The organism is Lentibacter sp. (assembly GCF_965658795.1).
Classification (GTDB): domain Bacteria; phylum Pseudomonadota; class Alphaproteobacteria; order Rhodobacterales; family Rhodobacteraceae; genus Lentibacter.
In genome coordinates this window covers 1-57,671 of record NZ_CBFHTG010000017.1, presented here as the reverse complement: position 1 = coordinate 57,671, position 57,671 = coordinate 1, and the positions used below count along the sequence as shown (strand labels likewise).

Annotated in this window: 42 protein-coding genes, 1 tRNA gene and 1 pseudogene (1 of these 44 running past the window's edge); 23 read left to right on the top strand and 21 right to left on the bottom strand. The window is 59.0% G+C overall.

Annotated features, from left to right (window positions below):
• Together ACTG3X_RS11730 and rlmB are read right to left on the bottom strand one after the other, a co-directional pair.
• On the bottom strand, nucleotides 1-411 hold the 5' portion of the coding sequence (locus tag ACTG3X_RS11730) for a CoA-binding protein (RefSeq protein WP_439111462.1). Its footprint begins 63 nt before the window's first position; only the first 411 of its 474 coding nucleotides appear in the window; its start codon is at nucleotides 409-411; its stop codon lies off the left edge, out of view.
• 181 nt (nucleotides 412-592) lie between these two features.
• A complete protein-coding gene (gene rlmB, locus ACTG3X_RS11725) occupies nucleotides 593-1,384 on the bottom strand; it encodes a 23S rRNA (guanosine(2251)-2'-O)-methyltransferase RlmB (protein WP_439111461.1) in 792 nt (263 codons plus the stop codon).
• A gap of 109 nt (nucleotides 1,385-1,493) precedes the next feature.
• Between rlmB and ACTG3X_RS11720 the strand changes: the two genes are divergently transcribed.
• The 8 genes from ACTG3X_RS11720 (at nucleotide 1,494) to ACTG3X_RS11685 (ending at nucleotide 10,457) form a co-directional block, all read left to right on the top strand.
• Nucleotides 1,494-1,577, top strand: a tRNA-Tyr gene (locus ACTG3X_RS11720).
• A gap of 143 nt (nucleotides 1,578-1,720) precedes the next feature.
• Complete coding sequence (locus tag ACTG3X_RS11715; protein ID WP_439111460.1) at nucleotides 1,721-2,725, top strand: hypothetical protein; 1,005 nt, start codon at nucleotides 1,721-1,723, stop codon at nucleotides 2,723-2,725.
• An 81-nt stretch (nucleotides 2,726-2,806) separates the two neighbouring features.
• Nucleotides 2,807-3,484 carry a dimethylsulfonioproprionate lyase family protein gene (locus ACTG3X_RS11710; RefSeq protein ID WP_439111459.1) on the top strand — a complete coding sequence of 226 codons (678 nt, stop codon included), beginning with the start codon at nucleotides 2,807-2,809 and terminating at the stop codon, nucleotides 3,482-3,484.
• 142 nt (nucleotides 3,485-3,626) lie between these two features.
• On the top strand, nucleotides 3,627-4,907 hold the full coding sequence (locus tag ACTG3X_RS11705; RefSeq protein WP_439111458.1) for an O-acetylhomoserine aminocarboxypropyltransferase/cysteine synthase family protein: 1,281 nt from the start codon (nucleotides 3,627-3,629) through the stop codon (nucleotides 4,905-4,907).
• A gap of 133 nt (nucleotides 4,908-5,040) precedes the next feature.
• Entirely contained in the window at nucleotides 5,041-7,437 is a 2,397-nt protein-coding gene (locus ACTG3X_RS11700) for a hypothetical protein (protein ID WP_439111457.1), read from the top strand.
• Between the two features lie 188 nt (nucleotides 7,438-7,625).
• Entirely contained in the window at nucleotides 7,626-8,063 is a 438-nt protein-coding gene (locus ACTG3X_RS11695) for a YqaA family protein (protein ID WP_439111456.1), read from the top strand.
• Between the two features lie 79 nt (nucleotides 8,064-8,142).
• The gene (locus ACTG3X_RS11690; protein ID WP_439111455.1) at nucleotides 8,143-8,598 is read left to right on the top strand and encodes an Lrp/AsnC family transcriptional regulator; all 456 of its coding nucleotides are present in this window, start codon (nucleotides 8,143-8,145) and stop codon (nucleotides 8,596-8,598) included.
• Nucleotides 8,598-10,457 (top strand): monovalent cation:proton antiporter-2 (CPA2) family protein, encoded by a 1,860-nt coding sequence (locus ACTG3X_RS11685; protein WP_439111454.1) that lies wholly within the window; start codon nucleotides 8,598-8,600, stop codon nucleotides 10,455-10,457. Before ACTG3X_RS11690 ends, ACTG3X_RS11685 begins: the two co-directional genes overlap by 1 nt.
• On the opposite strand, the gene ACTG3X_RS11680 is transcribed toward ACTG3X_RS11685, so the two are convergent.
• Both ACTG3X_RS11680 and paaZ read right to left on the bottom strand, forming a co-directional pair.
• Nucleotides 10,454-11,230, bottom strand: a complete 777-nt coding sequence (locus ACTG3X_RS11680) for a PaaX family transcriptional regulator C-terminal domain-containing protein (protein ID WP_439111453.1) — start codon at nucleotides 11,228-11,230, stop codon at nucleotides 10,454-10,456. The two genes, ACTG3X_RS11685 and ACTG3X_RS11680, sit on opposite strands and share 4 nt — an antisense overlap.
• Before the next feature lie 30 nt (nucleotides 11,231-11,260).
• Nucleotides 11,261-13,267 carry a phenylacetic acid degradation bifunctional protein PaaZ gene (gene paaZ, locus ACTG3X_RS11675; protein ID WP_439111452.1) on the bottom strand — a complete coding sequence of 669 codons (2,007 nt, stop codon included), beginning with the start codon at nucleotides 13,265-13,267 and terminating at the stop codon, nucleotides 11,261-11,263.
• 88 nt (nucleotides 13,268-13,355) lie between these two features.
• Here paaZ and paaG point away from each other — a divergent pair, with 88 nt between their 5' ends.
• The 4 genes from paaG to ACTG3X_RS11655 are packed head-to-tail and all read left to right on the top strand — an operon-like array spanning nucleotide 13,356 to nucleotide 16,499.
• Entirely contained in the window at nucleotides 13,356-14,141 is a 786-nt protein-coding gene (paaG, locus tag ACTG3X_RS11670; RefSeq protein ID WP_439111451.1) for a 2-(1,2-epoxy-1,2-dihydrophenyl)acetyl-CoA isomerase PaaG, read from the top strand.
• Nucleotides 14,142-14,143: 2 nt separating this feature from the next.
• A complete protein-coding gene (gene paaI, locus ACTG3X_RS11665; RefSeq protein WP_439111450.1) occupies nucleotides 14,144-14,581 on the top strand; it encodes a hydroxyphenylacetyl-CoA thioesterase PaaI in 438 nt (145 codons plus the stop codon).
• 3 nt (nucleotides 14,582-14,584) lie between these two features.
• Nucleotides 14,585-15,898, top strand: a complete 1,314-nt coding sequence (gene paaK, locus ACTG3X_RS11660) for a phenylacetate--CoA ligase PaaK (protein ID WP_439111449.1) — start codon at nucleotides 14,585-14,587, stop codon at nucleotides 15,896-15,898.
• A 4-nt stretch (nucleotides 15,899-15,902) separates the two neighbouring features.
• Nucleotides 15,903-16,499 carry a TetR/AcrR family transcriptional regulator gene (locus ACTG3X_RS11655; RefSeq protein ID WP_439111448.1) on the top strand — a complete coding sequence of 199 codons (597 nt, stop codon included), beginning with the start codon at nucleotides 15,903-15,905 and terminating at the stop codon, nucleotides 16,497-16,499.
• 115 nt (nucleotides 16,500-16,614) lie between these two features.
• On the opposite strand, the gene ACTG3X_RS11650 is transcribed toward ACTG3X_RS11655, so the two are convergent.
• Genes ACTG3X_RS11650 through pcaF form a run of 6 tightly spaced genes read right to left on the bottom strand, consistent with a single transcriptional unit; the run spans nucleotide 16,615 to nucleotide 21,417 of the window.
• Nucleotides 16,615-17,685, bottom strand: coding sequence for a 2Fe-2S iron-sulfur cluster-binding protein (locus tag ACTG3X_RS11650; protein WP_439111447.1), 1,071 nt, complete (start codon nucleotides 17,683-17,685; stop codon nucleotides 16,615-16,617).
• Nucleotides 17,686-17,697: 12 nt separating this feature from the next.
• On the bottom strand, nucleotides 17,698-18,162 hold the full coding sequence (gene paaD, locus ACTG3X_RS11645) for a 1,2-phenylacetyl-CoA epoxidase subunit PaaD (RefSeq protein WP_439111446.1): 465 nt from the start codon (nucleotides 18,160-18,162) through the stop codon (nucleotides 17,698-17,700).
• Nucleotides 18,156-18,908, bottom strand: coding sequence for a 1,2-phenylacetyl-CoA epoxidase subunit PaaC (paaC, locus tag ACTG3X_RS11640; RefSeq protein WP_439111445.1), 753 nt, complete (start codon nucleotides 18,906-18,908; stop codon nucleotides 18,156-18,158). Before paaC ends, paaD begins: the two co-directional genes overlap by 7 nt.
• Nucleotide 18,909: 1 nt before the next feature.
• Nucleotides 18,910-19,194 carry a 1,2-phenylacetyl-CoA epoxidase subunit PaaB gene (paaB, locus tag ACTG3X_RS11635; protein WP_439111444.1) on the bottom strand — a complete coding sequence of 95 codons (285 nt, stop codon included), beginning with the start codon at nucleotides 19,192-19,194 and terminating at the stop codon, nucleotides 18,910-18,912.
• Nucleotides 19,195-19,205: 11 nt separating this feature from the next.
• Nucleotides 19,206-20,198 (bottom strand): 1,2-phenylacetyl-CoA epoxidase subunit PaaA, encoded by a 993-nt coding sequence (paaA, locus tag ACTG3X_RS11630; protein ID WP_439111443.1) that lies wholly within the window; start codon nucleotides 20,196-20,198, stop codon nucleotides 19,206-19,208.
• Between the two features lie 13 nt (nucleotides 20,199-20,211).
• On the bottom strand, nucleotides 20,212-21,417 hold the full coding sequence (gene pcaF, locus ACTG3X_RS11625) for a 3-oxoadipyl-CoA thiolase (RefSeq protein WP_439111442.1): 1,206 nt from the start codon (nucleotides 21,415-21,417) through the stop codon (nucleotides 20,212-20,214).
• Nucleotides 21,418-21,618: 201 nt separating this feature from the next.
• Between pcaF and ACTG3X_RS11620 the strand changes: the two genes are divergently transcribed.
• From ACTG3X_RS11620 to ACTG3X_RS11610, 3 genes are read left to right on the top strand one after another with little or no spacing between them, the layout of a single operon-like run.
• Nucleotides 21,619-23,598, top strand: coding sequence for an acyltransferase family protein (locus ACTG3X_RS11620; RefSeq protein WP_439111441.1), 1,980 nt, complete (start codon nucleotides 21,619-21,621; stop codon nucleotides 23,596-23,598).
• Nucleotides 23,595-25,154, top strand: a complete 1,560-nt coding sequence (locus ACTG3X_RS11615; protein WP_439111440.1) for a GMC oxidoreductase — start codon at nucleotides 23,595-23,597, stop codon at nucleotides 25,152-25,154. Before ACTG3X_RS11620 ends, ACTG3X_RS11615 begins: the two co-directional genes overlap by 4 nt.
• Nucleotides 25,147-25,917 carry an SDR family oxidoreductase gene (locus ACTG3X_RS11610; protein ID WP_439111439.1) on the top strand — a complete coding sequence of 257 codons (771 nt, stop codon included), beginning with the start codon at nucleotides 25,147-25,149 and terminating at the stop codon, nucleotides 25,915-25,917. Before ACTG3X_RS11615 ends, ACTG3X_RS11610 begins: the two co-directional genes overlap by 8 nt.
• Here ACTG3X_RS11610 and ACTG3X_RS11605 read toward each other — a convergent pair.
• Complete coding sequence (locus ACTG3X_RS11605; protein ID WP_439111438.1) at nucleotides 25,914-26,669, bottom strand: WecB/TagA/CpsF family glycosyltransferase; 756 nt, start codon at nucleotides 26,667-26,669, stop codon at nucleotides 25,914-25,916. The two genes, ACTG3X_RS11610 and ACTG3X_RS11605, sit on opposite strands and share 4 nt — an antisense overlap.
• A 192-nt stretch (nucleotides 26,670-26,861) precedes the next feature.
• Between ACTG3X_RS11605 and ACTG3X_RS11600 the strand changes: the two genes are divergently transcribed.
• The 6 genes from ACTG3X_RS11600 (at nucleotide 26,862) to ACTG3X_RS11575 (ending at nucleotide 34,573) form a co-directional block, all read left to right on the top strand.
• Complete coding sequence (locus ACTG3X_RS11600) at nucleotides 26,862-27,989, top strand: Gfo/Idh/MocA family protein (RefSeq protein WP_439111437.1); 1,128 nt, start codon at nucleotides 26,862-26,864, stop codon at nucleotides 27,987-27,989.
• On the top strand, nucleotides 27,977-28,888 hold the full coding sequence (locus ACTG3X_RS11595; protein ID WP_439111436.1) for an NAD-dependent epimerase/dehydratase family protein: 912 nt from the start codon (nucleotides 27,977-27,979) through the stop codon (nucleotides 28,886-28,888). The genes ACTG3X_RS11600 and ACTG3X_RS11595 overlap by 13 nt, the downstream gene beginning before the upstream one ends.
• Nucleotides 28,885-30,120 carry a glycosyltransferase family 4 protein gene (locus ACTG3X_RS11590; protein WP_439111435.1) on the top strand — a complete coding sequence of 412 codons (1,236 nt, stop codon included), beginning with the start codon at nucleotides 28,885-28,887 and terminating at the stop codon, nucleotides 30,118-30,120. Before ACTG3X_RS11595 ends, ACTG3X_RS11590 begins: the two co-directional genes overlap by 4 nt.
• Nucleotides 30,117-31,097, top strand: a complete 981-nt coding sequence (locus ACTG3X_RS11585; protein ID WP_439111434.1) for a glycosyltransferase — start codon at nucleotides 30,117-30,119, stop codon at nucleotides 31,095-31,097. The genes ACTG3X_RS11590 and ACTG3X_RS11585 overlap by 4 nt, the downstream gene beginning before the upstream one ends.
• A 7-nt stretch (nucleotides 31,098-31,104) precedes the next feature.
• Nucleotides 31,105-33,198, top strand: a complete 2,094-nt coding sequence (locus ACTG3X_RS11580) for an NAD-dependent epimerase/dehydratase family protein (protein WP_439111433.1) — start codon at nucleotides 31,105-31,107, stop codon at nucleotides 33,196-33,198.
• A gap of 169 nt (nucleotides 33,199-33,367) precedes the next feature.
• Complete coding sequence (locus tag ACTG3X_RS11575) at nucleotides 33,368-34,573, top strand: CpsD/CapB family tyrosine-protein kinase (RefSeq protein WP_439111432.1); 1,206 nt, start codon at nucleotides 33,368-33,370, stop codon at nucleotides 34,571-34,573.
• A 75-nt stretch (nucleotides 34,574-34,648) separates the two neighbouring features.
• Here the strand turns inward: ACTG3X_RS11575 and ACTG3X_RS11570 are convergent, their stop codons facing one another.
• From ACTG3X_RS11570 to ACTG3X_RS11540, 7 genes are all read right to left on the bottom strand, one after another.
• Nucleotides 34,649-35,956, bottom strand: a complete 1,308-nt coding sequence (locus tag ACTG3X_RS11570) for a GumC family protein (protein ID WP_439111431.1) — start codon at nucleotides 35,954-35,956, stop codon at nucleotides 34,649-34,651.
• 221 nt (nucleotides 35,957-36,177) lie between these two features.
• Nucleotides 36,178-36,831 carry a 4'-phosphopantetheinyl transferase family protein gene (locus ACTG3X_RS11565; protein WP_439111430.1) on the bottom strand — a complete coding sequence of 218 codons (654 nt, stop codon included), beginning with the start codon at nucleotides 36,829-36,831 and terminating at the stop codon, nucleotides 36,178-36,180.
• Nucleotides 36,828-41,402 (bottom strand): MupA/Atu3671 family FMN-dependent luciferase-like monooxygenase, encoded by a 4,575-nt coding sequence (locus ACTG3X_RS11560; RefSeq protein ID WP_439111429.1) that lies wholly within the window; start codon nucleotides 41,400-41,402, stop codon nucleotides 36,828-36,830. The genes ACTG3X_RS11565 and ACTG3X_RS11560 overlap by 4 nt, the downstream gene beginning before the upstream one ends.
• Nucleotides 41,399-42,406, bottom strand: coding sequence for a glycosyltransferase family 2 protein (locus ACTG3X_RS11555; RefSeq protein ID WP_439111428.1), 1,008 nt, complete (start codon nucleotides 42,404-42,406; stop codon nucleotides 41,399-41,401). The genes ACTG3X_RS11560 and ACTG3X_RS11555 overlap by 4 nt, the downstream gene beginning before the upstream one ends.
• Complete coding sequence (locus tag ACTG3X_RS11550) at nucleotides 42,407-48,841, bottom strand: type I polyketide synthase (RefSeq protein WP_439111427.1); 6,435 nt, start codon at nucleotides 48,839-48,841, stop codon at nucleotides 42,407-42,409.
• 119 nt (nucleotides 48,842-48,960) lie between these two features.
• Complete coding sequence (locus ACTG3X_RS11545; RefSeq protein ID WP_439111426.1) at nucleotides 48,961-50,331, bottom strand: oligosaccharide flippase family protein; 1,371 nt, start codon at nucleotides 50,329-50,331, stop codon at nucleotides 48,961-48,963.
• Nucleotides 50,328-51,188 carry a glycosyltransferase family 2 protein gene (locus ACTG3X_RS11540; protein WP_439111425.1) on the bottom strand — a complete coding sequence of 287 codons (861 nt, stop codon included), beginning with the start codon at nucleotides 51,186-51,188 and terminating at the stop codon, nucleotides 50,328-50,330. The genes ACTG3X_RS11545 and ACTG3X_RS11540 overlap by 4 nt, the downstream gene beginning before the upstream one ends.
• A gap of 124 nt (nucleotides 51,189-51,312) precedes the next feature.
• On the opposite strand from ACTG3X_RS11540, the gene epsE reads away from it, so the two are divergent.
• Entirely contained in the window at nucleotides 51,313-52,524 is a 1,212-nt protein-coding gene (epsE, locus tag ACTG3X_RS11535; RefSeq protein ID WP_439111424.1) for an exopolysaccharide biosynthesis GT4 family glycosyltransferase EpsE, read from the top strand.
• A 4-nt stretch (nucleotides 52,525-52,528) separates the two neighbouring features.
• Here epsE and ACTG3X_RS11530 read toward each other — a convergent pair whose 3' ends face one another.
• Nucleotides 52,529-55,402 (bottom strand): calcium-binding protein, encoded by a 2,874-nt coding sequence (locus tag ACTG3X_RS11530; protein WP_439111423.1) that lies wholly within the window; start codon nucleotides 55,400-55,402, stop codon nucleotides 52,529-52,531.
• Between the two features lie 168 nt (nucleotides 55,403-55,570).
• On the opposite strand from ACTG3X_RS11530, the gene ACTG3X_RS11525 reads away from it, so the two are divergent.
• Entirely contained in the window at nucleotides 55,571-56,083 is a 513-nt protein-coding gene (locus tag ACTG3X_RS11525; RefSeq protein ID WP_439111422.1) for a serine O-acetyltransferase, read from the top strand.
• A gap of 34 nt (nucleotides 56,084-56,117) precedes the next feature.
• Here the strand turns inward: ACTG3X_RS11525 and ACTG3X_RS11520 are convergent, their stop codons facing one another.
• Both ACTG3X_RS11520 and ACTG3X_RS11515 read right to left on the bottom strand, forming a co-directional pair.
• Nucleotides 56,118-57,410 carry a glycosyltransferase family 4 protein gene (locus tag ACTG3X_RS11520; RefSeq protein ID WP_439111421.1) on the bottom strand — a complete coding sequence of 431 codons (1,293 nt, stop codon included), beginning with the start codon at nucleotides 57,408-57,410 and terminating at the stop codon, nucleotides 56,118-56,120.
• A 2-nt stretch (nucleotides 57,411-57,412) separates the two neighbouring features.
• Nucleotides 57,413-57,671, bottom strand: a pseudogene (locus ACTG3X_RS11515) (hypothetical protein); the annotation flags it as partial.

The following is a 57,671-nucleotide window of genomic DNA, read 5'->3' as shown; positions in this document are numbered from 1 at the left end:
CTGGTATTCGATCTTGGGGCAACGGTTCATCACCACATCCACACCACGCGCCCGTGCCAGCGCTGCGGCATCTTCATGGATCACACCGATTTGCATCCAGATGGTTTGAAGCTTGGGCAAGCGCGCCAATGCCTCCTCCACAAGGGGCAGCACCTCTTCGGAGCGGCGGAAAATATCGAGAAAATCAGTGTCTTCAGGCACATCTGCGAGGCTGGAGACATAAGGCGCGCCCATAAAATCCTGCCCAACATAAGCAGGGTTCACAGGGATAATCTCATAACCGCGCAGCTTCATGTAACGGCCCACAAAAAAGCTGGGCCGCGTCTCTTTGCCCGACAGCCCCACAATTGCCACGCGTTTGGCGCGCTTGAGGATGTCTTTCAAAAAACGGTCGCTATATATCTCTGTCATGCAAATCCCCCTACTGGCTGAACTAAAGTCAAAAAAAAGCGCCCAAGTCAAACTTGAGCGCAGTTACGGAACGAGGGACAGTATTACGAAAGCAGGTGTTCCAGCCTGCTTCACCCTCAGATGTAGGAACGAATTCCAACTTAAAAAGAGCCGATAAAGAAGCTGTGATCAAAACGTCAGATCAAGCAGGTTTTCGCCGAGTGGCCGCATAGAGCGAAACCGCCGCCGCGTTGGACACATTGAGCGAACCGAAGTCGCCCATAAAGTCGATACGGCTCAAGACGTCGCATTGCTCTTTGGTTTTGTCGCGCAAACCTGGCCCTTCAGCCCCCAAAACAAGCGCCACGGGGCGGTCATCATAGTTTTCAAGCTCGGCTTCCAGAGTACTATCTGCCTCGCCATCAAGGCCAATGACGAAATAGCCATAGCCTTTCAGCTCTTCCATGACGCGCGCAAGGTTGGTCACGCGCAAATAAGGCTGGCGCTCCAACGCGCCGCTGGCTGTTTTGGCCAAAGCCCCTGTCTCGGGCGCGGCGTGGCGCTTTGTGCCAATCACAGCGCGCGCGCCAAACACTTCTGCCGAGCGCAGGATCGCGCCCACGTTGTGCGGGTCAGAGACACGGTCGAGCAGCAAAACACGCGCAGGACGCTCATCACCACCGCTCACACAAGCATCTGCGACAGACCCCCAATCAAGCGGCTTCACTTCAAGTGCGGCCCCTTGGTGTACTGAATTAGGATCCAGTGGCGCTGCAAATTTGCGTGGGTCTGAAAGCTCGGGCTCCATGCCGCTTTGTGCAATCACATCGGCCAGTTTTGTCTGGGCGTTCAACGTCACAATCAACCGCAGTTTCTCGCGCTTGGGATTCGCCAATGCGTCGCGCACAGCGTGCAGCCCGAACAGCCAGACTGTCTCCGCAGCCTCGGCTTTTTTGCCACGTTCTTTTTCCACAACCCACTTTGGCTTTTTCATCATAAGACCTTGTTTTGACGCCGAGACAATAAATCTCTCTCTTGCGCCGCTTATCATGCCAATTTGCTGTTGACGACCCTCTGTATGGCAAGTAATCACCGGCCTCAGTGGGCGACAGGCCGCAAGGTGTGGCAGGGGACTGTAACTCCCTCGCGGAGACGCACGCCTGGTTCGATTCCAGGGTCGCCCACCACTACTCCACACATGGAAAGAACGCTGCGGCGGCTCATCAGCCGCTAACGCTGGATTATTGTTTCCAAGCTATTGGTTTGACCTTGGATGCGATCCAGAATTGTATCTATAGTGGAAACAAGTAACGAGTACCGAGCGGAGCCTATGGCCAAAAAACCGAAGAAATCCACTAGTTTCAATGTCTTTGTCGTCGGACAGTCCGGGCGACTACAGTATGAGGCCTTGCTGTTTGCAGCCTCGTTCCGCCACTTCAACCCAAACTTCAAGGGCCGCCTGATTGTGGCCGAGCCACAGCCTGGCCCCCTTTGGCCTCGCGACCCTCGGATGGATGACGCGCTTGTCCTGGAGGCCCTCAACGAGCTCGAGGTTGAAGTTATACCATTTGAAAATAGGGTCTTCGGCCATAGCTATCCTTATGGCAACAAGATCGAAGCCTTGAAGGCCCTGCCCAAGGGTGAGCCATTTGTATTTTTTGACACTGACACGCTGATCACCGGTGATCTTGGTGATGTGCCGTTTGACTTTGACAAACCCTCCGCTTCGCTCAAACGCGAGGGAACATGGCCAACACTTGAGCTTTACGGGCCGGGGTATTCAGATATCTGGAAATCACTCTATGACAAATTCGGACTTGATTTTGAAAGCTCGCTCGATCTGTCCCAACCCGACGAATACTGGAAGCGCTACCTGTATTTCAACGCGGGCTACTTCTTTTACAAATGCCCCCATGCCTTTGGGGAAAAGTTTCTAGAATATGCCATTCGTATTCGCGATGATGCCCCCAAAGAGCTCGTTTGCCAAACCATGGACCCCTGGCTTGATCAGGTCGCCCTGCCCCTTGTGGTACATGCTTTGGGGGGCGGACGTAACACGCTTCCTGAAGGTGCCCTTGACGGGGCCACATCCTGCCACTACCGCCTGTTCCCCATGCTCTATGCACGTGAAGCAGACCACGTGGTCGAGGCCCTTGAAGCCGTTTGTGGGCCCAATAAGATCAAAAAAGCGCTCAAAAACCACAACCCGATCAAGCGCATGGTCTACCAAGGCAGGGGGCAGAAAGTCCGCGACCTTTTTGACCAAGACGACCTGCCGCGCAAAGAGCAGGCCATTCGCAACCGTATCAAGCGTGAAGGCTTCTGGATGCGCTAAGCACTGCGGCAAAAAGCGAGCGTTGCAATCGTCAGGAAATCTGCAATTGTCTGACAATTGAGAGACAACCGTTGGTGCACCATGACAGATAAGATCCGCCTGACCGATAACCCTGATTGGGCCTATCTGCTTCGCGACAGCTATGACCTTTACCGGCGCCAGTCAGCCGGCGGCAGCACCAAGATCCGCTCACACCAACGCGCTGTGCGCGAAAGCATCAGCCGTGTCATCAAATCCAACCCAGAAATGCACTTTCCCGAGCCCGCCACCAAACCCGTTGTTGGCCACCTCGCACGTGCGTTGAACAACGGCCGCTTGGAGCGCCACGCGCCATTTATCCGCTCAATTGAGGCGATTCAGGACAAGCTCACGTGGCAATACGGCTACGAGAAAGTACCGCGCGGCCTTGAAAAGAAATACTCCTACGCGGAGCTCGTTGGCCCGACAGGCCCGGTGCTCACGGATCAGATTATCCTCGGGCTTGTGCTTTTTGCGCCAAGCTGCACCTACCCCGCCCACGCCCATGACGGAATTACGGAAAGCTACGTCTGCCTGTCCGGCGCGGTGAGCGAGAACGACCAAGGCGTCTATGCGCCCGGTTCCCTGATCTTTAACCCGCCAGAGCACCTGCACCGCATTACTGTCGGAGACAACAACCCGGCCCTGCTGTTTTACGCATGGCAAGGCAGTACAGAAAAGCTGTCACACCAGAAAATGGTCTTTACCCGCAAGCCGCGCGAGGCAGCGGGCGAAAAGTGACAGCGAACAACGCGGTCTTTCAGAACGGGCGTTCGCGCTTTGAAAGCGTGAGTGGAACGCATGTTTTTAATGCAAATCTTGGAGTTGTGGCCTTGTCTCCTTGCGCCTAACCTCCGCGCAAACTGATATATGGGAGGCCAAGATGGCACACGGATTCGACACACTTCAAATTCACGCAGGCGCAGCACCCGATCCAGCCACTGGCGCGCGCCAAACGCCGATTTATCAGACGACCGCCTATGTCTTCCGCGATGCCGACCATGCGGCAGCCCTCTTCAACCTGCAAGAAGTGGGTTACATCTATTCGCGCCTGACAAACCCCACTGTCGCAGTGCTGGCCGAGCGCATTGCAACGCTTGAGGGGGGCCAGGGTGCTGTGTGCTGTTCTTCAGGCCATGCCGCCCAGATCATGGCGCTTTTCCCGCTAATGGCCCCGGGGCGCAATGTCGTCGCCTCCTCACGTCTCTATGGCGGGACAATCACCCAGTTCAGCCAGACCATCAAACGCTTTGGTTGGAACGCCACGTTTGTTGATTTTGACGATCTGGACGCGGTCAAAGCCGCCATTGATGAGGACACGCGCGCAGTCTTCTGTGAGAGCATCGCCAACCCTGGTGGCTATATCACCGACTTGGACGCCATTTCCGCCATTTCCGATGCGGCAGGCGTCCCGCTCATCGTCGACAACACGTCAGCCACACCCTACCTCTGCAACCCGATCGAGCACGGTGCGACACTGGTTGTCCACTCCACAACCAAATACCTCACAGGCAACGGCACAGTGACAGGCGGATGTGTGGTGGATTCAGGCAAATTTGACTGGTCAGCGTCTGACAAATTCCCATCGCTCTCTGCTCCCGAGCCTGCCTATCATGGGCTCAAGTTTCACGAGACATTCGGCGCGCTGGCCTACACCTTCCATGGTATTGCCATTGGCCTGCGCGACCTTGGCATGACAATGAACCCGCAGGCGGCGCATTACACGCTGATGGGCATCGAAACGCTGAGCCTGCGGATGCAGCGCCATGTTGAAAACGCAGAGAAAATTGCTGGTTGGCTCGAAGGCCACGACGCGGTTGACTATGTAACCTACGCAGGCCTCAAATCATCACCCTACAACCACCGCGTTGAGAAGATTTGCCCCAAAGGCGCTGGTGGCCTTTTCACCATTGCGCTCAAAGGCGGCTATGAAGCCTGCATCAAATTTGTCGATAGCCTCGAGATCTTCAGCCATGTTGCCAACCTTGGCGATACGCGCAGCCTTGTGATCCACTCCGCCTCAACGACCCACCGCCAGCTCACCCCGGAGCAGCAAGAAGCGGCTGGGGCTGGTCCAAGTGTTGTGCGCATTTCTATCGGCATCGAAGACCCGAAAGACCTGATTGCGGATCTGGACCAAGCTCTGGCTCACGCCAGCGCCTAAGCAGACCGAAAGACCAAAAAGACTGCAAGATGTCGCCATGTCTCAGATGTGGCGGCATCTGGTCTGTTTTATTCACAAAGTTACTGATATAATAAGATGTTATTGTTGTTGTGATGGGCTTTAGGGCGTCTGTATGAAACCAAACTTTGCGCTGACGTTGTCTTTTGAAGGCATTGGACTTTTGCATCGGGCCGCCACAGGCTGGGAGCGCATCGCAGATGTGCCTCTGGATGTAGAAGACCTGCCCAAGGCGCTTGATTCACTCAAGAAAACCGCCTCCGACCTCACGAACGAGCCGTTGCAAAGCAAGCTGCTCTTGCCTGCGGAACAGATAAAATACATACGCCTCAGCGACCCCAGCGGCGGAACGCAAGCACAGGAAGCTGCCGTCCGCACAGCCCTTGATGGCGCGACTCCCTATACGCTGGATGAGCTTGCCTATGACTGGGCCGAATCTGATGGCAGCCTCTTGGTCGCCGCAGTGGCGCGCGAAACACTCTTGGAAGCCGAGACTTTCGCACGCGACAACGGCTTTGAGCCCGTCTATTTTGCCGCCAAACCCGAAGCTGGCGAATTTGTCGGGGAGCCCTTTTTTGGCCCCTGCGAAACTGCGGCACATCTTGGGCCCGTGGAGCGCGACACCGAGGCTGTTGTCATCAGTGGTGTCGCCCGCCTGCCAGACCCCACAGAAGACCCAGAGCCCGCGCCCCAAAAAGCCGCGCCACAAGCGAAGGCTGACGCGCCCACAGAGACAGCTCCAAGCGCGGAAGATGACGCGCCAGAGGCCGAGCCTGAAGCCCCACCCGCCTTCTCGACACGCCGCGCAGAGGCAACCGAAGGCGCAAGCCCTGCCCTGTCTGGCGCAAGCCGCGCTGCAACGAGCGCCGTGGCCCCAACCATCTCATTGCCGGGTCTGGATGAGGCCCCAGAAGAGGCCACGCCCCCTCTCGCCCCTCCCATGCCAAGGCCGGCACCTGACGCGCCCACCGACAAAAGCACCATGTCTTTTGTCAGCCGCCGCGCGGACGACGACGAAACAGACGCAGAGCCACCCGAACCGACAGAGGCACGCGACGCGCCAGCCCTGCCAGCGCCGCCCCCCAGTGTCCTGCCGCCAACAACGACAGAAAAGCAGCGCCTCACCGTGTTTGGAGCGCGCAAACCAGAAACGCCGAAACCGCAGCGCGCCGTTGCAGGCAAACCCCGCTTCCTTGGCCTCATTCTGACGGCTGTTTTGCTTGTATTCCTCCTTGGCGTTGCGGCTTGGGCCTCGATCTTTGTGGGTGACGGGCTCTCGCGTTTTCTGGGCAAGGACCGCACGCAGGTTGCAACGGCCTTGCCGAACTATGACGAAACCGAGATCGAAGGCGAAGAGGCGATGCTGCCTGTAAACCCGCTTGAACTCGCCTCTCTTGCACCTGACGAAGCTCTCGGCAGCCCCCAGCCAAGCACCGCGCCTTTGAGTGTTCCTGCGCTGACATTGGAAGAAGCACAGGAAAAATACGCGGTCACAGGTATCTGGGCGTTTCCGCCAGTCGCACCAGAGACACCAACGACACTCTCGCAAGACGATCTTTACATCGCCTCAATAGACAGTGCGATCGGTGCGCAAGACGCGATTGCCCTGCCCCCGCTCGCCCTTGAACAGGTTGATGGCGCAATCGCACAGCAGAGCAACCCCTCGGCACAGGGACAGCAGTTTGCTTTGGATGCCAGAGGCCTCGTTATTGCCACGCCAGAGGGATCTATGTCGCCTGACGGGCACATGGTTTTTGCAGGCAAACCCCCTTATTTTCCTGAGAATTTACCTGATCGGACCGTGGCTGTGGCGGCGGTGGAGCCGGTGGTTGATCCGCTGGCGCAGTTTCGCCCGAAGCTGCGGCCCGAGGGGCTGCAAGTGGCCAATGAGCGGGCAAATCTGGGCGGGATGACGCGCACAGAGCTGGCCACGATTCGCCCGAAGCTGCGCCCGCCTTCAGCCACCCAGATCGCCGCAGCCGTGCCTCAGCCTGATGCAGGGGCCGCGCTTGAAGAGGCGATCGAAGAGGCCGTTGCAATGGCCGTGCCGCCCACGGCAGGCGGCGTTGTTATTCGCCTGCCACAGGCCGACACACGCGACCTTGACCCCAACGCAACAGAGCAGGCCGTGGCGCGCTCGATCAAGCCCAAAGACCGCCCCAACAACTTTGACCGGATCGTCAAGCGGGCCGAAAAAGCGCAGGAAGCAGAAGAGGTTACACAAGTGGCCGCAGTTGCACCACGCACGGTTGCGCCCAGCATTCCATCGCGCTCGTCCGTCACAAAACAGGCCACTGTGCGCAACGCAATCAACCTGCGCCGTGTCAATCTGATCGGGGTTTATGGAAAGCCCTCCAGCCGCCGTGCGCTCGTCAGGCTCTCCAACGGGCGCTACAAGAAAGTCGCCGTGGGCGACCGTATTGACGGGGGCCGCGTCTCTGCCATTGGCGAGGAAGAATTGCGCTACCAGAAGAACGGCCGCGACGTGACCCTGAAGATGCCGCGCGGCTAATCTTAAATTAGAATGAAGACAGCGGTATTGGCAGGTAAGACATGCCACAGAGGCCAAAACATGGGGGGTGATATGCGTGCACCGCACGTGCACCATGTGTGCACCGCCCCTTACACCCCTTTCTTAACAAGAGTTACCTTAACAGGGCGTGCGCCCGTGCCCGAGCTTGTGCAACAGAAGCACCGCGCATGAGCGGCCTTGGCGCGTATCTGGGGCTGTTTGCATCGGCTTTTCTGGCGGCGACGCTTTTGCCTGCGCAATCAGAGCTGGTGCTGGCCACGCTCCTTGCCGCCGAGAGCCGAAGCGCGACACTTCTCATTGCGGTTGCAAGCCTTGGCAATGTCTTGGGCGCCTGTCTCAATTACGGGCTCGGGCGCGGCGCGCTGGCGTTGCAGGGCAAGCGCTGGTTTCCCGTTGGCCCCGCAGCCCTCGCCCGCGCGCAAAGCTGGTATCAGCGCTATGGGCGCTGGTCGCTTTTGCTCAGCTGGATGCCTGTTGTGGGCGACCCGCTCACGCTGGCAGCGGGTGTCTTGCGCGAAAACCTCTGGATCTTTCTCGCGCTCGTGACGCTGGCCAAGACTGGCCGCTACCTTGTGGTTGCCGCTCTGGTCTGGGGATGGCTCTAAAACGCGCGAAACTTCGCCTGTTTGAAGTAAAGGACGCGTAAAACTCGCATTTGTCAGAGCCAATGTCTAAAACAGACGCATGCGAGACCAAATTGATTCAAAACTCATCACCGCTCTGCAAGAGAATGCACAAGCCACCGCGCAGGAGCTGGCCGAAACGCTCGGCCTGTCGGCCAGCCAAGCCGCACGGCGGCGCCAAAAGCTTGAGGCCAGTGGCGTTATACTGGGCTACCGCGCCGAGCTTGACGCCGCCGCGCTCGGGCTGGGCGTACAGGCTTTTGTGCAAGTGCAGCTGCTCAACCATGACCCCAAGATGACACAAAGCTTTAACAAGCTGATGGTATCACAGCCCGAGATTGTCTCGGCTTGGGCGATGACGGGCGATGCCGACCTGCTGTTGCGGATTTATTCCAAGACTCTGGCCTCGCTAAACACGCTCATTCATGACATTCTTCTTCCGCACGGGGCTGTCAGCCGCGTGCACAGCCAGATTGTCATGAACCAGATCAAACAAGACGCACCGTTGCCAGCCTAATGCATTCACTTTTACTTCTTCCAACGATTTACCTTTTGGCCGCTGTTATTGCCGTTCCGCTTGCCTCGCGCTTGGGGCTTGGGTCTGTGCTGGGCTACCTGAGTGCTGGTGTCTTGATAGGGCTGATGCCCGGCCTTGGCGACGAGACCCGCGACTTGCAGCATTTTGCCGAATTCGGCGTTGTGATGATGCTGTTCATCATCGGGCTTGAGCTGAGCCCGGGCGCGCTTTGGGCGATGCGCCACAGGCTTGTGGGCCTTGGTGGCTTGCAGATTGTTCTGACCATTCTGGCCGTCTTTATTGCCTCGTCGCTCTTTGGCTTTGCCTGGCAGACGAGCCTTGCCATCGGGCTGGTGCTGTCGCTCAGCTCGACCGCGATTGTGCTGCAAACACTCACCGAGAAAGGGCTGGTGCAAACCTCGGGGGGCCGTTCTGTCTTTGCTGTCTTGCTCACACAAGACATTGCCGTGATCCCCTTTCTGGCGCTGGTGCCGCTTCTGGCTGTGGCAGGCCTTGCGGCGATCAGCTCTGATGGCTCTATTGCCGTGGCTCATGAAGAGCTGGCCCACCACGCAACCCTGTTTGAGAGCCTGCCCGCTTGGGGCGTGACGCTGGCGACTTTGGCCACGATTGCGCTGATCATTGCGGCGGGCGTGTTTTTGACCAAGCCGATTTTCCGCTATATCCACGCCACGCGCCTGCGCGAAATGTTCACGGCGCTGGCCCTGCTGATTGTGATTGGCAACGCCTATATCATGACGCTGCTGGGCCTCTCGCCTGCTTTGGGCGCGTTTCTGGCGGGGGTTGTTCTGGCCAACAGCGAGTTTCGCCACGAGCTGGAGAGCGATATCGAGCCGTTCAAGGGGCTGCTCTTGGGGCTGTTTTTCATCACCGTCGGTGCAAGCATCAACTTTGATGTGTTGATGGCAGAGCCTGCGCTCATGATCGGGCTCGCCTGTGGGCTTATTTTTATGAAGGGGCTTGTGCTTTTCTTGCTGGGCTTTGGCTTTGGCTTGCGCAAACGCGAGCTCTGGCTCTTTACCCTCGCTTTGGCGCAAGCGGGGGAATTCGGCTTTGTTCTGGTGTCCTTTGGCGGGCAACAAGGCGTGTTTGATGACCCGTTGAGCAACCGTCTTTTGCTTGTGATCACGTTGTCGATGCTGATGACGCCGATGTTGTTTCTGGCCTATGACTTTTTGCACAAGCGCTTTGAGGGCACAAAGCAGACCCGCGAGCCTGACGAGATCGACACGCAAGGCGCTGTGATCATTGCGGGGGTTGGCCGCTTTGGCCAGATTGTGAACCGCCTTGTGGAAAGCAGCGGCTTCAAGACTGTTGTTTTGGACAACAACCTTGAGCGCATTCAGCTGATGCGCAGCTTTGGCTACCGCGCCTTTCTGGGCGACCCCACCCGCCCCGAGCTTTTGCGCGCGGCGGGCCTGCGCGATGCGCGGGTGCTTGTTGTCTCGATTGATGACACGGCGGCGGCGCTCAAGCTTGTGCGCCATGCGCGCAAAGAACGTCCCGACCTTCACATCATTGCGCGCGCGCGTGACCGTGGGCATGTGTTTGCGCTCTATGAGGCAGGTGCCAACGACATTGTGCGCGAGATGTTTGACAGCTCGCTGCGCGCAGGGCGCTATGTGCTCGAAAACGTGGGCATGACCGAATATGAGGCCGCCGAAGCCGAGCAGGCCTTTTACGCCCACGACCGCATGGCGCTGAAAGAGCTGGCACAGCTCTGGAAGCCCGATCAGGACATGGCCTCAAACGCGGCCTACCGTGCGCGCGTGCGCGAGCTGGAAAAAGAGCTGGAACTGTCTTTGCAGGCTTTGGCCGAAGGGAAGAAAAGCGCCTAGGCGTTTTGCAGGTTGGCCAGCTCGCTCAGCGCGGGGCGACCAAGGGTCTCAAACACTTCAAGCGTGAGCTGGCGGGCCGTGTGACCGGCCCAGCCCTTGCCGAGCAGAGCTTCGTGAACCTCGGGTTGGCGCAAGACAATACGCCGCCAGTGGTGCAGCACCAGAAGGCGCAGCGCGAGCTTTTGAGGCGGATCAAGCTTGGCTGTGGCGAGCTGTGGCACGAGGCTGGCGAGAGCCTCTGTATAAAGCGCAAACTCTGCGATGGCCTCGGCGCTTGTGAGCGATGCACGCATCCACGCAGGCACTTCGCTTGCAGGAATGTTGAGCCCGCCTGCGCCCCCTTTGGCAGGTGAGACGAGCATGTTGGGGCCGACAACCGCACTGCCCGCGCGCTTGGCTATGGCCGCATCTTCCAGAAGCTCGATATGCCAGTCAGCCCCCTGCCCGCTGGGGGCTGTGCGGTAGATCTGGGCGTAGGCTGCATGGGTGAGCGCCTCGCCTGTTGCCGACAGATGATAGGCGCTGCGGCGGCCGCGCTTGACCGCTTCCAGCCAGCCATCTTTGCGCAGGCGGTGGAGCGCGACGCGCAGCGCCTCGGGCTTCACACCGAAAGGCGCTGTGAGCGCGGCCAAGAGCTGGCTGTCCAGATGGTCTTCCTTGGCGGGGGCAATATCACCGAAAATCGTCACGATCAGCGACCATGTTTTCAGCGGCCCCTGCGCGTGCAGGGCCGTGAAGGTCGTGTCAAAAAGCTCAGATGCGCCCGAAGTCATGGGCACATCTTAGCCGCAAGCCCTCAGGCGTTAAAGCGCATTCATCGTCAGCAGCTCATAGGTTGCGCAGAGCTCGTCATCCTGATTGGTCAGGCTCACGTGCCAGCGCACTTCGCCATACTCTTCGTTGCGGGTTGTCTTGCGCTTCACCGTGAGCGCCACCTTGATGGCATCGCCCGCAACAACGGGCTTCATGAAGCGCAGGTTATCAAGCCCTGTGTTGGCCAAGACAGGGCCTTCATTTGGCTCCACAAACAGCCCCGCCGCAAAGCTGAGCAAGAGATAGCCATGCGCCACGCGCCCCGGAAAGAAGGGGTTTCGCGCGGCGGCCGCCTCATCCATGTGGGCATAGAACGTGTCGCCTGTGAAGGTGGCGAAATGTTCGATGTCTTCCAGCGTGATGGTGCGGCTGGCGGTGTGGAGGGTCTCGCCGATCAGCAGCTCACTGAAGCGCCGTGTGAAGGGGTGCGCAGGGCCCGTGATCTGATCAGCACCCGGCACCCATTTCTGGCCGATTGCGGTGAGCATATCGGGGCTGCCCTGAATGGCGGTGCGCTGCATATAATGCATGACACCGCGGATACCGCCCATTTCCTCGCCACCACCTGCGCGGCCCGGGCCACCGTGGACCATATGGGGCAAAGGCGAGCCGTGGCCTGTGCTCTCTTTCATCGAGTGGCGGTTGTTGATGTAGATGCGCCCGTTCCACGGCGCGGCCTCGGCCACAAAACCCGACGCCACGGCGGGGTCGGCTGTGATGAGCGAGGTGACAAGGCTGCCCTGCCCCTTGGCCACAAGGGCGGCGGCATGGGCCATATCGCGATAGCCCATCACGGTGCTGACGGGGCCAAAGGCCTCGGTGGCGTGCACCTCAACGGCGGTATCAGGCGCGTCGCACTGCAAAAGCACAGGCGAGACAAACGCGCCCTCGGCAGGCACGCGGGCGTCATCGCGCCAGATAATCTTACTCTCGGTGGCAAGCTTTTCAACCATCGCCAGAACATCGCGTTTCTGGCTCATGCTGACGAGCGCGCCCATGCGGGTTTTCTCATCGCGCGGGTCGCCGATTGTGAGGCTGTCAAGCTTTGCAGAGAGTGCTTTTGTCACCGCCTCAACCTGCGCCTCCGGCACCATGATACGGCGAATGGCAGTACATTTCTGGCCCGCCTTGGCTGTCATTTCGCGGGTGACTTCCTTGATGAAAAGGTCGAACTCTTCGGTGCCGCTGACAGCATCGGGGCCAAGCACAGAGGCGTTGAGGCTGTCTTGCTCGGCAATGAAGCGCGTGGAGTTTTCAGCAATATTCGGGTGGCTGCGCAGCTTGAGCGCGGTTTGGGCAGAGCCTGTGAAGCTGACCACATCTTGCGGCCCCAAGCCCTCAAAGAGATCACCAACCCCCCCAGAGATGAGCTGCAAGGCGCCCTCTGGCAGGATACCACTGTCGAGCATGATTTTGACAGCCAGTTCCGTGACATAGGCTGTCGAGCTGGCAGGTTTCACAATCGCCGGGACACCCGCAAGAAGCGTGGGCGCGAGCTTTTCGAGCATACCCCAGACGGGGAAGTTAAACGCATTGATATGCACACCAACCCCGTGCAGCGGCGTGCAGATGTGCTGGCCCAGAAAGCTACCGTGGCGCGAGAGCTGCTCCACATCGCCGTCAACATAGACATGTGCCTCGGGCAGTTCGCGGCGGCCCTTGGAGGCAAAGACAAACATCGTCCCGATGCCACCGTCGATGTCGATCAGGTGATCTTTCTGTGTGGCCCCTGTGTGAAAAGACAAATCATAGAGCGCTTGTTTGTGCTCCCCGAGCGCCAAGGCCAGCGCCTTGACCATTTTGGCGCGGTCATGAAACGTGAGCTTGCGCAGAGCCGGCCCGCCAACGGTGCGGGCGTATGTGAGCATGGCCTGTGTCTCAAGCGTGCCATTGCCGATGCGCGCAAAGGGCGCGCCTGTGATGGCGCAGTCAACCTGGCGTGCGGCGGCGTCTGGCGCGACCCACTGCCCCAAAGCGTAGCTTGCAATCTCTCTCATGGCGCTCTCCTTTTCAGTGCTTGATAATTTATTGACCAACCGTTCGGTTTATGCAAGCTTGTTCTTGAGACGCGTTTGGGAGGACATGATGTCAGAGACAATATTGGTTGTGAAACACGAGCTTTGGCACGAGATTGTGCTGAACCGCCCCGATAAGCTGAACTCCTTTACCGAAGACATGCACCTCGCCTTGCGCGCGGCTCTTGAAGCGGCTCGTGATGCTGGCGTGCGGGCTGTCTTGCTCACAGGCGCGGGGCGCGGCTTTTGTGCAGGGCAAGACTTGGGCGACCGCGACCCCAGCAAGATGGACAGCCTGCCCGATTTGGGCGCAACTGTGCGCAGCTTTTATGCGCCGCTCGTGACCCTCATTCGCAGCCTGCCCTTCCCTGTTGTCTGCGCTGTGAACGGCGTAGCAGCCGGGGCTGGCGCCAATCTGGCGCTTGCCTGTGACATGGTGCTGGCTTCGGATAAGGCAAAATTCATCCAGTCGTTTTCCAAGGTCGGCTTGATCCCTGACACAGGCGGCAGCTTTCATTTGCCCCGCTTGCTCGGCGAAGCGCGCGCCAAGGGGCTGGCCTTTACGGCACAGCCGATGACCGCGCAGCAAGCCGAAGACTGGGGCCTCATCTGGCGCTGCATTGAAGACGGGCAACTCATGTATGAAGCGCGCGCGCTGGCCGAGCAGCTGGCCAACGGCCCCACATTGGGCCTTGGCCTCACCAAAGCCGCCATTCAGGCCGCCGCTGTGAACACGCTTGAAGAGCAGCTTGAGCTTGAGGCCGGCTACATGAAAACCTGCGGTGAAAGTGCCGACTACGCTGAAGGCGTGAGCGCCTTTTTGAACAAGCGCGCACCTGCGTTTAAGGGAGAATGAGCATGACCCCGAAAGAACGCGCAGAACGGTCTGCTGCTGCCATGTGGGCGGGCGACAAGGCCTCTGAATGGGTTGGTATGGAGCTGATCAACGTGGATGAGGGCACGGCTGTGTTGGAGATGGAGGTGCAAGCCCATCACACCAACGGCCATGGCACCTGCCACGGTGGTGTGAGCTTTATGTTGGCCGACAGCGCCTTTGCCTTTGCCTGCAACTCGCGCAACCAGAACACCGTGGGCCAGCACACATTTATGAGCTACCTCGCCCCCGGTTTTGCAGGCGACCGCCTGCGCGCCACCGCGCGCGAGGTGAGCCTTACCGGGCGCAGCGGGATTTATGACGTGGTTGTGAGCAACCAGAAGGGCGAAACTCTGGCCGAGTTTCGCGGGATTTCGCGCGCGATTGCGGGCACACATTTTGACGAAGGCGGGGAGGCCTGAGCCATGAAAGATCTGACACCAAAGAAGAGTGACCTTGACCCGATCGAAATCGCCTCGCGCGACGAGATTACGGCGCTGCAACTTGCGCGGATGAAGACCACGCTGAAGCATGCTTATGACAATGTGGCGATGTACAAAGAGCGTTTTGACGCGGCAGGCGTGCACCCGGATGATCTCAAGTCCTTGAGTGATCTGGCGAAATTCCCTTTCACCTACAAAGACGATCTGCGCGCCAACTATCCCTTTGGCCTCAGTGCTGTGCCACGTGAAGAGCTGGTGCGCATCCACGCCTCCTCTGGCACAACCGGCAAGCCCACAGTTGTGGTCTACACCCAGAACGATATTGATGTCTGGGCCGAAGTTGTTGCCCGCTCCTTGCGCGCCTCGGGCCTCAAGCGCGGCGATACGGTGCACAACGCCTACGGCTACGGCCTGTTCACAGGCGGGCTTGGCGCGCATTACGGGATCGAGCGGCTCGGCGCCACAGTGGTGCCCATGGGCGGCGGACAAACCGAAAAGCAGGTGGGCCTGATCACCGATTTCCAGCCCCAAGGGATCATGGTGACGCCGTCTTATATGCTCAACATCCTTGAAGGTTTTCACAAAGCGGGGATTGACCCGCAGAGCACAAGCCTTGATGTGGGCGTCTTTGGTGCTGAGCCGTGGACGAATGCCATGCGCCTTGAAGTGGAAGAGGCTTTTGACATGCATGCCGTTGATATTTACGGGCTTTCCGAGATCATCGGGCCAGGTGTGGCCAACGAATGTGTCGAGACAAAAGATGGCCTGCACATCTGGGAAGATCACTTCTACCCGGAGGTGATTGACCCTGTCACAGGCGAAGTGCTGCCGGACGGAAGCGAAGGCGAACTTGTCTTCACCACGCTCACCAAGACAGGCATGCCAATGATCCGCTACCGCACGCGCGATCTCACGCGGCTCATGGCGGGCACAGCCCGCTCCATGCGCCGGATGCAGAAGATCACGGGGCGCTCGGATGACATGATCATCCTGCGCGGCGTCAATGTCTTCCCCACCCAGATCGAAGAGCAGGTCATGGCCACAGGCGGGCTTGCACCCTACTTCCAGATCGAGCTTTACAAATCAGGCCGCATGGATGCGATGCGGGTGTTTGTAGAAGCCAATGCAGATGCCGCTGACAACCTCAGCCGCACCGCCGCACAGCGGATGCTGACAAAGCATATCAAGGATATGGTCGGCGTCTCGACAGAGGTTGTTGTCGGCGACCCTGGCTCTGTTGCGCGCTCCCAAGGCAAGGCCGTGCGCGTCATCGACAACCGTAGCAAAGAGGGCTGAGCGCGTGGCCAGAACACAAGCCAAAGACCACGGTGCAAAGCGCATCGCCATTCTGGAGGCCGCGGCCCGCGTCTTCGCCGTTGAGGGGTTTGACCGCGCCTCCATGGCGGCGCTTGCGCGCGAGGCGGGGATCTCCAAGGCCAACATCTACCACTACTATGACAGCAAGGATGCGCTGCTCTTTGACCTGCTCGACAGCCACCTGAAAGACCTGCGCGACAGGCTTGCAGCCGTGCCGCTCGCAGGCCTCAGTGCGTCCCAAAAACTGGAAGCGCTCTGCACAGAGGTGCTTCTGGCCTATCAAGGCGCCGATAATGCCCACCGCGTACAGAGTGCAGGTATGGATCACCTCCCCGAAGCCGAAAGGAAAATCCTTATAGAGTATCAACGCGATATGGTGCGCCTCTTGTCAGACACCATCGCTGAAAATGCCCCCGAAGTCTTCGCGCATGACCCTGCCAAATTGCGCAGCATCACCATGTCGCTCTTTGGGATGCTCAACTGGCACTACATGTGGAACGGCCAGGCCGACGAAGCTGCCCGCCGCGCTTACGGAGCCCAGGTCGCAAAGCTTACGCTTGGAGGCCTCAAGGCGCTCTGAGCTTAAACGCTTTCTTTTTGCCTAAAATATCCTGGGGAGAGCGCGAGAGGGGCAAAGCCCCTCTCGGCCACCGCGATTTGGCGCAGCCAAAGCGCAAAGCCTCATGCGCGCGCCCTCACTGGTCGTAGTCGACCTTCACAACAGCACTCACAGGGTAGGTCTGGCACGAAAGCACATAGCCCTTCTCGACCTCATAATCTTCGAGCGCATGGTTGGCGCGCATATCCACCTCGCCCTCGATCACACGACAGCGACAGGTCGAGCAGACGCCCGCCTTACAGGCATAAGGCGCATCCATCGCATTGGCGCGGGCGATGTCGAGCAAGCTTGTGTTGCCATCGGCCTCAAGTGTCTGCGTTGCGCCATCAAGCGTCACCGAAAGGGTGATCTGGGCCGCTGCTGCGGCTGCGCGCGACGCGGCAGGCTTGGCCAGTCGGCCCTGCTGGCCCGAGGCAAAGAGCTCGTATTTGATCTGCTCTTCCGTCAAACCGTGGTCTTTCAGCGCCTTGGCGATGCCCAGCATCATAGGCTCTGGTCCGCAGATAAACGCTGTGTCCACAGACTTGATATCGATCCAGCTTTTGAACAGCTCGGCGCATTTCTCTTCGGTCACAAGCCCGCTGAAAAGCTCGATGTCTTGGGCATCCTGCTCCAGAATGTGGATCACGTTGAAGCGGCCCATATAGCGGTTTTTGATGTCTTCCAGCTCTTCGCGAAACATGATCGTGGAGACGCCCTTGTTGGCATAGACCAGCGTGAAATCAGCGTTTGGCTCGGCTTCAAGCGTGGTTTTGATCAGCGAAAGCACCGGCGTGATGCCCGATCCGCCCGCAAAGCCGAGGTAGGTTTTGTCTGAGGCCGCATCAAGCGGCGTGAAGAACCGGCCCATCGGCGGCATCGCCTCAAGGCGCGCGCCCACTTTCAGCTCTTCGTTGGCCCATGTGGAGAAGGCGCCGCCATCAACCCGCTTGATCCCCACTTGCAAGATACCCTCGCCCTTGCCTGCGCAAATCGAATAGCTGCGGCGGATTTCCTCGCCGTCAAAGTCACGGCGGAAGGTCAGATACTGGCCTTGGGTGAAGTCAAATTCGCTGGCCGCGCCATTGACGGGCTTGAGCGTGACAACCACAGCGTCGCGGATGGTTTTGTGGACATCTGTGACTTCGAGTTCATGAAAGCGGGCCATTGGCTAAGCTCCTCAGATACATTTGAAATAGTCGAAAGGCTCAAGGCAGCTTTTGCAGCGCCATTGGGCCTTGCAGGGGGTGGAGCCGAACTGGCTCAGGCGCTCCAGATTCTGGCTCTGGCAGCGCGGGCAGTGTTTGGGCCCGCCCGCAGGCTGGGGCGGCGCGATGCCGTAGTCTTCCAGCTTGGCGCGGCCTTGCTCGGTGAGCCAGTCTGTCGTCCAGGGCGGTGAGAGCTGGCGCTTGAGCGTGAGCTTTTCAATGCCGCGCGCGCGCAGGGCGGTTTCGATATCCAAGTTGATGATCGTGGTGGCGGGGCAGCCCGAATAGGTCGGCGTGACCGTGACTTCGAGCGTGTCGCCCGCCCATTCCACGTGGCGGATGATGCCCAGATCCGTGAGAGAGATCACGGGGATCTCGGGATCTGGCACCTCATCAAGCCATGAATAGACCTCTGCAACGCTGGGCTGGCTCACCATGTCGCTCCCGGATAGGCGCGCTGGAGCCACTGCATTTGCGTGAGAATATGGCCCAGATGTTCGGTGTGCATTGCCCCTGTGCGCCCGCCTTTATGGGCAAAGCGGCTTTCGGGCAGCAAAAGCGTGGCCTCGGCCATGGTGGCCTCGATTGCCGCGTCATAGCTTGCGCGCAGGCTGGCCAGATCAGGCGCGATGCCTTCGGCTGCGGCGGCCTCATCGACAGCATCGGGCGTGAAAAGCTCGCCCACATAGGGGTAGAGGTAGTCAAGCGCGTCTTGCATACGCTTGTGGCTCTCTGGCGTGCCGTCGCCAAGGCCCACGACGGTGTCGCGCGAGCGCTCCACATGGTAGCTGACCTCTTTCACGGCCTTATCGGCGATATCGCTCACGCGCGTCTCAGAGCTGTTCTGCAGCGCGCGCAGCATCAGGAGGTGCCACTCGTCAAAGAGATACTGGCGCATCAGGGTGCGGCCAAAGTCGCCATTGGGCAGCTCACAGAGGAGCGCATTGCGAAAATCCCAAGCATCACGCAGGAAAGCGAGGTTATCTGCGGTTTTGCCCGCGCCCTCTTCTTCGGCGGCAAGGCCGAGCCAGAGCTGGGTTTGGCCGATCAGATCGAGCGCGGTGTTGGCAAGTGCGATATCTTCTTCCAAAACCGGCGCATGGCCGCACCACTCAGACACGCGGTGGCCCAAGATAAGCGTGTTGTCCCCCATGCGGAGGGCAAAGTCGTAAAGCGTGCTCATATCACATGGCCCCCACATCTTCGGGGATGTCAAAGAATGTCGGGTGGCGGTAGACCTTGCTTTCGCTTGGCTCATACATCGGGCCTTTGTCCGACGGGCTGGAGGCTGTGACATGCGCCGCCTCGACCACCCAGATTGACTGGCCTTCGTTGCGGCGCGTGTAGACATCGCGGGCGTTCTTGATTGCCATTTCCGCGTCAGGGGCATGCAGGCTGCCCACGTGACGGTGGCTCAGGCCATGCTGACCGCGGACGAAGATTTCCCAGAGGGGCCATTCTTTAGACATGTGTTTGCTCCTTATTCCGCAGCGGTTTTGAGCGCGGCGCGCTTTTCGGCGTGGGCCAAGAGGCCATCGCGCACCCAGGCGCCATTGTCCCAAGCGGCGTTGCGCTTTTCCATACGGTCGACATTGCAGGGGCCGTTGCCTTTGAGCACATCAAAGAACTCGTTCCAATCGGGCTGGGAGAAGTCGTAGCCGCCCTTCTCTTCGTTCCACTTGAGGTTCTCGTCGGGCACGGTCAGGCCAAGGTATTCGGCTTGCGGCACCGTCTGGTCGACAAACTTCTGGCGCAGCTCGTCGTTGCTGTCCATTTTGATCTTCCACGCCATGGACTGGGCCGAATGTACCGAGTCTGCATCGCTTGGGCCAAACATCATCAGGCTTGGATACCAGAGGCGGTTGAGCGCGTCTTGCGCCATGGCTTTTTGGGCAGGCGTGCCTTGGGCCATCTTCATCATGATGTCGTAGCCCTGACGCTGGTGGAAGCTCTCTTCCTTACAGATGCGGATCATCGCCCGTGAATAGGGGCCGTAAGATGTGCGCTGAAGCGGTACCTGGTTCATGATGGCCGCGCCATCAACCAGCCAGCCAACCGCGCCCATGTCGGCCCAGTTGAGGGTCGGATAGTTGAAGATGGAAGAGTATTTCATGCGCCCGTCAAGGAGCTGCTCGGTGAGTTCGTCACGGCTTACACCCAGAGTTTCGGCCGCCGCGTAGAGGTAGAGGCCGTGGCCTGCCTCGTCCTGGACCTTGGCAAGCAGGATCGCCTTGCGCTCCAGCGTGGGCGCACGCGTGATCCAGTTGCCTTCGGGCAGCTGGCCCACGATTTCGGAGTGTGCGTGCTGGCCGATCTGGCGGATGAGCGTTTTGCGGTAGCCTGCGGGCATCCAGTCTTTCGGCTCGATCTTGATATCGGCATCGATACGGTCCTGAAAGGCCGCCTCTTCGGGGCTCATTTCCTCGCGGGATTTTACGCCTGCGCCGGTTGATTGTACCATCTGTGCATACATGAGTGTGTCCTCCTCAGACCCGTTCAATGATAATGGCTGCGCCCTGGCCAACGCCAACGCACATGGTGCAAAGTGCATAGCGCCCGCCACGGCGCTTGAGTTCGTAGGCCGCTGTCATGACAAGGCGCGCGCCTGACATCCCCAGCGGATGGCCCAGCGCAATCGCGCCGCCGTTTGGATTGACGTGCTCGGCATCATCAGCCACGCCGAGAGCGCGCAGCGTTGCGAGACCCTGGCTTGCGAAAGCCTCGTTCAGCTCGATCACATCCATATCTTCAATGCTGAGGCCTGCGCGCGCCAAAACCTTCTGGCTGGCTGGCACAGGGCCGATGCCCATAATGCGCGGAGCCACACCTGCCACCGACATCCCCACCACACGCGCAAGAGGCGTGAGCCCTTGGGCGGCGGCGGCGGCTTCGGAGGCCATGAGCAGCGCGGCTGCGCCATCATTCACGCCCGAGGCGTTGCCTGCGGTGACAGTCTTGCCCTCACCGTTGATGGCGCGCAGCTTGGCGAGCTTATCCACCGTGCTGCCTGCGCGGGGGTGCTCATCGGTATCAAACACAACCGCATCTCCCTTGCGCTGCGGGATCTCGACAGGCGTGATCTCGTCGGCAAATCTGCCAGCGGCCTGTGCGGCCTCAAAGCGCGCTTGGGAACGGGCTGCAAAAGCATCTTGGTCTGCGCGGCTGATGCCGTAATCTTCGGCCACATTGTCGGCTGTCTCGGGCATGGAGTCTGTCCCGTAGGCGGCTTTCATCTTGGGGTTTACAAAGCGCCAGCCGATGGTTGTGTCATAGACCGCATTGGCGCGGCCAAAGGCTGTTTCGGCCTTGGGCATCACGAAGGGTGCGCGGCTCATGCTCTCGACCCCACCCGCGATGGCCATGTCATAATCACCTGCCTTGATGGCGCGGGCGGCCATGCCCACGGCATCCATGCCGCTTGCGCAGAGGCGGTTGAGCGTGGTGCCCGGCACGTCGATGGGCAAGCCTGCCAGAAGTGCCGCCATCCGCGCGACATTGCGGTTGTCTTCGCCCGCTTGGTTGGCAGAGCCGTAGATCACATCATCAATGGCGGCCCAATCGACATCGGGGTTGCGCGCTTTGAGCGCGGCAATGGGCAGAGCGGCCAGATCATCGGCGCGCACAGAAGACAGTGCGCCACCGTAGCGGCCAATGGGTGTTCGGGTTGCATCACAAATGAAGGCCTGCGCCAAAGCTGCGTCTCCTGCTGGGTGGTCCTGTTCCCGTGCAGTTTGCCTTCAGACAAGATTCGATGCAAGCAATATGTTACACCAAATATACACCTTGCTATTTTTTAGTAACACATCGGGCGATTTCAAGCTTTTGTTCAAAATATTGCCGCATTGCTGCGTTAGCCGCTGCCCAGAGCCAGAATTTTCAGTAAAGATGCGCCTATGACGAGTGTAACCAGTTCCTACCGCCCCGAAATTGACGGGCTGCGCATGATCGCTGTTATGGCTGTGGTGCTTTACCACTTTGGCCTGCCCGTCCTGAGCGGTGGCTTTGCCGGTGTGGATGTCTTTTTTGTCATCTCGGGCTACCTGATCGGCGCATTATTGTGGCGTGAAGCGCTCAGCACAGGGCGCATTTCGCTGGTTCGGTTTTATATCCGCCGCGTGAAGCGGCTGGCCCCTGCCTTTTTTGCCATGGCTTTGGCCGCCAGCGTGGTGGCGTGGCTGGTGCTCTTGCCGTTTGAGTTTCGTGACTATGGCAAATCGCTGATCGCAGCGACAGTCTACCTGAGCAATGTGCTGTTCTACCGTGGCGCGGGATATTTTGACACAAGCGCGGAAGACAAGGTGCTTTTGCACACATGGTCGCTCTCGGTCGAGGAGCAGTTCTATATTGTTTTGCCGCTTCTTTTGCTTCTGCTCCTGCGCTGGCCGCGTGTTTTTGTCGGTGCGCTCTGGATCAGCTTTGCGGCCTCGCTGGCCGCGTCGGTCTGGCTCACCCCCACACACCAAACAGCAACCTTTTATCTCTTCCCGTTCCGCGCCTGGGAGCTTCTGGCAGGTGTGTTGCTGGCCATTCACAGCCACGGGCGTGCGCCGCTTAAGGCTGGCGCTTGGGTCAGCTGGCTGGGGCTTGGGCTGGTTGTTGGCAGCCTTCTCTTTATTGATGCCGCCTATGGCTTCCCCGGCTGGCAAGTGGCCTTCCCTGTTTTGGGCACGGTGCTGTTGCTCGCCAACGGGCGCTCCAGCAACGGTGTAAACGCGGGTTTGAGCACCCCTTTGCCTGTATTTTTTGGCAAAATATCCTATTCGCTTTATCTCTGGCACTGGCCTGTCTTTGTGCTCTCGCTCTATTGGCGGGGGGGCTACGCTGGCTGGTCTGAGGCTGCCGCCTGGATGGTCTTATCTGTGGCTCTGGCGTGGCTCTCTTGGCGCTATGTGGAAACCCCTTTCCGCCGCATGGAGCCACGGGGTTGGGCTGTTTTGGGCGCGCTGGCTGTGCCCTCGGCAGCTGCGCTTGGCTTTGGCGCGCTGGCTTATGTGAAAGACGGCTTGCCACAGCGCTTTGATGCGGCCACGCAAGCCCATATCGCAGCGAGCGCAGACTTTTTGCAGGATTTTTCGCGCTGTTATGAGCCGCGCGACGGCGCATTTGAGGGGGTGGAGCTTTGCCCCATCGGGCCTGAGGGCGATGCGCAGGTCTTGATCTGGGGGGACAGCCATTTGCGCGCAATGAAAGAGGGGCTGGAGCAAGCGGCTTGGGAAGCCGAGACGCCTGCGCTCATCATCTGGCATGCGGGCTGCCCACCGCTCTTTGGCGTGAGCAAGACAGAAAGCTACGCAACCCCTGCCCAAGACGCGGCCTGCACCGCCGACAAAGCGGTAATTGCGCGCGACATGGCCACGCTGACAGCGGTGCGCAATGTGCTGCTTGTGGGGCGTTGGAGCTATTACGCCAGTGGCACAGGTGTGGGGCTGGATGCGCAGAACACGATTACCCTGAGCGGCTATGAGGCCACGAGCAACGCAGAGGTGCTGCGCGCAGGTCTCGCGGCGACCCTGCCCCAGCTTGAAGCACAGTTTGGCGCAGTGCATGTGCTCGAACAGATGCCGGAGCTGCCCGCCTATGACAGCCGCGCGGCAGCACGGCTTCTGGCGCATGGGCGGATCAGTGAGGCCGAGCTGGCGACGCGCGCGCGCGCAAGCCGTGCGGATGCCAAGGCCCGCTACGGGCTGGCGCAGCACGCCATGAGTGCAGCCCCCGTCATCGAGACATGGAGCGCTGTTTGCACCGATAAAAGCTGTTCGGCGCTGCAAGAGGGCGCAAGCTGGTATTTTGACAACAACCACATCACCAACACCGCGGCCCGCGCGATGAGCGCGCGGTTTGCCCCCCTGATGCGCGGGGAGCTTGCCCCATGAGTGACCTCTTGCGCCAGAGCTGGGATGTTGTGATCATCGGCACAGGTATGGGCGGCGGCACATTGGGCCGCGCGCTGGCCGAAGCTGGCAAGAAAGTGCTGTTTGTCGAGAAAGGCCCTGCAGGACACCGGCGCGAAGAGACGCCTTTGAGCCACGAGATATTTGTTCCCGAAGCGCGGCTGGCGCGGGGGCTGTGGCCTGCGCCCATGCGCGCCAAGGTCAACGGACAGGAGCAAAGCTTTTATGCGCCACTTGGCGCAGGCGTGGGCGGCAGCTCGGTGTTTTATGCCGCAACACTTGAGCGCCCTGCCCCGCAAGATCTGGATGACAGCCCAGAGCGCCCCCACCCGACAGGTGGCTGGCCTGTGAGCTATGCACACTTTGAGCCCTATCTTGCGCGCGCCGAAGCGATGTATCATGTGAGCGGAACCGCAGACCCGCTCAGCCCGGCGCCAAGCCGTACACTGCCAGATCCGCCCGCCATGAGCGCCGTGGATAGGGTGATTGCGCAGCGTCTGAGGGCTGCGGGGATGCACCCCTATCACTTGCACAGCGCGGTAAGACACCTTGAGGGCTGTAAGAGTTGCCTTGGGTTCAAGTGCCCCGAGCCGTGCAAAATGGATGCGCGCTCCGCAGGGGTGGAGCCTGCTCTGGCCACGGGCAACGCCGCACTTTTGCACAGCGCAGAGGTGACGCGGCTCGTGGGCGACGGGCAGCGCATAAGCGAAATCGAGCTGCGCCTTGATGGTGAGACACACCGCCTGAAAGCGCCTCTGTTTGTGCTTGCGGGCGGGGCCTTTGGCAGCCCGCGCCTCTGCCTTGGCTCGGCCAGTGAGGCCTTTCCCCAAGGGGTCGCCAACGCCAGCGGGCTGGTGGGGCGCGGCCTCATGTTCCATCTCAACGAGATGTTTGCCGTCTGGCCCGGTGTGAAGGACGGCGGGCCGTCAAAGTCTGTCGGGTTTCGCGACCTGCTGCATCATGACGGTGCGCGCCTTGGGATGGTGCAGGCCATGGGGATTGACGCCTCTTACGGCGAGATACTGCACTACCTGCGCCTGAGGCTTGCGCGCACTGCGCTCGGGCAGAAGCGGCTGGTGCAGGAGGCTGCGCGCCTGCCTGCCGCTGTGGCGGCAAAGATGCTGGGCAATGCCAAGGTTTTTGTCGGGCTGATGGAAGATCTGGCCTATGACGAGAACCGCGTTTTGGTCGCCTCTGGCGACGAGATCGCTCTTGAGTACCGCCTGTCAGATGAGCTTTTGCAACGCCGCCGAGTGTTTCGGCGCGCCATTCGCAAGGCGTTTAAGGGGCAGCGGCAGATGTTTTTGAGCAATACGCCCGAACTGAACTATGGCCACCCCTGCGGCACCATGCGCTTTGGCGACGACCCCAAGCGCACGGTGCTCAACGGGCATGGCCGTGTGCACGAGCTGGCCAACCTCTATGTGGCCGATGCGGGCTTTATGCCCAGTTCCATGGGCGTAAACCCCTCTCTGGCCATTGCTGCGCAGGCTTTGCGCGTGGCGGAGGCGATCCTTGAAAGGACAGATCATGGCTGACGCAGATGCACGGCTTTTGAGCGGCGTGGCCGTGGTGACGGGTGCCGGCTCGGGCCTTGGCCGTGCTTTGGCGCGCACTCTAGCGGCGCGGGGGGTGAAGGTAGCCGCACTCGGGCGCAGGATAGACCCGCTGGAAGAGACCGCACGCGGCCAGGCAAACATCCTGCCACTGGCCTGTGATGTGGCAGATGCGGCAGCGCTGGAGGATTGCTTTGCGGTTCTGCGCCAAGAACTTGGGCCTGTGAGCCTACTTGTGAACAACGCGGCGGTTTATCCGCGCCGTGATGTGTTTCAGGAAAGCCATGCGCGCTTTATGGAGACGGTGGCCACCAACCTTGGTGGCACATTCGGAGCCACACGGCTGGCGCTTGATGATATGGCCGAGGCCGGCTTTGGGCGGATTGTGAATGTGGCAAGTTTTGCCGACATTGCACCGCTGCCTGCCTCTGCCGCCTATTCTGTCTCAAAAGGCGCGGCGCGTATTCTGACGCGGGCCTTGGTGGCGGATCTGGCTGACCGCCTGCCCGAAATCGTGATCAGCGACTGGCTGCCCGGGATGTTGGCGACAGATATGGGTATTCCTGACGGATTAGCCCCCGAGGTTGCCGCAGAGTGGGGCGCGACGCTTGCGCTCTGGCATGACCGCAGCCTCAACGGCACGAGTTTTGAGATGAACCGCGAGTTGCCCCCGCCGCGCGGGCTGAAAACGCGGATCAAGGACAGGCTCCTGCTCAGGCGCGCCCCTGCCCCGCGCCTGCTTTAACGCAGCGCAAGCGCATCGCGGATGAGCCGTGGCAAGATCGCGAAGCAGCGCGCATAGCGCGGCACAAGGCGTTTGGGGGCCAAGGCTGCGCGCCACGCCCACTCCATCGCAATGGCTTGCACCCATTTTGGAGCACGGTTTTGAGCGCCTGAAAGAAAGTCGAGGCCTGCGCCGATGGAGGCGAAGCCAAGGCCCGGCGCAAGGGCGCGGCCACGGGCGGCAAAAGCCTCTTGCTTGGGCGCACCAAGCGCAAGAAAGACAAGCCCCGCACCCGAGGCCTCAAGCGCTGTCAGCATTTGGGCGGCGGCAGCGCTTTCAGGGTCAAACCCCATGGGCGGGGCGATCTGGCAGACGACCTTGAGACCCGTAACCTGCGCTGTGAGCGCCTCAGATGCGCGCCCGAGGCTCTCTTCTGTTGCCCCGAAGAGTGCCACGCTCACACCCTGCTCGGCGGCCAGCCTGGCCAGCGGCAGCACCATTTCAGACCCCGGCACGAGCGAGACCGGGCGGCGCGCAAGACGCGCGAGCCAGACAATCGGATTGCCATCGGCCACAACAAGATCGTGGGCGGCATAGGCGCGCGCGAAGCTTTCTGAGCTGTGGAGTTTAACCAGATGATCCAGATTGATCGTGGCGAGCGCAAAGCCCTCGCGGCGGGCGAATCTCTCGCGAACCGCAGCCAAAAGTGCTGCTTTGCTGCCGATGTTCACGGCAATCTCTTGCCCTTTGGCCTTAAAAATCAAACTCTTCACCCGTTTTAAACCACTTATGAGCGCATAAAGCGCTTTGTGCATCTGTGATAGAGATAAAACTTGCCCAAAATTTGACAGATGCCCCAGTCTTGCCACTTTTTCACGGCAAACTGACTGGAGATGAGTAAAATGCCCCAACCGACCCGCGCCATGGCGCTTTTGGGGCGGTGGATTTTCTATGGGAGGCGAGACGTGAAGAGAGTTGCGATTGTCGGCTGTGGTTTTGTCGCCGACCTTTACATGCGCTCGTTTGCGGCCCACCCTGATATTACGGTGGTCGGTTGTTATGACCAAGACAGCGCACGGCGCGCAGCTTTTGCCGCCCATTGGCACCTGACGGCCACAGATAGCTTTGCCGCGCTCGCGGCCTTGGTGGCGGGCGACGGGCTTTTGCTCAACCTCACCAACCCCCGCGCGCATTATGAAGTGAACCGTGCCGCTCTTGAGGCGGGCTGCCATGTGTTTTGCGAAAAACCTCTGGCAATGGATTTTGAGGAAGCCGAGAGCCTTGTTGCCCTTGCGCACGCGAAAGGCTTGCAGCTTGGCTCAGCGCCCTCTTCTGTGTTGGGCGAAGCGGCACAAACGCTGGCCCACGCCCTGCGCAGCGGCGCTTATGGGGTGCCAAGGCTGATCTATGCCGAGCTGGATGACGGCTTTATCCCGCAAGCGCCCTTGGAAGACTGGGCCAGCGAGAGCGGTGCGCCCTGGCCCTATGAGGACGAATTCCAGATCGGCTGTACGCTGGAGCATGCGGGCTATTACCTGAGCTGGCTGATTGCCATGTTTGGCGCGGTAACGCGCGTGAATGCTGTGTCTGCCGAGGTGCTGCCAGACAAGCGCGGTGTGGCTGAAGCTGCGCCTGATTTTTCTGTGGCGGTGCTGTCGTTTGAAAACGGCCCGCTTGTGCGCCTCACCTGCTCGATTGCGGCACCCCATGATCACCGCTTGCGCGTGATCACGGATGCAGGTGTGTTGAGTATTAAGAAAGCATGGGACAATGCCGCGCCTGTGCGGTTTTACAAACGCTTGCGCCTGCGCCGCCGCCTGATGGAAAGCCCGCTTGGCAAGCGCATACGTTTGAGCGCCAAGACAACGCACCCAAAGCTGCCCCGCAAAGGGGCTGCCGCAATGAACTTTGCCTTGGGGCCAGCCGAAATGCTCGACGCAATCAAGGCCGGGGTGCCCAGCCGCATTGGGGGCGATTTTGCACTGCACCTGACAGAGGTGACGCTGGCTATACAAAACGCGGGGCTCACGGGCGGCGCCTATGTGCCCAAAAGCCGCTGTGAAAAAATGGAGCCGATGCCATGGGCACGCTGACCCTGCTCATCACCGGAGCCTCGGGCTTTTTGGGGCGCGCGTGCGTCAGCGCGGCCTTGGCGCGTGGCCATAAAGTGCGCGCACTTTCGCGGCATGCAACCACCTGGCCTGACGGCGTCGAAGCCATCGTGGCCGATCTTTCCGAAGGGCTTGAGGCGTCTTTGCTCACGGGTGTGGATGCGATCCTTCATACAGCGGCCTCTGTGAGCAACGACGCAGACGCGCTCTCGCGCGATACGATCTGGGCAACAGAGAGGCTTGTTGCCGGGGCCGAAACAGCCAAGGTGCCCCCTCTTGTGGTGCTGGCCAGCTCGATTGCGGTTTATGACGGCGATGCAACGGGCGTGATTGACGAGGCAACCGCGCTTGAACCCGATTTGGGCGCACGCGAAGCCTATGTGGGCGCGAAATGCGCGCAAGAGGTGGCGCTGTGTCAGTCGGGCTTGCGTGGCTGGTGCTTGCGCATTGGCGCGCTCTACGACGACGAGCGCCGCTGGAACGCACATATTGGCGCGAAGAGAGCAGCTCTGCTGGTCAGCCTTGGCCGCAAGGGCGAAGTGCCGCTTGTGCATGTGCAGGACGCCGCAGAAGCCATGGTGCGCGCCGCCGAGACAGCCCCCGATGGGCCCTGTGAAGCGCTCAACATTGTTGAAACCGCGCCCCCGAGCCGAGCCGAGTACATCGCACAAGAGCACAATGGCCTGCATGTGCCGCTGCCGTGGCAGCTGCTTGTGCCTTTTGCATGGCTGACAAACGCTCTGCTTGGCCAGCGCGCACCGGGGCTTTTGCGCCCCAAGGTGCTGCGCGCAAGGATGCAGGCCGTCAGCTATTCTAACGACCGCGCCAAGGCACGGCTTGGCTGGCTGCCACAAAAGCAATTTGTGAGGCGGGCAGAATGAAGATCGCTTATCTGACAGGCGAATACCCTCGCGCCAGTGATACCTTTATCCAGCGCGAAGTGGCGGGCCTGCGCGCCGCCGGTCTGACTGTGGAAACAGCCAGCATCCGCCGCACAGGGCCTGAGCACCATGTGGGCGAAGAACAGCGCCAAGAGGCCGCGCGCACCTTTCATGTGCTGGACGCGGCCAAGAACCCTGTGCGGCTGCTGGCGGCACAGGGCGCTTTGTTTGCCCAAAGCCCCAAAGCCTGGTTCAAAGCTCTGGCACTGGCGTGGAAAACAGCCCCCAAAGGCCTGAAGGGGCGCGCTTATCAGATGTTCTATTTTGCCGAGGCCGCTGTGCTGGCGCGGCATTTGCAAAACACGGGTGCTCAGCACCTTCACAACCATATTGCCAAAGCAAGCTGCACCGTAGCGATGCTTGCGTCTGCGCTCTCGGGCATCCCCTTTTCCTTCACGCTGCATGGGCCTGACATCTTCTTTGAACCCTACCATTGGCGGCTTGATGAAAAGATCGCACGGGCCAGCTTTGTGGCCTGTATCAGCCATTTCTGCCGCTCTCAGGCGATGGCGTTTGCACCTGAGGCCGAGTGGAGCAAGTTGCATATCGTGCATTGCGGGGTCGAGCCGCAGCGCTACACTGCTGCGCCCTTAGGCGGTGCGGAGCTGTTGTTTGTCGGACGGCTTGCCCCCGTAAAAGGCCTACCTGTCTTACTGCGGGCTTTGGCAAAGCTGCCAGAGGCGCGCCTGACACTGGTGGGCGACGGGCCTGAGCGCCCCCAGATTGAAGCGCTTATCGGGGAGCTGAAGCTGGAGCCACGTGTGCGCCTCTTGGGCTACCAGAGCCAAGATGAGGTCGCAAAGCTGCTGGCTAAGAGTGGTGCGCTTGTGCTGCCAAGCTTTGCCGAGGGGCTGCCTGTTGTCTTGATGGAGGCGATGGCTGCGGGGCTGCCTGTGATCACCACACAGATCGCAGGCGTGCCCGAACTTGTGCGCAACGGCGAAACCGGCTGGCTCGTTGCCCCTGGTGACGAGGCAGGCTTGCACGCAGCCCTTGAAGCTTATCTGGCGGACCCTGAAAGCGCCCGCGCCATGGGGGCTGCGGGGCGTGCGCAGGTTGTACAGGAATTTGATGCCACTCTCGAAGCACGCAGACTGGCGGCGCTGTTTCTGGCCTATGCGGCGGGTCGCAAAGCGCTTTTGCGCCCCACGCCACTGGAGGCCAAGCCATGAGCACCGCAACACGTATCGGCGCAGTCGTGATCGGGCGCAACGAAGGCCAGAGGCTCGTCAACTGCCTGACCTCGTTGCAAGGCGAAGTCGATCTTTTAATCTATGTGGACAGCGGCTCCAGCGACGGCTCTTTGGCTGCGGCAGAGCGCTTGGGGGCGGAGACTGTTCTGCTTGGCAGCGACGTGCCGTTTACGGCGGCGCGCGCGCGCAATGCGGGCTTTGAGCAGATCATGGCCCGCCCAGATGCGCCAGAGTTTGTCCAGTTTGTGGACGGAGACTGCACGCTGGAGGTAGGCTACCTCACCCACGCGGCCGAGGCACTGGCCAAAGATGAAAGCCTCGGGCTTGTCACAGGCTGGCGCGCCGAAATCCACGCTGACGCCAGTATCTTCAACGAGATGTGCCACTTTGAGTGGCACAGGCCAGCAGGCGAGATCATGGCCTGTGGCGGGGATATGATGGTCAGGGCAAGTGCCTTTGAGGCTGTGGGCGGGTTTAACCCCGCGGTGATTGCCGCCGAAGATGACGAGTTTTGCACGCGGCTGCGCAAGGCGGGGCATAAGCTCCTGCGCCTGCCCATTCCGATGACACATCACGACGCAAATATGACCCGCTTTTCTGAATGGTGGAGCCGCGCTGTGCGCACGGGCCACGGCTTTGAGCAGGTGAATGATCTGCACCCCGACTACTTCGTGCGCGAGCGGCGGCGGATGTGGCTCTTTGGCGGGGTCTTGCCCCTACTCGGCCTTGTCGGCGCAGTGCTGTTCTGGCCACTCTTTGCGCTCATCGCAGCCCTTTACGGCGTCTCTTATCTGCGCACGGTGCGCGGGCTGGAGAGCGATGGGCTGGCGCGCGCGCGGGCATGGCGACACGCTGTTTATCTCTTTTTATCAAAGTTCCCGAATATCATCGGCGCGGCGACCTACCGCAAGCGCAAGCGGCTTGGCAGCCGTATGGAAATTATCGAGTATAAGTGAGGCTTTTATGAGCAAAGTGACCAAAGTGGGCATCATCGGCGCGGGCTATATTGCCGATTGGCATGCTGATGCGATTGCCGCCACCAAAGGGGCGGAGCTGACCTGTGTGGTCGACCCCAATGACGCTGCTGCCAAAGCCTTTGGCGCAGCGCGCGGTGTTGAAGCCTTCGGCTCGGTTGCTGAAATGCTGGCCGCAAATGCCTGTGAGGCGGTGCATGTGCTCACCCCGCCTGACCATCACCGCGCGGTGGCGGAGGCGTGTATTGCTGGCGGGTTACATGTGCTGGTGGAAAAACCTGTGGCTTTGTCGGGCGGCGATGTCGCCGCGATGAACGCGGCGGCGGCCAGCAAAGGCGTACAGCTTGCGGCGGGGCACAACTTTCTGGGTCTGCCGAGCTATCTGCGGCTGAAAAAGCAGCTTGATGCCGGTGATTTGGGGCGCGTCTCGACGGCCGAAATCAACTGGTGCTTCCCGCTTGGCCCCTTGCGGGCGGGGCCATATGGCATCTGGCTCATGCGCGAGACGCGCAATCTGCTGCTTGAGCTTGGGCCACATCTGTTTGCCTTTTGTCAGGATCTCTTCGGCACACCAGAGATTTTGCACCTGGAGCTGTCAAACCATGTTGAGCTGCCCGGTGGCGGAACGCGCCCGCAAAGCTGGCGCATTCTGGCGCGCGCAGGCGGTGTGGATGTAACATTTAACATCACTCTTGTGGAAACCTATGATGACCGCTCCGTCACCCTGCGTGGCTCATCGGCGATGGCGCGCCTTGATTATGCCAATGACACTTTGGTTGTGACGGGGGTGAACACCTCCGATTTGGTGATCAACCCCTTGCGCAACGCGCTGTCCCAGAGCTTTGCGCAGCTGCGCGAGGGCGTTGTGAACGCCACCCGCCAGCTCACGTCGCTCAACCAGCGCTCCCCCTACGGGCTGAGCTTTCGCGGAATGTGTGACGAGGTGTATGGCGCACTCAACCAGAGCCGCGCGCTGGATGCACGATTTAGCGGCACAAGTGCCGAGGCCGTGATGGGCGCGATTGATGCTGTACTGGCGCGGCTGCCTGAAGAGCCACCTGTGCAAAAACCACGCGGCACACCCAAGCCAACAGCCCTTGTGATTGGCGGCACAGGCTTCATTGGACGTGCCCTGACGCGCCGCTTGGCAGAGGGGGGAACCCATGTGCGCGTGCTCTCGCGTGGCAAGACAGGCCCGTTTGATGACATTGCCGACAAGGTCGAAACCGTGGCCGTATCGTTGCGCAACGAAGCGGCACTGACGGACGCCATGCAAGGTATCGACACGGTCTATAACCTTGCAAAATCAGATGACAAAACATGGGAGGCCGCGCTTGAAAACGATGTGGCGGTTGCCGAGCGCATTGCGCGCGCAAGCCTTGCAGCAGGTGTGAAACGGTTGGTCTACACGGGCACGATTGCCTCTTACGATATGTCTGACCCTGCGCGCCGCATTTCTGAAGACACAGGCTTTGGCGAGGACATGACCGAGCGTAACATTTACGCACGCTCCAAAGCCGAATGCGAAGCCCGCCTGATGCGTATGCACACCGATGCGGGCCTGCCTCTCACAATCGCGCGCCCCGGAATCGTGGTGGGCTTGGGCGGACCTTTGCAACACTGGGGCATCGGACGCTGGCACGGTGCAGGAGCTGTCAAAATCTGGGGCAACGGGCAAAACACCCTGCCCTTTGTGCTGATTGACGATGTTGTGGATGGGCTGATCCTGATGGCGCAGGCACCAGAGGCCATTGGCGAGAGTTTCAACCTGATCGGGGAGCCGATGTTGACGGGGCGGGGCTACTTTGAAGCCATTCACAAGCGCCTTGGTGCGCGGATACGCGTGAGCAACGGCCCGCTTTGGGCTTTTTACGCCTCAGATGCAGTGAAGTTCTTTCTCAAGACAAAAGTCTTGCGGCGCAAAGGGCTGGCCCGCCCTTCCTTTGCCGACTGGAAGAGCCGCGCGCATCTTTCGCCGTTTGACAATAGCAAACCAAAGCAAGTTTTGGGCTGGCAGCCCGAACCGAACCCCGAGCGCTTTGTGCAAAAAGCGGTGACAGAGGCAAAGCTTTTTGGCTTTTGAGGCCAATTTCACCGAATTTGGCATATTTTTGACAGATTTGTTTGATGAAAGAGACCGAAGCCCTACCTTTGTAGAGCACCAACACAAACGAAAGACAGGTGGCGCGTGACGCTCAAACAAGCCCCTTTTTGCCCGAAACGCCCCATGACACAGCCAAGGAGGCCGCGTCATGGATAAGCGTCGCTCGTTCTCGCGCACCCCACGCAAGGCGCTCAGCCGTGATGAGCGCACCCAATTGATTGCCGATATGCTGGGAGACGACCAGCCGGTAAAGACGAAAGCGCCAAAACCTGCCGCAGCAGCCCCCGCGCCTGAGGCAGAGGACACGCTGGCCAACAGCTTTGAGGCGCTTGATGCTTTGGATGTGCCAAGCCTTGAGCCTGACGAGCCGAGCTTTGAAGATGAGATGCCCGCAGAGGACGAAGCCTTTGAGGCGCTTTTGGAGGAGCTGGAGACAGACCCGCAGGAAGAGGCAGCGGCGCCTGAGCTGGTGCAACCAGCAGAGGCTCCTCTTTTGCCCGAACCGGCCCTCGAGCCTGAAGAGCCAGCTCCACCGCCTCGGCCTGCACGCGATGCAGCCAGTCAGGAAAAGCTGCGCACCGCTTATGAGCTGGCCAAGACCCCACTGCCCTATATCGAGACATCCGACCGCTGGAACAGCCTTGATGTCATGCCTGTGGATGTAGAGCATCTGGAGCGCAATCTTGTTATCACCGCGAGCCGTAACGAGCCGGCACATGGCGCATTTGATGTGCTGCGCACGCGGCTTGTGCAGACACTTCTGGAGCACAACTGGAAGCGCGTCGCCATCACCTCACCGTCACGCAACTGTGGCAAGACCTTTACGGCAGTCAACCTCGCGATTTCGCTTTCACGCTATGAGGCGAGCCGCACGATCTTGCTTGATTTTGATATGCGCAACCCTTCGGTTGCCGGCGTTATTGGCGACACGCAACCCGGCAAGATGGGCGACTTTCTCAGAGGGATCATCCCTGCCGAGGAACTTCTTGTGAAGTTTGACCACAACACCCTTAACATCGGCTCGAGCCTTGCGATTGGCACGAACAATGTCGTTGAGCCTTATGCCTCTGAGCTGGCGCATGAGCCGTCGACGGCAGCAAGCCTTGACCGCATGATGCAAGAAATGTCGCCTGACATTGTCTTGTTTGATATGCCTCCTGCACTTGCTTTTGATGATGTGATTGCCTTCCGCCAGCACTTTGACGGGGTGCTGATGGTCGTGGGCGGCGGCGAGACCAGCCCTGAAGACGTGCGCGAAGTGATGCGCCGCATGGGCGAGGAAACCCCGCTCTTGGGCGTGGTGCTCAACCAAGCCGAAGGGGAAGACGGCAGCGACTACAGCTACGGCTACTAAGGCCTGAAGCCGGCACTAAACCAAAACCGCCCGCAGCCTTTCGGTTGCGGGCGGTTTTGCTTTTTCAAGCTGTGTTTATGGCGCGGAGCGGCGCTGGAGAAGCCCCAAAAGACCGCCTATGCCATCTCTCAGGAGCCCGTAAAGCAGAGGGATCAATGCGAGCAGTCCAACAAGAAAGGCTGCGCGCACGAGCTTCTTGTTTTTCTTGCCACGTGGCGTTTCAATCCGAGGGATAGCCACAACAGCCTTCACATTGAGGTGGCGCTCAAGGTGTTCGCGCGTGCGAATGACAGGGCGCATCAGCTCAAGCACAAATGCCAGCCCGAGCCCAAGCAACCCAGACGCCATAAAGCCCATGATAACTTTTTTCTTGCGGCTGCCTGAAATCGGATTTTCAGGGACAAGCGCTGTTTCAAGTACCTCGATCCGCTCAAACTGGTTCTGGGATTCCAGCGCCTGGCTCATCTCTGCACTGGAGGCGCGGGTTGTGATGGCGGTAAACTGCGCTTTGAGCTGCTCTTGCTCGCGCTCAAGCAGGCTGAACTGGCGCTCGACCTCAGGCGCACGTGCCATCGCATCTTCGATCTCGGCAATACGTGAGCGGATCAGCTGTTGTTGTTCGCTGATCAAGGCGCGCTGACGCTCAATCACCGAAGCGCGCTGACGTGTGCCGCTGGCCTCAAGCTCGATCAAACTCTGATCAAGCGCCAGCAGCGAGCTGCGCAGCTCGGTCATCTCGTCGCGTTGCGCAGCTATGCCGGCAGGCAAATACAGCGCGTTCAACTCTTTGAATTCTGCGATACGTTGCTCAAGGGCGGCGATGTCAGCCTCAACTTGCCCCTGCTCTGCGCGGAAAAATGACAGCTGCTCGGAGGCTGCGGCCGATTGGCGACGGTTGTTCAGCTGAAGCAGCCCTTGCAGAAACTCGTTGGCCAGCAAGGCCGCCATTTCCGGGTCCGTGTCAGAGACTGTGATCAACATACCTGTCGGCGTGCGCGCCGCGCCCCAACCTGCATTCGGGTCTGTGATCTGCATCAGGCGTGCGGAGCCACGCAGTGTATTCACTTTTTGGTTCTGGGAGACTGGCGCATCCGCGTAAAGCCCAAACTTCTTGATGATTTCCAGCAGGTTGTCGCGCGCCATTAGCTGTTGTTCGAGCAAGCGCAAACGCTGCTCGATTGAGGTAGATGCGCCTGCGCGCACACCTGCATCAACAATTGTGGGCGCTTCGATCTGGGCGACGGCGGTGGCCTCATAGATCTTCTTTTGGCCCAAGGCCCAATAGATGGAGCCAAGAGTGCCAAGAATTACAACAAGCGCAATGAGCCAAAAGCGCCTGCGCACCATGCTCACAAAATCACCAAGTGACTGGATCTGGCCCATAGCCTTACTCCGAACCTTAGCGCCACTCCCTGCCCCCGCAGGAATTTTGCCGAAAAATTTACGCCGAGCCACCCCAGAGCGGCTACAAGCGCGTTAAATGAAGATAGTCGTTTTCACCAAATTTCGCTAGCTTTTTCCTCTAATTGCGAGAAACTGAACGTTTCGTGATTGGCAACAAACAAGCTCAAAATCTGCGCCTTATATATCATAAAATCAATAGCTTACAGCACAAGGCAGATGTGAATAACATGGGACTCCAGCGTAAGAGATTGCACAGTAAATGTCGCACCTTGATCAAACGCACCCACAGGGATGAGAAGTGTTGCCCGCAGTCGCCCACTGGACACTGCACATATCTGCACATCACTGAAGCCAATCATCTGTCCCGTCACAGGAAAGAGCGCTTTATAAACGGCTTCTTTGGCCGAAAAGAGATGAACGGGCTGCAACACGTCCTGCCCGGCAAGCCACAGTCTTTCTGCTGGCAAGGTCACGGCCTCGACCACGGCGTCAGACATCGGGTCAAGCTCTTCCACATCGCACCCGATGCTTTGAAAGCTGTGTGCTTGGGCGCAGAGGGCAAAGCAGAGATCATCGCAATGCGTGATGGAGCCAATAAAGCCGCGCGGCCAGACAGGGGCACGGCTGGAATGGCTCAGGATCGGGCAAGCGCCCTGCCCCAAAGCCGCAAGAGCGGCCCGCGCCGCGCGTCGGCCTGCTGCAAACTCGCGCTGCCGCTTTGGCACGGCGCGGGCGATATGGGCCGTTTCCTGCTCAAATAGCCCTGCCACCTCGGAGCGCGGATCTTCAACCGCAAAGCTCACGCCTTGCGGCAGACTTTGCGCCAGCGCCGCTGTAGCCGCGCTCAAGCTCATGATGCGCGTGCCAGTTGACGGCGCGCGCGCATCTGGCGGCGGCGTGACATGGTTTCATCAACCGAAACCTCCGGCTGCGGCTTTGCTTTGGGCTTGGGCGCTTCTGCTTTTTTGCCGCTTACACTCGCCCCAAGCTCGCGCACCCGCGCTGCAAGCGCGCCAAGCGTGGGAAAGCGGAACACATCTGTGATCGACAGGCGCGGTACGGTGCACAGCTCGCGAATTTCGCGGTGGGCCTGGACTGCCAAGAGCGAGTGCCCCCCAAGATCAAAGAAGTTGTCATGGCTCCGAACATTGGCAACCCCCAGAACCTTCGTCCAGATACCGCTGATTTCGGCTTCGATCGCGTCATCACTGCCGATAACAGGCGCATCCTGTCTCACATCTGGCTGTGCGACCGCGCTCGGCGCGGGCAGCGCGTTGCGATCAACTTTTTTGTTGGGCGTCAGCGGAAACTCTTTCATAATTACAAAGTGTTGCGGGATCATGAACTCTGGCAAATCCCGCGCAAGAGCGGCTCGCAAAGCCGCCTCATCCAGTGCGCCCGAGCTGAGCAGATAAGCTACGAGGCGCATATCGCCCGGCGTGTCTTGCCGCGCCATAACGACAGCCTGACGAATGCTCGCCTGCTCATGCAAACGCGCCTCGATTTCGCCCAGCTCGATGCGATAGCCGCGCAGCTTTACCTGTGTGTCGGCACGGCCGATATAGCCAAGTTTGCCATCGGCCTGCCAGCGCACGAGATCGCCCGTGCGGTACATGCGCCCTGTGTGAAACGGATTGGGCAAGAAGCGCTCTGCCGTCAGATCTTCCCGCTGGAAATAGCCACGTGCAACCCCCGCACCGCCAATGAAGAGCTCACCCGCCACACCCACGGGGCAAGGCTGCATATTCTCATCCAGCACATAAACCTGCGTGTTGGCGATGGGCGTGCCGATGTTGACGGTGTCTTCCCCCCCCTGCACCGTCTCGGTTGTTGACCAGATTGTTGTTTCTGTGGGGCCATACATGTTTTCGATGCTGGCGTCGGTCAGGCTTTGCAGCTCGCTCACGAGGTTGGCTGGCAAAGCCTCGCCCCCGATCATCAGGTGCTTCAGGCGCGACAGTGCCATGCGGCTTTCTTCATTGAGCGTCAGCATACGGGCGAGTGACGGGGTGCATTGCAGGTGGGTCACATTGTGACGTACGATCTGGGCGGCGAGCGAGAAATCATCATCATTCACGCTGCGCGCCTCATTGGTGCGGCGGTGCACCTCGGCCAAGGGCTTAAGCCCTTCCAGCACCACATCAGGGTCGATGCCGTAGTCGATCAGGCAGCCGATCTCGTCCACCCCGATGCGCTTGAGTTGTTCCACACGGTCAAGGCAGTCTTCCACCGTGCCAAAGAGGCCGCTGTCTTCAAAGTAGCGCTCGAATGCAAACTCAAGGATCGCGTCAAGTTCCTCAGCCGCAAGGATCTCCAGATCAAGCTGGAAGGGGTTATCAACGCCTTTGGGTTTTTTAAACGCCGGGAAGGCCCATGCGTATTGCTTGATGAGGCCCGCAGCCGCGTTGAGATAATCTTTCATCGGCTGGCGCGCAATGTCGCGCGCATGGTCGCGCGTGTCCGAAACAAAGGTATGCAACATGAGGGTTACAGTGAAGTCGTCAGGGTTATGCCCTGCCTTTTCAAGGGCTTCACGGTAGATTTTTATCTTGTCGCCAACTTCATCAATTGATTGGCCCAAAAGGTGCGTCAGGACATTTGCCCCTATCTCACCTGCCTCGCGCCATGTGTCAGGGTTTCCTGCGGTTGTGACCCAAATGGGCAACTCGGCAGATACCGGGCGCGGCTGGGTGACAACCGCCACGTCCTTGCCAGACCCGTTGGGGTAGCTCACAGCTTCGCCACGCCAAAGCGCACGAAGCTGGTTGATTGCCTCATACATGGCGGGCTTGTTGGCGGGAGGTGCATTTTCTGGGCGCAGCACAAAGTCATCAGGCTGCCAACCAGAGGCGATTGCGAGGCCTGCGCGCCCTTCTGTGAGGTTATCGATCACGGCCCATTCTTCAGCGATGCGCAGCGGATGATGCAAAGGGGCAACGCAGGAGCCAGACCGCACGGCGATGTTTTTGGTGACCGCCGCAACAGCAGCGCCTGTAACAGAGGGGTTGGGGTATGGGCCACCAAAGGCATGGAAGTGGCGCTCAGGCGTCCAGACCGCGCTGAACCCGTGACTGTCGGCAAATTTGGCCCCCTCCAACAGAAGGTTATATTTCTTTTTGCCAGGGCCATCGTCATTGCCCCAGTAAAACAAGCCAAAATCCATACCCTTTTCTGTCATCGAGATACGGCCATTGGAGACAAGGCTCTTGCTCTCATCGCCCGCCAGAACAAGCTTGTAGCCCCGTGCAAGCGTATAAAACAACTCAAGCACCGAGATATCAAAGGACAGAGAGGTGACCGCCAGCCAGACAGGAGCATCGCCCTTTTCAAGCCGTTCATCCATACCCGTGAAGAAATTTGCAACATTGCGATGCTCGACCATGACGCCTTTGGGGCGACCTGTGGAGCCTGACGTGTAGATCAGATAGGCCAGATCCTCAGGGCCAGCGCCATCTGGCAAATCAGCCTCGGGGGCCATGGCGATGCGCGGATCAGCATCGAGCACAAACATGGTGGCACGGCCTTTGGGCAAGCTCGGCGCAAGGGAGGCTTGGGAGACGATGACAGGCGCAGCACTGTCATTGATGTAGAGCGCGATGCGATCTTCAGGGTATGCGGGATCAATCGGAACATAAGCTCCGCCTGCTTTGAGAATGGCGAGGGCCCCAATCAGCAGCTGCGGTCCGCGATGAACGCAAAGGCCCACAAGCGTGCCTGCGCCAACGCCCATATCGCGCAGCACATGGGCAGCTTTGTTGGCCCGCGCATTGAGGGTGGCGTAGCTCAGCGCCTCTCCCTCAAACACAAGTGCGATAGCCTCAGGCGTGCGTGCGACTTGCGCCTCAAAGAGGCGATGAACAGGCGTGGTCTCTGCCTCACTCTCCGTGTTGTTCCAGCCTTGAACCACAAGGCCTCTCTCGGCCTCAGGCATCAACGGCCAATTAGACGGGTTTGCCTCCAGAACGGCCAGCCTTGCAATATGCTCAAGGCGCGCAACCCACAACGAAGCCAAGGCAGGAGACACCTTGCTTGAATCAAAATATATACTTTTAAAGCATAATGTTAGTAGTGAATTATCATGTGCCGCATCAATCTCGCTCAGGGCGATTTCCGGCGGCGTTATCCGCTCGATCTGGGGGTCACGCAGCACGAGGTCACCTGCAAAACAAGGATGCTTGCGTGCGGCTTTAAGGCGGGAGGCAAAGTCCGCACCGTAGCGCAAGGGAACCCAACCACTCACGTGGCCCTCAGCCGCGGGCGCTGTGCCCGCCACAAAGGCAAGGTCAGCCGCCCCCTCGCCACTCAGGCCCTGAACAAGGCCAGCAAAGCGGCGCCAAAGCTCGTCCTGATCTATGCCGTCTGGAAGGTTCAGAGGCAGGCGCTCATAGGTGGCGCCTGCAGATGTGGGCCGAACAGCGCCAAGGGTCGCAGGCACAAGGCTGCGCAGCTCGTTGCGCCAAACCGTATCGCCGCGCGCGGCCACGTCTTGTGCTGCGCTCAGGGCATCTCGCGCCTCTTGCGTGAGGGTGGCAATCTGTGCGCCCTTTACAAAAAGCTCAGAAGGTTTGAGCGGCGCGGCGCCCAGCGTCATCAGGTCTTTGAGAACAACAGGTGCCGTGCCTGTGGCCACGGTCACAGAGCGCTCGGACACATCAATAACCGTGCCCGCAGGGACACTGGCCTTTGGCAGGCCTGACGCCACTGCGCCCTTTACCGCCACCACCTGCCCGCCGTGGATCAGGCGTGGTGTTGTGAGAGGGTTCCAATACGGCCCATGGTCAAGCCCCAAGACCAGCGCAAGAATGTCTTCAGCTTGGGCGGTGAAATCAAGTGTGGCAAAGGCTTCCGGGCGTTGAAATTTACCAAAATAGGAGCGTGCGCGGCTGTCTTGCGGCTGACAGGCAACCTCGGGCTGAGCCAAACGGCGCATCAGCTCATCAAAGCTGCTAAAAGCCGCCTCATAGGCTTTGGTATTGAGTGTCAGCGCCGTATCGTGGGGCGTAATCGCAAAAGGCACCTGCAAAATTACATCGCCCGTATCAACGCCGGCTTCGATAAAGTGCCACGTGATGCCATGCTCCGTTTCACCGTTCAACTTAGCCCAGACAGGGGCATTCAGGCCCGCGTAGCGCGGCAGAGGGCTATCGTGAAAGTTGACGCATCCGCGCTTGGGCAGAGCCAAGACATCTTCGCCCAGCATATCCAGGTTGGCGATCGACAGGAGCCAGTCGGCCTCGGCTCCGACAAGACGCGCCCCAAGCCCCTCGCCTGCAGCAACAACCGCAAGACCCTGTGTCTCGGCCCAATCGGCCAGCTCGCCATTGTGGGTGACAAAGCGGGCAATGCTGTGCCCTGCAGCCAGCCATTTTTCGGCGCAATTTCGGGTGAGGCTTTCATTGCCAATGATAATAGCGGACAGTTTCATGCGCTGTCTCCTTCTGTTGCAGGGCGCGCGACCAGCGCGGGGGCCTTCTGCTGTGTTTTGCGTGCAAAAAGTGAGCGGGCGGCATGGCCCGCCAAGTGGCGCAAGAACTGCGGTGCAGCCTCAAGCGGCTTGCGATCAATGACGCGGCGCAGGCGGTAAAACGCCCCCCCCGCAAGATGCAGGAGCGTTGCCAAAGACGCATAGGCCAGCCCATGATTTTTGGTGAAATAGTGCCAGCGGCTGTCAAACCAGTAGTCCGGCACGCGGCCCCATTCTTTCATGCCCGTTGACACAGAGCCAATATGTGTCACAGCACTTTTGCGCACATAAACCGTCGGCCAGCCCGCACGCGCAGCACGGCGGCAGAGGTCTGTTTCTTCGAAATAGAGAAAAAAGGCCTCATCAAAAAGCCCGATCTCTGCAAGCGTTTGCGCCCGCATCATCATGCTCGCACCTGCAAGCCAATCAACCATCACGGTTTCATGCGGCACTGGCAAAGGCACGATTGATTGCTGCAAAAGCCGCGAGACAGGGCCAAAGCGCATTGCACCCTCAAGCTCGCCCAAAGCAGACGGGAAGCGAAAGGCAGTCTGGTGAGCGATGCCATCGGGGCCATGAATGTAGCTGCCCGCAAAGCCCACATTGGCGTGCTTCACAAGATAATCGCGTAAAGCCCGAATGCTGCCAGCGTCAGGAAAGGCATCAGAGTTGAGAATGTAGTAAAAATCAGGAGCCTCGCCGTTGCTCAGCCCTGCCCGCATACCAAAATTATTGCCTGCGCCAAAGCCGCCGTTATGGCCCGACTGGAGCACACGAACAGGCCAGCCTGCGTCACGGACACCCGCTGTGAGAGCCTCAAACGAGCCATCCTGACTGTCATTGTCAACAATCACCAGCTCGGCATTCAGCCCCTCAAGCTCACGGATGGCCGCCTCAGCCGCCTTGAGGGTCATGTCAGGCGTCTTGTAGTTAAGGATGACAGCAAGAATACTGGGCGCGCTCATCTAGCTGGCCTCCCGTCGCTTTTGGGGCATGGCGGCAACACGTGCCGCACGGGCGGCAGGGTTTTCGGCATCTTCTATACAGCGGCGCAAGCGCGCGGCAAGCACGCGCACGTTGGGCTCAAGCACCATTGAATCGTGATCTCCGGGAACCTCAAACACCTCAACCATCGGAGCATGCGCCCGCCAGTCATTGTCATTGGTCACGTAGCTGCGCTCTGAACTCACCATCGCACCCCCCGTAACATGCCACTTGCCAACCAGCGGTGGGCGGAAGAGCGCAAGCGGCCCCTCCCAGAGGTGGAGTTGATAGGTAGAGACAGCCGCGAGGAAGGCGGCCTCAATTTCAGAATTATGAAATGAAGTTGATCTATTGTCCGTGACTTGTGTGGATTTATTAAAGCGCTTTCCAAGCTCCCACGTGACGCGCCGCGCGAGCCACTTCAGCGGGTAAAGCACACCGCCTCCCTTTAGCTCAGCAAGCTGTATCATCATACGGTCAGCAAGCTCTAGCGGACGGCGCTGTGGCAGAGGCGTGTCGAGCATCACAAGCATCATGACCTCTTCGCCCGCCGCCTCAAGCTGCTGGGCAATCTCCAGCGCGATGATACCACCGCCAGAGAAACCACCAAGCATATAGGGGCCACGCGGCTGCACTGCCTTGATCTCTTTGAGGTAGTCGGCCGCCGCTTCGGGAATAGAACGATGCGGGGCCTGATCTCCATAGAGGCCACGGGCCTGCATGCCGTAAAACGGGCGGTCTGTCCCCAAAAGATGCGCGAGGTGGCGCAGGTTGAGCACATTGCCAAACATACCCGCAACGAGGAAGAACGGGCGGCGCGGCCCACCTTCCCCCTGATGCATAGGCACCAGATGGGTAAAGCGGCGCTCGGGTGTTTTGGCTGTATTTGTGGCTTCAGGTACGCTCTCGTCTGAGAGGGCAACCCCCTCGGCCATGATCATCGCGGCGCATTTGCGGATTGTGGGGGCCTCAAACAGCACCGAGATGGGGAAGTCTACATCAAAGGCTTTCTTCACCTGCGCAAAGAGGCGTACCGCGATCAGCGAATGCCCGCCAAGCTCAAAAAAGTCATCCTCTGCGCCAACTTGGGACACCCCTAGAAGACCGCTCCAGAACTCGGCCAGCTTCGCTTCAACTGGCCCTTCAGGCGCGACATATTCGCTATCCAGATCAGGACGGGCAAAACTTTGCTCTGATTTGGCCGGCTGAACTGCGCTCGCCTCGGCTTGGGCGACGAGCCCTGCAAGGTCAAGCGACGACACGACAAGCTGGGCTTGCGAGGAGCCAAGCGCACGGCGAAAGGCCTCGGCCCCTTCAGTCGGGGTGATGCCGAGGCGGATATTATCGCGCAAACGCTCTTCTGCGGGTGAGAGCGTGCGTGTTGCGCCACGATCCGGGATCTCGAGATCGCGCGCAGCCGGTCCTGCCGTTGCAAAGCCCTCGGCCCCATCCAGACGGCGGATCGAAAAGCCGCGCACTTCGGCGCAGACGTTTCCAGTGGTGTCACAGAGCACAATGTCAAAGCTCGCAGCACCCGTCTCAGACCGGTTGTCAGCAGCGTTTTGAACCCAAGAGATGACTTCGTCAGGCAACCGGCGATACACACGTAAAGCACCGTAAGACACAGGAACCCACAGGTGGCTTGGTGTGTAGCCCTCAATAAGGGACATCGCCCAGCCTGTCGCAAGGTCCATAAGGCCCGGATGCAGCGCGCAACCGTCCCGAGCCGCAGCCTTAGGCAGCATAAGGCGTGCAAGCCCCTCGCCCTGCCCCAGCGTTGTTTCCTTGATCGTCCGCCAGCGCGGCCCAAAAATCAGGTGTTCTTCCTGTGGAGAGCGCAGGGTGCGGCCCTCTTCGGCAAGGCTGTGCTGCGGACAGCGCTCTGAAATAGCCGCGATATCAAGAGGAGGTGGCTGACGCATATCCATGAGGACAAGTTCGCCTGTCGCATTTGTCTCAAAGCCTGTGCGCCCCTCAACCTCGCGCGAGGACTGAACCTTGAAGTCATAGCCCGTATCTGTGCGCGACAATGTCACTCGAAGCTCTCGGCTGGCGCCATCGGCGACATCAAGAGCGCGTAAGAAATAGAGATTGCGCAGCTCAAATTCCGCGCTCTCGCCTTGAGCCGCCAGCGCTTCCGCCGCCAGTTCAAGATAGCCTGTGCCAGGGAAAAGCGCATGGCTCTGTTTTGTGCGGTGCTCGTTGAGCACCCAGTGCTCGGTTGTCAGCTTCGCCTTAAAGAGGCGATTGCCCTTAGCATCAAAGCTGGCCTGCTCAAGAATAGCCGCCTCCAGAGGTGTATCGCTCTGGTCAGGTGTCTCGCCTGCAAGGCCAAGCGCTTCGGCAGCCATGCCAACTTCGGCCCAAATGCCCCAGTTGAGTGCAAGCACACGTGTCTTGCCACCTTGGTGGGCCTTGGCAAAGGCATTGAGAAACTCATTGGCGGCCACATAATCGACCTGACCGACAGGCGCTGTGACAGTAGAGCTCGAAGCAAACAATACCAGAAAGTCTAGCGCCCCATCGGGGAAGAGCTGGTGCAGCACATCGGTGCCGTGGAGTTTGGGTGTGAAGACATCTTCGATGTCAGCGGGGGTTTTGGCCAAGAGTGGCGCGTCTTTGATCATGCCGGCTGCATGAATGACGCCGTGAAGGGCCCCAAAGCGCATCTGCACCTTTTCGAGTGCCCCACGCATATCTTCGACATTGGAGACATCCGCGGCCACAACCAAAACATGCCCCCCCAAGCTTTCCAGCCGTTCAACAGCCGAAATGCGGCGCGAGACCGTGTCATGGCTGCCGTGGCGCAGCTTATAACCCTCCCAAGCCTCGCGTGGCGGTAGAGCAGTTCGCGCGACAAGGACGATTTTCGCCTTGTGGCGTCGCACCAGATCTTCTGCCAGCGTCAGGCCTATGCCACCAAAGCCGCCGGTGATCAGATATGTTCCGCCATCACGCAGCGGCAAGTCTTGCGACGCCCCCAGAGGCTCGGGGCGGAAAACCTGCTCAAAGCGACGCTCCCCGCGCCATGCTGCCACCGCATTGGCGGGTGTCGCCAACAGCTCTTCCAAGAGCAGCGGTACGAGAGCCTCAAACGCGCCCGGATCGGGCAGCTCGATATCCACCATCTTCGCAGTGACACCCGCCATTTCGCGCGGGATCACTTTTATGGGGCCACTTATGGTCGCTTTTTCAGGGTAGGCCAGCGGCTCGCCGCGCAGGGTTGCTGCGCCAGTGGTAAAGGCGGTGATGGCCACGGGCGGCCAATCGGCAGCCGCCATGGCTTGAGCCATGAAGAGCAGTGCATAAAAGCCTTGTTCTTGCGTACGGTGGAAAAAGCTTGAACCCGGGCGATGGCTTTCATCGGCTGTCACCAGCCAGAAATGCGCAATACGGCTGGGCTGGAGACCACGCTCGGACAAGTCCTGAACGAGTAGCTCATAGCCCTCGCGCCCTCTCTCGGGTGACAGGATATAGCCACCTTCTCCATCACGGCCGAAAGCATCGCCTGTGCGCACGGGCGTGACCTCATGACCCGCATCAAGGAGTTTTGCACTGAGTGTTTGGCCAAGGCCTGCGTCGTCCATAAAGACGAGCCAGCTTTGCTTTTCAGCCCGCTCAAGCCCTGCAAGAACATCGACATCGCAGTCTGCCGCTTTGGGCTTCCAAGCGGGAGCGAAGCCCCAATCAGCCACATCGCCCAAGCGGGAAAGATGGCTGGGCACGGCCTTGGCCGCAGCTTTGCTGGCTTGAATGAAATAAGGTTTGCGCTGGAACTGATAGCTCGGCAATGGCAGGCGCAAACGGCGCGCATCGCCCCATATCTGGCCCCAGTCAAATGTGCCCCCCATGGCCCAGATACGGCCAAGCTGTGCGAGAAACCATTTGTCATCACCGATGTTGTCTTCGGGATGGCGCAGCGCCGAGATCACCTGATCACGGCGGATGTTGGGGTTTTGCTGCGTCAATGACGAGAGCGCACGGCCCGGGCCCATTTCTATATAGATGCGTTCTTCCCGTGCGCTGAGGGTATCAATGCAAGCCGCAAACAGGACAGTACTGCGCAGATGTGCAACCCAATACTCAGGGTCCTTTGCCTGCTCTTCGGTGAGCAAAGCGCCTGAGCGATTGGAGACAATCGCGATTTGGGGCGCATTCAGCGTGATAGAGCGCAGGTAGTCGCCAAACCCCTGAAGGATGGGCTCAAGCATCCGCGAATGTGCGGCGATGTCGATGGCGACGCGCTGACAATCAATGTCATCGGCCTCAAGGCGCTTTTGCAGATCGGCCAGAGCGGCATCGGGGCCGGACGCAACCGAGAGGCTCGGCGCATTGACAGAGGCAAGATCAAGCGTATCGCCAAGGTAGGGCTTGAGCGCCTCGGCAGGCAGCGAGACAGACAGCATGCCGCCCGCGGGCACAGTGTCAAACAGCCGCCCGCGCAGGTGCACAAGGCCGATACAGTCTTCAAAGCTCATCACGCCGGCAAGGCAAGCAGCGGTGTTTTCGCCCATGGAGTGCCCCACAAGCAAGTCGGGCTTCACGCCCCAGCTCATCCAGAGTTGGGCCAGTGCATATTCCACGATCATGATCAACGGGAGCTGCACCGAAGGCTTCTTGAGCGTCTCCTCTGCTTCGGCGCGGACCTCTGCTTCGGGCAACCAGAGCGCGCGCAGATCATAATCAAGGCGTGGCGTAAGAATATCAAGGCCACGGTCCATCCACTCGGCAAAGACCGGCTCTGTCTCGTAAAGGTCGTGGGCCATGCCAGCATATTGCGCGCCCCCACCCGGGAACATGAAGACCGTCTCAGGCTTGTTCATGGCTTGGTGTGTGAAGGCACGGCGCGGATCATTTTCGCGCCAAAGGCTGGCCGCTTCCTCATGGGTTTCGGCCACAATCACGCGGCGGCGTTCAAACGCGCGGCGGCCTTCTTTGAGGGTAAAGGCAATATCGGCCAAGTCTTGCTCTGGATGTGCGACAACATGATCAGCCATAGCGGCCGTGTTGTCTTCGAGCGCGGCTTTGGAGCGGGCTGAGGTGCACAGGATCTGGAAGGGCCATTCGCTGGCATCGCTCGCCAGACGCGCAGGCGCTTCTTCCAACACAACATGAGCGTTGGTGCCGCCAACGCCAAGAGAGTTGACCCCTGCACGGCGCGGGCCTTTGTGGCTGACCCAGTCGCGCAGGGTATTGTTGACCACGAAAGGCGAGGTTTCAAAATCAATCGTCGGGTTGGGTTTCTCAAAGCCAAGTGAGGGTGGCATTTGCCCCTCTTTCAACGCGAGGCTGGCTTTGATCAGGCTGGCCACCCCAGCGGCGGTGTCCAAGTGGCCGATGTTTGTTTTGACAGAGCCAATGCGACAAAAGCCCTCTTCATCGGTGGTTTTGCGGAAGGCCTCTGTGAGGGCAGTCACTTCAATGGGGTCACCCAGATATGTGCCTGTGCCGTGGCACTCAACATAGTCGATTGTGTCGGCAGATGTTCCTGCAATGGCTTGTGCTTCTTTGATCGCGGCGGCCTGCCCATCCACCGAGGGGGCCAGGTAGCCTGCTTTGGCTGCACCATCGTTATTGACAGCGCTGCCTTTGATGACAGCCCAAATATGATCATTGTCGCGCAAGGCATCTTCCATCCGCTTGAGCACGACCGCGCCTGCACCCGAGCCAAAGACAGTGCCTTGAGCGCGGTGGTCAAACGCGTGGCAGTGACCATCGGGCGAGAGAATTTCACCCTCCTTGAACACATAGCCATGACCATGAGGCAGCTCGATTGTGACGCCACCCGCGAGCGCCATGTCACATTCGCCTGTCAGCAGCGCCTGCGCGGCATAATGCGTGGCAACAAGCGAGGTGGAACACGCGGTTTGCAGCGTCAGAGACGGACCTTTCAGATCAAACACATGGCTGGCGCGTGTGCTGAGAAAGTCTTTATCATTGCCGGTGTGCCGCAGAAGGAACATGCCCACATCCTCGACAAGCTCAGGATTGGCGCAGATATTGAAATAGAAATAGCTGCCCATACCACAGCCCGCAAACACACCTATTGGCCCTGCAACGCTCTCGGGGGGATGGCCTGCGCTTTCGAAGGCCTCCCACGCCACTTCCAGAAATTGGCGGTGCTGCGGATCAAGGATCGCGCTTTCTTTTGGCGAAAAGCCGAAAAAATCGCCATCAAAATACTCAAACTTATCCAGAATCGCAGCGTGTGGCACGTAGTCGGGCCGCGCGCGCAGAGCTTCAGGCACACCAGCTTCGGCCAGTTCTTCATCAGAGAGTTTGCGGATCGAGCGCACGCCATCGCGCAGATTGGCCCAGTATTGCTCAATCGTGGACGACCCGGGCAGATGGGCCGCCATACCAACAATGGCAATATCGTTTTCGCCTGTAATTGGCGTTTTACTCGTACTGGACATTCACTTCATTCCCAAAACTCAGGCGCGCGAAAGACTCGTCACATAAAATTGCGGTCAAAATTTGACCCTGCACGGCAGAACCTCGAGTTTATCCGCTTCTGCAGGAAAAAACACATTGTTTACGCATTGGCACTAATCGCAATCAGCGCATCCAGCGCTTCGCGGTTGGTCCAATAGCAAAGCAGCGCCAGCAAAATACCCAAGGCGGCCAAAACGCCATCATGCAACGCATCCCAAGCCCCGGTATGTTTGGAGAGCCAGACAACAACAGGATAAGCCAGCACCATCGCTGCGCCCTGCCCGATGATCGCGCCAGAAAGACCATCAAGCACCAGCCCGATGTAGAGGCAGGCCACTGTGAAAGCCGCTTTTGTGCCCGCAAGCACAAAGAAGCGTTTGCTGTCGCCGGTCGCAAGCGCGGCCTGATCATAGGTGAGAGCGATGAGAAACGGGATTTGCATGAGCGCCACCAAGACAGTGATCGGACCTGCCTGCGCATAGCGCGAATCATAGAGAAACTCGACGATCCAGACACCCCCAAGCCCAAAGACTGCAACCATGCCAAAGAGCGCGAGTGAAACTGCAAAGCGCATCTTTCGCAGACGCGCAAAGTTTTCGGCGCTCTCGAGTGGTGGCCACTCCCGATAGATCGGGATCAACATACGGTTGACCAGAACCATCCCAAGAAGCAGCGGGAAAGAGGCTAGAAAATATCCTATATTATAAACGCCAAACGCATCGAGCGGTAGGTATTTACCCAGCATAAGCTTGCTCGCCTGCGTGATGATAAAGCCTGCAACCGTGGACAGAAATATCCATTTGCCAAAGCTGATAAGCTCGTCCGCCGCAAGACGCTCCCAACGGAAACGGTTGCGCGCGCCCGGCAAGAAAAACTCATAAATCAGAAGTTCAGCCACAGCACTGATCAGCCCAGACAGGATCAAAGCCCAGACAGATTGGAGCCAATAGGCAAGTAGAACGGCCGACAGCACACCGATCAGCTGGCTGATCATATCTATGCTGGTGATCCGCCCAAGCCGCAGGTGCCTGTTGGCCTCGAGATATCGCGTGGTGTTGAAGCCCGAGATCACCTGGGAAAAGGCAGTGACGGGCAGCATATAGACCAGCTCGGGCACCTCATAAAAGAGGGCCAGCGGCCAAGCCAAAGCACAGGCCGTCAACCATAACAGCCAACCGCGTATGACCTGAATGGTCCAAGCGGTGTCGAGAAAATCACGTTCGTCGCCACGCTTTGACTGTAAAATGGCGGGGCCAACGCCAACGTCAGAAAACATATTGAGGCCCATCAAAAAGACCGTGATGAGCGCCATAAGCCCGAAAGCTTCAGGAAAGAGCAGCCGCGTCAGCACCAGGTTGGACAGAAGCCGCATCGCCTGACTCCAGCCAAAGCCAAACACAGTCAGCCCCGCGCCGCGCAGAATGCGGGCCGCGAGGCTCTCGCCTTTGGTGAGCCGGGCATAAAGAGTCATCGCCCCCTGCTCCACGTGCCTGTGTCTTTGCCAAAACGGGTTAGAAGCGAAACGCCACCGTAGACCGCAAACCCTATCGGGTCAGACAGCGCCATGCGCAGAATACGCGCTGGCGTGAGGCTCGGTTTGTCGTTGTTTTTGGTCAGTTCCGGATAAAGCGCTTCAATCTCGGCGACCCCTGCGTTCTGGCGCTTGCGCACGCGCACGAGGTTGGCAAACCCTTCAACAAGCGGCCACGTATAGCCACCGCGCAGCAACAGCCGCTCGCTCGGGGCAAAGCTGAGGCGCACATAGGTATCATCAGAGATAATCTCAGGAAATGCCCCCCAACGACGGCGGCCCGCAGCGCTCACGCCAAAGAGCCCGCATCCGGGCACGCCATGCTGCATGAAGGGCACACGTGCGTAAATGCGCGCGTAAGCTCGCGTAGCAAAGCTGTGCGGCGGCGCAATACGGCACTGGCCGCTGGCATAGATCGCTTTATCTGATTGCAAAACGCGCGCCAGTTTGTCCAAGAGTGCCACATCCAAGCGCACATCGGCATCAAGGTAGGCCCGCGCACGATGGCGTGCAGCGGCATCACCAGCATTCAGCGCGCCCATTTTACCGCCCTCATACCGTTCGATCACTTGAAAATCCCAGCCCATAGCTTTGAATTTGGGCGCAAAACTGCGCGCGATATCTGCAGTGCTGTCAGCACAACCATTGGCCACGACCAAGATCTCAATCGGCATTGGCACAGGAATAGAGCCTGAGCCGTAGCCAGGCTTGGGGTTCGAGGCCAGAAGCGCCTCAAGGCAGCCACCGATTTCGCCAGCTTCGTTGCTGGCAGGAATAATCACTGAGAGACCTGCCACTTAAAAAACCTCACAAAGTGCAGGGTTGCAGGCAGAGTGCTTCACAGTGCAGTCTCTGGCAAAATTATCTGGCGCAACCATGCCAATACCCTTAACGATTCTGCTCTTGAGAAAGAGGCGTATTTTGCAAAACAACTCAAAAGTTCCTGAAAAAATTGGCATCCTAATACCCCAGTTTCCGGGTCAAACCCATATTTTCTTTTGGCGTGAGATCCTTGAACTACAAAATCTGGGCGTGAATGTGACGCTTTTCAGCACGCGGATGCCCCCTGCCGGGCTTATCTCGCACAGCTGGTCAGACACCGCGATGCGCCGTACCAACTATCTGGTGGACATGTCCGTCATAAATGCGGCCTTGGCACTTTTGCGCTTTCCTTGGTCCGTGCTCAAAGAGGATTTGCGGCGTGAGCCACGCGAGTTTCTCAAAGACATCCTGCTGAGCCTGCCAGCGGCGCGGCGCTTGGCGCGCGCCTGCAAAAAAGAAGGTATAACCCATGTTCACGCCCATTCGGCACGCCGCGCAGCCACGATTGCGGCCCTCGCCAAAGTGATCTGGGGGGTGGACTATTCTCTCACCCTTCATGGCCCAATGTCTGATTACGGCCCCGGGCAAGGCTTTAAGTGGCGTCATGCCCGCTTCGGAACCGTCATCACCCGCAAGTTACGCGGTGAGCTGCGCGAGGCCTTGGGGGGAGACGTACCTGACCAACTCTATTTGCAACCCATGGGCGTTGATACCGACGAGCTTGCACGCAATGCGCCCTATCAGCCACCCGAGGCAGGCGAGCCGCTAAAGCTGTTTTCATGCGGGCGGCTCAATATGGTCAAAGGCCATCAGGATTTGATGGACGCTGTGAAGCTGCTGCGCGATCGTGGCATTGATGCACGCCTTGAAATTGCAGGACAAGATGACGACGGCGGCGCTGGTTATTACGCGGTTTTGGCGCAAAAAATTAAAGACCTTAACCTTGAAGACCATGTTACGCTTTTGGGCGCAATCGGTGCCGACATGGTGCACCAAAAGCTTCTGGACGCACATATCTTTGTGCTCGCAAGTTGGCATGAGCCTTTGGGCGTTGCCTATATGGAGGCCATGAGCTGCGCTGTGCCGACTGTGGGCACCGATGCTGGCGGTGTACCCGAACTCATCGAGCATGGCGTGAACGGCATTCTTGTTGCCCCCAAAGCCCCCGAAATTTTGGCTGACACGATCGAAAATCTGGCCACTGATGGCGAAAAGCTCAAGGCTCTCTCGGCAGCGGGGCGCGACACAATCGTTCATGGCTTCTCATCACACAAAGGCGCTGAGACCCTGATTGAAGGGCTGAAGGCCTAGCCCCTCACTGAAATGCGAGTCGGAATTTGCGCGTCGGTTCGCCCGAAAAGTAGAGCGTTTCTACATCGCGCAGATAGCTTGTGACGGAGCCGCGCTGTGCGTGCACAAGCCCGCCAGCCTCAAAAAGCTGGTACTCCTCAGAGCGCCCGACCAACTCAACCGTGTCAAACCCGGCACCGCCGTTGAAATGGTCAGCACCGCCGCCAGAGACCATAAAGTCATCTCCGGGGCCACCGATGAGGGCGTCTTCCTCGGCTGTTCCAACAAGCCTGTCTGGCCCTTGCCCACCATAAAGCACGACACCGTTGCGAAAGGTGCCGTCGGCGCGCGCAGGCAGATCTGGCTGGATCGCATTCGCAGCCATGAGCGCGTCCCAGCGCGGATTTTCATCTTGCAGGTGGCGCAATGCGCCCCAGCTGCCGTATTTGGTGGCCGGGGCCACATCGACAAACGCGTTGAACAGCGTTCCACCGACATCTCGCCAGCGGCGGAGCAGCTCTTCATAGAGCTTACCCACCTCTGCATCATAGTTGAACGAGATAAAAAACTCGACCAAGTCTTCATCATTGATCGCTTCACCATGAGGGGTCACATGCGTACCACCTTCATACATGACAAGCTGCATCCCAAGTTCGCGTGCAACACCCGCGTGATAGGGCCAAGCGCTTTCTGTCAGCTCCTTGAAAGAGCCCTCCCAGAGCATTTCGGCCACTTCGGGGTAAGCCGCATCAAAGCGGATCGGCTCGATTTCGGCTTCTAGTGCGCGGCGCTGCAACCCTTTGGCGCGGCCAACCTCTTCGGCTTTGGCAACAGATTTTGCTACGGCTTGGCGCAGTTTGGGCAAGCCCTCTTCTTCTAGCCCCAAATCAAAGCCAAAATAGCCTGACACGGCATAGGCATCAAAACTCTCCTTGGGTGGGGCAAGCCCTTCAGCAACCGCGAGGGGGGCCTCTAGGAACGGCTCTTCCAGCCCTTGCCAGCCTGTGTGAACGCCCATCACGCGCACAAGGCGCGTGTCAGCTTCAGTGCCGTAGACATCTGACCAAATCCCCATCACTTCGGCAGCCCGCAGGCCCGAAAACTGCATCCAAGCATCGGCCTCTACATTCCAACGCTTGCGCGCCTCTTCAACCGCCCATTTGGTTTGGGGGAAAATATGGTTCCACAGCTCGTTGGAAAACTCGACATAAGCTTTCAAACGCGGATCAAGCGTGGCTTTGGTCAGCTCTGCAAACTGGCGCATGTAAGCGTCATCGGCTTCATGTGGCATACAGATCCAAGGGTCAGCCCCGACCTGATTTGACAACCGAATGATCACTTCGGCAGGCACACCTTGCCAAGCGTAAGAAAAATTCTTTTCGGTTGGGCGGCCTTCCCAGGTCTTCACAGGTGAACCGTTGGTGAGCATCCAGTCCATAAACCGCAGGCTGCGCGCATTTTCGATACGCGCGATCCATGCTGGGTTAAATGTGGCACCTGCTTCAAAAAGCGGGATATGGTCTTCTCTGACAATCTCGATATCGCGGATATAATTGCCTGTGCCGTTAGGGTCGGTGCTCTCAATCCCTATGGCAACGAGGCCTTCGCCAGGGGTGTAGCTCAACCAAATTTCGTTGCCATCGCCAGCACCACGCGAGGTCTGCCCGCGCCCAGTCACCGAGAGCTTGCCTTCCCCTTTCCAGCGGATGCGGTAGCGGCTGGCCATATCTGTGGCCGCCTCGGGCTGGTCTGTCATGACAAAGGCTTCAAGCTTGCTTGCCTCGGCAGGCAAACGGCGCGGATAACCGAAAGGATCAATAAGCCCCCGCTCCATGAGATCGCTCATCTGGATCGCGCCCCACTCGTCTCCCACATGTCCGACCCAAGGGCGCGCGGTTTTCATGATGTTCAGGAAGGGATGTTGTGTAGACCAGTCGGAAACGCCGTCAAGCCCAAGGGCAAGCGACGGATTTTGCAGCTGCCCCTGTGGGACAGCCGACAAAACGGGCAGCACTTCTGTCGTGGCAACTGCTGCGCTTGGCAGCTCAGGTGCAGGCACTGTGGCTGCAGCCTGTTCCTCGCCGCCTTGCAAAGCCGCGATCCGCGCCGCAATCGCCGCTTGATTGTCACGCACCAAAGGATGGATCGACTCGGGCAGTTGCATCTCGCTTGGTGCTGGCTCACCGTAAAGTGCAGGGTAAACAGCCATTGCGGCAAGGTAGTAGAGCGTTGGCGCACCATGGGGCGCATCATCAAGATACAAATCCTCAACAGGAATTTCATTGAGCGGCGCTTCACTCAAGAGCTGTGAGAGCGTTCGCGCAACTGGAATGAGCTTAACATCGGCCTCAGGGCGGCTCGCACTCACTTGGGCGGCCAGATCGACATACCAGTCGTGATAGTCACCTATGTTATACTCGTGAAACTTGCGAAGCCCCCGCGCTCGAGGCGGGAAGCTGCCAGCAACACCTGCCATCTCTGCCCAGCCTTCATAGATCAAAAGGGGGCGTGCGCCGACTTTGGTGTCCATAAGCTGTAGCATGGTCGAGACTGGCGAGGCGCCATCAGGATTGTCGCCATCAAAGGGTGCATCTGGCGTTTGATATTGAATGAAGTTGGCCGGGTTGACCATAATATGAGTCAAATCAGCTTGCGCAAAGCGTACGCGGTCGCGGTTCCATGCAGACTTCACACCCTTGAAGGACCAGTTGGAAATGGGCTCTTCCTCGCGCACGAAATCACGCAAGAAGCCCCACTGCCCGTCTGCTGCAAAACTATGTCCACCCGTTTTGGCCATTTGGGCCAGCCAATACGGGACAGTCGTTTCGTCGCCGCCCTCTAAATGGTTGATCAACGAGTTGCCAAAAATATAAACTCGTGCGTCCTTTGCCTGTGCCATCATTGGCAGCCAAAGCAGCACGATAAACAAGTACGCGCATCTCTTTAAGATCATTCAGGTCTACTCCCTTGAAGACGTTTGGTCTTGCGTTCTAAGATAGGCTTTGACTGCTTGCCTTAAAGGCTGAAAAGGGCAGGATTTTGTCACGAGTGCTGATTTGAGGTCGAAATGAGCCGAATTCTTACCGACGCTGCGCCTGATGACGCAAATGTCTCTGCCTCGATCCCGGATTGGAGCCGCGAAACCGTCCAGTGTTTTTGGGATCCGGGGCGTAAGCTTTTACGTGCGATCCGGCGCTATCAAGCGGCCAAGGCAAGCAAAGGACCTTTTGCGCGGCTGGCTGCCAAATACTGGGTGATCAACCACAGCTTCTGGTCCCTCATCACTCAAAGCGAGATCCACCTCACAACCGAAATCGGCGGTGGCTTGCGCCTGACCCACCCCACAGGAATTATCATTCACCCTGATGCCAAGATCGGCCCGAATTGCATGATCTTTCATCAAGTCACGCTGGCAGGCCCTGTCGTTTTGGGTGGCCACGTTGATGTGGGCGCGGGAGCAAAGCTCTTGGCCCCCCTCACTGTGGGTGACCATGTCATCATAGGGGCCAATGCGGTTGTGACAAAAGATGTGCCCTCCAGCGTCACGGTTGCAGGTATCCCTGCAAAAATCATTTCCTAAGCAGTTACCCTAACGTCCTGATCGGCTGGGCGCGTCAGGCAAAATCAAACCGGCGCAAATCTTCGCCCGCAAGAACCGCGCGGTAGAGTGCGCTCGCGTGGTCTCCTTTTTGCGCCCATGTGTAGGCGCTTTCCGCGTAGACCTGCCCGCGCGTGGCACAAGCGGCCATATGCTCAGGTTCTGAAACACAGCGCTCGAGCGCTTTGGTGAAGCCCTCAACCATCTCTTCAATCGGCGCAATCGCGACAGCATCTCCACGCCCATCCGCCACCAGAGCCCCGGGCGCACCGTAGTCGGCAACGAGGCAATGAAGGCCACAGGCCATTGCCTCGATGACCACACCAGCTCCAAGCTCGCGGATAGACGGGAAGATAAAGCCATCACAGCCGCGCATCATTTCGGCCACATCTGCTTGAGACTTACGCCCCTCAAGCGTGACACAATCCTGCAGTCCAAACTCATCAATCACAGCACGCATCCGCGCCTCTTCCGGTCCGCTGCCCAGAATGTGAAGATGATGCTTCTGCAAAGCTTTTGAGGCTGCAAAAGCACGGATCGGCAGCTCAGGCAGCTTGTAAGGCACAAGCCGCCCTGCATAGAGAAAGTGCTTTTTTCCATCGTCACTGCGCTGGCCTGCGGGTTGTGCGCCTTTGGCGTGAAAAATCTCCGGGTCAAAGCCGATTTCAGGGACCATCACAATCCGCTCCTCCTCAACGCGTGTCAGATCGGCACGGGTATGTTCGAAGGCTGTCAGAACCGCCGCTGCACGGTCATAGGTTGAGCGGGCAAAGGGCAGGATTTTGTAAAGGTTGCGAAGGCTGCGAAGCTTCTCCTTTTCGCGGGCCTGTTCGGCCAGAAAGGCCTTCGGCCAATCCAGATTGCCATTGAGCGGGCCAATCAAAAAAGGGGTTTTAAGCTTATGGGCAATATAGCTCGGCAAGGTCGGTGACATCGGTGTGATACGGTGAACAATATCATACTCGCGGGCCTTCAATGCGCCCTTGAAATGCTTCCAGACCTCACGCTCAAACGCCAGATAGGGCAGATAATTCATCATCATGGAAGTAGACCACGCGACCTCTTCCCCCCCTCGCAGCCAGCGCGCCAACTTGAACATCGGCGCAGCAATATACTCTGTGTCCAAGTACACCATATCAAGGCCATGAGCGGCTTTTTCTATGTTTTCACGGTTGCGCACATGTGTCGCCACAGTCACATCACAGTGCTCCGCAATCGCACGCGCATATTTGTAGCCAACAATAGGGAGCGAGGGCCACTCAGGGTTACATTCATCTGCCAGAATAAGAACTTTGAGGCGTTTGCTCATACTTACATTACCGTTTCAATTTTCATTTTGTGAGCCCGCACGCGTGGCATGTAGTTTTCGGTATAGCCCAGCAGCGCACCGCAGAGCATCCAGGTCAGCGGGGTGATCGTGGCATTTGGCAGCAGATCAAACAGGTTAAACCCGAGGATCAGCGCCAGCGCACCCAGATAGGGAGACGTGTACGTCTCTTTGGTAAGAACAAAGCTGCGGGCAAAAAGGACAAACAAGGGCCAACTAAACAACAGAAACTCCGCCAAATAT

Bases quoted from the DNA above. Each gene is read 5' to 3' on its own strand.
- ACTG3X_RS11710 (WP_439111459.1), top strand. From the start codon at position 2,807: ATGACAGATAAGATCCGCCTGACCGATAACCCTGATTGGGCCTATCTG.
- ACTG3X_RS11700 (WP_439111457.1), top strand. From the start codon at position 5,041: ATGAAACCAAACTTTGCGCTGACGTTGTCTTTTGAAGGCATTGGACTT.
- ACTG3X_RS11590 (WP_439111435.1), top strand. From the start codon at position 28,885: ATGAAGATCGCTTATCTGACAGGCGAATACCCTCGCGCCAGTGATACC.
- ACTG3X_RS11555 (WP_439111428.1), bottom strand. From the start codon at position 42,406: ATGAGCGCGCCCAGTATTCTTGCTGTCATCCTTAACTACAAGACGCCT.
- ACTG3X_RS11550 (WP_439111427.1), bottom strand. From the start codon at position 48,841: ATGTCCAGTACGAGTAAAACGCCAATTACAGGCGAAAACGATATTGCC.
- ACTG3X_RS11690 (WP_439111455.1), top strand. From the start codon at position 8,143: ATGCGAGACCAAATTGATTCAAAACTCATCACCGCTCTGCAAGAGAAT.
- paaI (WP_439111450.1), top strand. From the start codon at position 14,144: ATGACCCCGAAAGAACGCGCAGAACGGTCTGCTGCTGCCATGTGGGCG.
- ACTG3X_RS11570 (WP_439111431.1), bottom strand. From the start codon at position 35,956: ATGGGCCAGATCCAGTCACTTGGTGATTTTGTGAGCATGGTGCGCAGG.
- ACTG3X_RS11650 (WP_439111447.1), bottom strand. From the start codon at position 17,685: ATGGCCCGCTTTCATGAACTCGAAGTCACAGATGTCCACAAAACCATC.
- ACTG3X_RS11580 (WP_439111433.1), top strand. From the start codon at position 31,105: ATGAGCAAAGTGACCAAAGTGGGCATCATCGGCGCGGGCTATATTGCC.
- ACTG3X_RS11585 (WP_439111434.1), top strand. From the start codon at position 30,117: ATGAGCACCGCAACACGTATCGGCGCAGTCGTGATCGGGCGCAACGAA.
- ACTG3X_RS11565 (WP_439111430.1), bottom strand. From the start codon at position 36,831: ATGAGCTTGAGCGCGGCTACAGCGGCGCTGGCGCAAAGTCTGCCGCAA.
- ACTG3X_RS11610 (WP_439111439.1), top strand. From the start codon at position 25,147: ATGGCTGACGCAGATGCACGGCTTTTGAGCGGCGTGGCCGTGGTGACG.
- paaK (WP_439111449.1), top strand. From the start codon at position 14,585: ATGAAAGATCTGACACCAAAGAAGAGTGACCTTGACCCGATCGAAATC.
- ACTG3X_RS11520 (WP_439111421.1), bottom strand. From the start codon at position 57,410: ATGAGCAAACGCCTCAAAGTTCTTATTCTGGCAGATGAATGTAACCCT.
- ACTG3X_RS11620 (WP_439111441.1), top strand. From the start codon at position 21,619: ATGACGAGTGTAACCAGTTCCTACCGCCCCGAAATTGACGGGCTGCGC.
- paaB (WP_439111444.1), bottom strand. From the start codon at position 19,194: ATGTCTAAAGAATGGCCCCTCTGGGAAATCTTCGTCCGCGGTCAGCAT.
- ACTG3X_RS11525 (WP_439111422.1), top strand. From the start codon at position 55,571: ATGAGCCGAATTCTTACCGACGCTGCGCCTGATGACGCAAATGTCTCT.
- rlmB (WP_439111461.1), bottom strand. From the start codon at position 1,384: ATGAAAAAGCCAAAGTGGGTTGTGGAAAAAGAACGTGGCAAAAAAGCC.
- ACTG3X_RS11705 (WP_439111458.1), top strand. From the start codon at position 3,627: ATGGCACACGGATTCGACACACTTCAAATTCACGCAGGCGCAGCACCC.
- ACTG3X_RS11530 (WP_439111423.1), bottom strand. From the start codon at position 55,402: ATGGCACAGGCAAAGGACGCACGAGTTTATATTTTTGGCAACTCGTTG.
- ACTG3X_RS11560 (WP_439111429.1), bottom strand. From the start codon at position 41,402: ATGAAACTGTCCGCTATTATCATTGGCAATGAAAGCCTCACCCGAAAT.
- ACTG3X_RS11685 (WP_439111454.1), top strand. From the start codon at position 8,598: ATGCATTCACTTTTACTTCTTCCAACGATTTACCTTTTGGCCGCTGTT.
- paaD (WP_439111446.1), bottom strand. From the start codon at position 18,162: ATGGTGAGCCAGCCCAGCGTTGCAGAGGTCTATTCATGGCTTGATGAG.
- paaA (WP_439111443.1), bottom strand. From the start codon at position 20,198: ATGTATGCACAGATGGTACAATCAACCGGCGCAGGCGTAAAATCCCGC.
- paaC (WP_439111445.1), bottom strand. From the start codon at position 18,908: ATGAGCACGCTTTACGACTTTGCCCTCCGCATGGGGGACAACACGCTT.
- paaG (WP_439111451.1), top strand. From the start codon at position 13,356: ATGTCAGAGACAATATTGGTTGTGAAACACGAGCTTTGGCACGAGATT.
- paaZ (WP_439111452.1), bottom strand. From the start codon at position 13,267: ATGAGAGAGATTGCAAGCTACGCTTTGGGGCAGTGGGTCGCGCCAGAC.
- ACTG3X_RS11615 (WP_439111440.1), top strand. From the start codon at position 23,595: ATGAGTGACCTCTTGCGCCAGAGCTGGGATGTTGTGATCATCGGCACA.
- ACTG3X_RS11595 (WP_439111436.1), top strand. From the start codon at position 27,977: ATGGGCACGCTGACCCTGCTCATCACCGGAGCCTCGGGCTTTTTGGGG.
- ACTG3X_RS11715 (WP_439111460.1), top strand. From the start codon at position 1,721: ATGGCCAAAAAACCGAAGAAATCCACTAGTTTCAATGTCTTTGTCGTC.
- ACTG3X_RS11545 (WP_439111426.1), bottom strand. From the start codon at position 50,331: ATGACTCTTTATGCCCGGCTCACCAAAGGCGAGAGCCTCGCGGCCCGC.
- ACTG3X_RS11575 (WP_439111432.1), top strand. From the start codon at position 33,368: ATGGATAAGCGTCGCTCGTTCTCGCGCACCCCACGCAAGGCGCTCAGC.
- ACTG3X_RS11680 (WP_439111453.1), bottom strand. From the start codon at position 11,230: ATGACTTCGGGCGCATCTGAGCTTTTTGACACGACCTTCACGGCCCTG.
- ACTG3X_RS11695 (WP_439111456.1), top strand. From the start codon at position 7,626: ATGAGCGGCCTTGGCGCGTATCTGGGGCTGTTTGCATCGGCTTTTCTG.